The organism is Amycolatopsis orientalis, from assembly GCF_000943515.2.
GTDB classification, from domain to species: Bacteria; Actinomycetota; Actinomycetes; order Mycobacteriales; family Pseudonocardiaceae; genus Amycolatopsis; species Amycolatopsis orientalis.
This window is the reverse complement of sequence record NZ_CP016174.1, coordinates 7,292,855-7,346,824: the sequence shown is the minus strand read 5'-3', so window position 1 is coordinate 7,346,824 and position 53,970 is coordinate 7,292,855. Positions and strand designations below refer to the sequence as shown.

At 68.1% G+C, this 53,970-nt stretch carries 64 protein-coding genes and 1 tRNA gene (1 of these 65 running past the window's edge); 42 read left to right on the top strand and 23 right to left on the bottom strand.

Features of this window, described 5'->3' with window-relative positions; genetic code table 11:
* From SD37_RS31965 to SD37_RS31945, 5 genes are all read left to right on the top strand, one after another.
* Nucleotides 1-100: the 3' portion of a DUF6187 family protein gene (locus tag SD37_RS31965; RefSeq protein WP_044856042.1), read on the top strand. The gene continues 374 nt to the left of window position 1, outside the view; the window shows 100 of its 474 coding nt (coding positions 375-474); the start codon falls outside the window, past its left edge; its stop codon occupies nt 98-100.
* Nucleotides 72-617 (top strand): carboxymuconolactone decarboxylase family protein, encoded by a 546-nt coding sequence (locus SD37_RS31960; protein WP_044855865.1) that lies wholly within the window; start codon nt 72-74, stop codon nt 615-617. The genes SD37_RS31965 and SD37_RS31960 overlap by 29 nt, the downstream gene beginning before the upstream one ends.
* Nucleotides 618-908: 291 nt before the next feature.
* Nucleotides 909-1,100 (top strand): hypothetical protein, encoded by a 192-nt coding sequence (locus SD37_RS31955; RefSeq protein WP_037305504.1) that lies wholly within the window; start codon nt 909-911, stop codon nt 1,098-1,100.
* Between the two features lie 72 nt (nt 1,101-1,172).
* Nucleotides 1,173-2,561, top strand: coding sequence for an MFS transporter (locus SD37_RS31950; RefSeq protein ID WP_044855866.1), 1,389 nt, complete (start codon nt 1,173-1,175; stop codon nt 2,559-2,561).
* Between the two features lie 129 nt (nt 2,562-2,690).
* Nucleotides 2,691-3,299 carry a response regulator transcription factor gene (locus SD37_RS31945; protein WP_083255140.1) on the top strand — a complete coding sequence of 203 codons (609 nt, stop codon included), beginning with the start codon at nt 2,691-2,693 and terminating at the stop codon, nt 3,297-3,299.
* Between the two features lie 7 nt (nt 3,300-3,306).
* Here the strand turns inward: SD37_RS31945 and SD37_RS31940 are convergent, their stop codons facing one another.
* Nucleotides 3,307-5,628: a sensor histidine kinase gene (locus SD37_RS31940; RefSeq protein ID WP_083255139.1), complete on the bottom strand. Its 2,322-nt coding sequence runs from the start codon at nt 5,626-5,628 to the stop codon at nt 3,307-3,309.
* A gap of 352 nt (nt 5,629-5,980) precedes the next feature.
* Between SD37_RS31940 and SD37_RS31935 the strand changes: the two genes are divergently transcribed.
* Nucleotides 5,981-6,601, top strand: coding sequence for an L-threonylcarbamoyladenylate synthase (locus tag SD37_RS31935; RefSeq protein WP_044855868.1), 621 nt, complete (start codon nt 5,981-5,983; stop codon nt 6,599-6,601).
* 49 nt (nt 6,602-6,650) lie between these two features.
* Here SD37_RS31935 and SD37_RS31930 read toward each other — a convergent pair whose 3' ends face one another.
* The 3 genes from SD37_RS31930 to SD37_RS31920 all read right to left on the bottom strand — a co-directional run bounded on the left by SD37_RS31930 (nt 6,651) and on the right by SD37_RS31920 (nt 8,993).
* The gene (locus SD37_RS31930) at nt 6,651-7,337 is read right to left on the bottom strand and encodes a winged helix-turn-helix transcriptional regulator (protein ID WP_044855869.1); all 687 of its coding nucleotides are present in this window, start codon (nt 7,335-7,337) and stop codon (nt 6,651-6,653) included.
* Nucleotides 7,338-7,398: 61 nt separating this feature from the next.
* Complete coding sequence (locus SD37_RS31925) at nt 7,399-8,211, bottom strand: AfsR/SARP family transcriptional regulator (protein ID WP_044855870.1); 813 nt, start codon at nt 8,209-8,211, stop codon at nt 7,399-7,401.
* Between the two features lie 176 nt (nt 8,212-8,387).
* Nucleotides 8,388-8,993, bottom strand: coding sequence for a response regulator transcription factor (locus SD37_RS31920; RefSeq protein ID WP_044855871.1), 606 nt, complete (start codon nt 8,991-8,993; stop codon nt 8,388-8,390).
* 435 nt (nt 8,994-9,428) lie between these two features.
* On the opposite strand from SD37_RS31920, the gene SD37_RS31915 reads away from it, so the two are divergent.
* Nucleotides 9,429-10,424: a DUF1702 family protein gene (locus SD37_RS31915; protein WP_044855872.1), complete on the top strand. Its 996-nt coding sequence runs from the start codon at nt 9,429-9,431 to the stop codon at nt 10,422-10,424.
* Nucleotides 10,425-10,503: 79 nt separating this feature from the next.
* On the opposite strand, the gene SD37_RS31910 is transcribed toward SD37_RS31915, so the two are convergent.
* Nucleotides 10,504-11,202 (bottom strand): AraC family transcriptional regulator, encoded by a 699-nt coding sequence (locus tag SD37_RS31910; RefSeq protein WP_083255137.1) that lies wholly within the window; start codon nt 11,200-11,202, stop codon nt 10,504-10,506.
* Between the two features lie 444 nt (nt 11,203-11,646).
* Here SD37_RS31910 and SD37_RS31905 point away from each other — a divergent pair, with 444 nt between their 5' ends.
* Nucleotides 11,647-12,252 (top strand): response regulator transcription factor, encoded by a 606-nt coding sequence (locus SD37_RS31905; protein ID WP_005154150.1) that lies wholly within the window; start codon nt 11,647-11,649, stop codon nt 12,250-12,252.
* Between the two features lie 12 nt (nt 12,253-12,264).
* Here SD37_RS31905 and SD37_RS31900 read toward each other — a convergent pair whose 3' ends face one another.
* A complete protein-coding gene (locus SD37_RS31900) occupies nt 12,265-13,362 on the bottom strand; it encodes a carboxylate-amine ligase (RefSeq protein ID WP_044855874.1) in 1,098 nt (365 codons plus the stop codon).
* Between the two features lie 149 nt (nt 13,363-13,511).
* On the opposite strand from SD37_RS31900, the gene pip reads away from it, so the two are divergent.
* Both pip and SD37_RS43275 read left to right on the top strand, forming a co-directional pair.
* Nucleotides 13,512-14,456: a prolyl aminopeptidase gene (gene pip / locus SD37_RS31895; RefSeq protein ID WP_044855875.1), complete on the top strand. Its 945-nt coding sequence runs from the start codon at nt 13,512-13,514 to the stop codon at nt 14,454-14,456.
* A gap of 158 nt (nt 14,457-14,614) precedes the next feature.
* On the top strand, nt 14,615-14,776 hold the full coding sequence (locus tag SD37_RS43275) for a hypothetical protein (protein WP_167369674.1): 162 nt from the start codon (nt 14,615-14,617) through the stop codon (nt 14,774-14,776).
* A 9-nt stretch (nt 14,777-14,785) separates the two neighbouring features.
* Here SD37_RS43275 and SD37_RS31885 read toward each other — a convergent pair whose 3' ends face one another.
* Entirely contained in the window at nt 14,786-15,472 is a 687-nt protein-coding gene (locus tag SD37_RS31885) for a GbsR/MarR family transcriptional regulator (protein ID WP_044855877.1), read from the bottom strand.
* Nucleotides 15,473-15,627: 155 nt separating this feature from the next.
* On the opposite strand from SD37_RS31885, the gene SD37_RS31880 reads away from it, so the two are divergent.
* Nucleotides 15,628-16,455, top strand: a complete 828-nt coding sequence (locus SD37_RS31880) for an oxidoreductase (RefSeq protein WP_044855878.1) — start codon at nt 15,628-15,630, stop codon at nt 16,453-16,455.
* Between the two features lie 257 nt (nt 16,456-16,712).
* Here SD37_RS31880 and SD37_RS31875 read toward each other — a convergent pair whose 3' ends face one another.
* The 4 genes from SD37_RS31875 to SD37_RS31860 form a co-directional block, all read right to left on the bottom strand.
* The gene (locus SD37_RS31875; RefSeq protein ID WP_044855879.1) at nt 16,713-17,837 is read right to left on the bottom strand and encodes a S1 family peptidase; all 1,125 of its coding nucleotides are present in this window, start codon (nt 17,835-17,837) and stop codon (nt 16,713-16,715) included.
* Between the two features lie 225 nt (nt 17,838-18,062).
* Nucleotides 18,063-19,619: an outer membrane protein assembly factor BamB family protein gene (locus SD37_RS31870; RefSeq protein WP_044855880.1), complete on the bottom strand. Its 1,557-nt coding sequence runs from the start codon at nt 19,617-19,619 to the stop codon at nt 18,063-18,065.
* Between the two features lie 102 nt (nt 19,620-19,721).
* Nucleotides 19,722-20,357, bottom strand: coding sequence for a response regulator (locus SD37_RS31865; RefSeq protein WP_044855881.1), 636 nt, complete (start codon nt 20,355-20,357; stop codon nt 19,722-19,724).
* Complete coding sequence (locus SD37_RS31860) at nt 20,354-21,529, bottom strand: sensor histidine kinase (RefSeq protein WP_044855882.1); 1,176 nt, start codon at nt 21,527-21,529, stop codon at nt 20,354-20,356. Before SD37_RS31860 ends, SD37_RS31865 begins: the two co-directional genes overlap by 4 nt.
* A gap of 170 nt (nt 21,530-21,699) precedes the next feature.
* Here SD37_RS31860 and SD37_RS31855 point away from each other — a divergent pair, with 170 nt between their 5' ends.
* From SD37_RS31855 to SD37_RS31845, 4 genes are all read left to right on the top strand, one after another.
* Nucleotides 21,700-22,764 (top strand): ABC transporter permease, encoded by a 1,065-nt coding sequence (locus tag SD37_RS31855; RefSeq protein ID WP_044855883.1) that lies wholly within the window; start codon nt 21,700-21,702, stop codon nt 22,762-22,764.
* Entirely contained in the window at nt 22,761-23,441 is a 681-nt protein-coding gene (locus SD37_RS31850; protein ID WP_044855884.1) for an ABC transporter ATP-binding protein, read from the top strand. The genes SD37_RS31855 and SD37_RS31850 overlap by 4 nt, the downstream gene beginning before the upstream one ends.
* Before the next feature lie 297 nt (nt 23,442-23,738).
* Nucleotides 23,739-23,942: a Kelch repeat-containing protein gene (locus SD37_RS44350; protein ID WP_167369673.1), complete on the top strand. Its 204-nt coding sequence runs from the start codon at nt 23,739-23,741 to the stop codon at nt 23,940-23,942.
* Nucleotides 23,864-24,409, top strand: coding sequence for a Kelch repeat-containing protein (locus tag SD37_RS31845; RefSeq protein ID WP_044855885.1), 546 nt, complete (start codon nt 23,864-23,866; stop codon nt 24,407-24,409). Before SD37_RS44350 ends, SD37_RS31845 begins: the two co-directional genes overlap by 79 nt.
* Nucleotides 24,410-24,454: 45 nt before the next feature.
* On the opposite strand, the gene SD37_RS31840 is transcribed toward SD37_RS31845, so the two are convergent.
* Entirely contained in the window at nt 24,455-25,273 is an 819-nt protein-coding gene (locus SD37_RS31840; RefSeq protein WP_044855886.1) for a DUF4097 family beta strand repeat-containing protein, read from the bottom strand.
* 237 nt (nt 25,274-25,510) lie between these two features.
* Nucleotides 25,511-26,476: a non-homologous end-joining DNA ligase gene (ligD, locus tag SD37_RS31835; protein WP_044855887.1), complete on the bottom strand. Its 966-nt coding sequence runs from the start codon at nt 26,474-26,476 to the stop codon at nt 25,511-25,513.
* A 46-nt stretch (nt 26,477-26,522) separates the two neighbouring features.
* On the opposite strand from ligD (SD37_RS31835), the gene ligD (SD37_RS31830) reads away from it, so the two are divergent.
* The 6 genes from ligD (SD37_RS31830) (at nt 26,523) to SD37_RS31805 (ending at nt 32,925) form a co-directional block, all read left to right on the top strand.
* Nucleotides 26,523-27,440, top strand: a complete 918-nt coding sequence (gene ligD, locus SD37_RS31830; protein WP_145926778.1) for a non-homologous end-joining DNA ligase — start codon at nt 26,523-26,525, stop codon at nt 27,438-27,440.
* A gap of 124 nt (nt 27,441-27,564) precedes the next feature.
* Nucleotides 27,565-29,055: a glycoside hydrolase family 28 protein gene (locus SD37_RS31825; RefSeq protein ID WP_044855889.1), complete on the top strand. Its 1,491-nt coding sequence runs from the start codon at nt 27,565-27,567 to the stop codon at nt 29,053-29,055.
* A gap of 61 nt (nt 29,056-29,116) precedes the next feature.
* On the top strand, nt 29,117-29,389 hold the full coding sequence (locus SD37_RS31820; protein WP_044855890.1) for a hypothetical protein: 273 nt from the start codon (nt 29,117-29,119) through the stop codon (nt 29,387-29,389).
* A gap of 125 nt (nt 29,390-29,514) precedes the next feature.
* On the top strand, nt 29,515-30,060 hold the full coding sequence (locus SD37_RS31815; RefSeq protein ID WP_145926993.1) for a MarR family winged helix-turn-helix transcriptional regulator: 546 nt from the start codon (nt 29,515-29,517) through the stop codon (nt 30,058-30,060).
* 77 nt (nt 30,061-30,137) lie between these two features.
* Complete coding sequence (locus tag SD37_RS31810) at nt 30,138-31,502, top strand: pyridoxal phosphate-dependent decarboxylase family protein (RefSeq protein WP_044855891.1); 1,365 nt, start codon at nt 30,138-30,140, stop codon at nt 31,500-31,502.
* A gap of 34 nt (nt 31,503-31,536) precedes the next feature.
* Nucleotides 31,537-32,925, top strand: a complete 1,389-nt coding sequence (locus SD37_RS31805) for an amino acid permease (protein WP_044855892.1) — start codon at nt 31,537-31,539, stop codon at nt 32,923-32,925.
* Here SD37_RS31805 and SD37_RS31800 read toward each other — a convergent pair.
* Together SD37_RS31800 and SD37_RS31795 are read right to left on the bottom strand one after the other, a co-directional pair.
* Nucleotides 32,903-33,895 carry an ROK family transcriptional regulator gene (locus SD37_RS31800; protein WP_044855893.1) on the bottom strand — a complete coding sequence of 331 codons (993 nt, stop codon included), beginning with the start codon at nt 33,893-33,895 and terminating at the stop codon, nt 32,903-32,905. The two genes, SD37_RS31805 and SD37_RS31800, sit on opposite strands and share 23 nt — an antisense overlap.
* A gap of 8 nt (nt 33,896-33,903) precedes the next feature.
* Complete coding sequence (locus SD37_RS31795) at nt 33,904-34,332, bottom strand: winged helix-turn-helix transcriptional regulator (protein WP_081736578.1); 429 nt, start codon at nt 34,330-34,332, stop codon at nt 33,904-33,906.
* Between the two features lie 130 nt (nt 34,333-34,462).
* On the opposite strand from SD37_RS31795, the gene SD37_RS31790 reads away from it, so the two are divergent.
* Nucleotides 34,463-35,866 (top strand): MFS transporter, encoded by a 1,404-nt coding sequence (locus tag SD37_RS31790; protein ID WP_044855894.1) that lies wholly within the window; start codon nt 34,463-34,465, stop codon nt 35,864-35,866.
* A gap of 92 nt (nt 35,867-35,958) precedes the next feature.
* On the opposite strand, the gene SD37_RS31785 is transcribed toward SD37_RS31790, so the two are convergent.
* The 4 genes from SD37_RS31785 to SD37_RS31770 form a co-directional block, all read right to left on the bottom strand.
* Nucleotides 35,959-36,423, bottom strand: a complete 465-nt coding sequence (locus tag SD37_RS31785; RefSeq protein WP_044855895.1) for an SRPBCC family protein — start codon at nt 36,421-36,423, stop codon at nt 35,959-35,961.
* A gap of 104 nt (nt 36,424-36,527) precedes the next feature.
* Nucleotides 36,528-37,538, bottom strand: coding sequence for an aliphatic amidase (locus SD37_RS31780; RefSeq protein WP_044855896.1), 1,011 nt, complete (start codon nt 37,536-37,538; stop codon nt 36,528-36,530).
* The gene (locus tag SD37_RS31775; protein WP_044855897.1) at nt 37,525-38,163 is read right to left on the bottom strand and encodes an AmiS/UreI family transporter; all 639 of its coding nucleotides are present in this window, start codon (nt 38,161-38,163) and stop codon (nt 37,525-37,527) included. The genes SD37_RS31780 and SD37_RS31775 overlap by 14 nt, the downstream gene beginning before the upstream one ends.
* 84 nt (nt 38,164-38,247) lie before the next feature.
* On the bottom strand, nt 38,248-39,324 hold the full coding sequence (locus SD37_RS31770; protein ID WP_256376527.1) for a substrate-binding domain-containing protein: 1,077 nt from the start codon (nt 39,322-39,324) through the stop codon (nt 38,248-38,250).
* 87 nt (nt 39,325-39,411) lie between these two features.
* Here SD37_RS31770 and SD37_RS31765 point away from each other — a divergent pair, with 87 nt between their 5' ends.
* Nucleotides 39,412-39,822, top strand: coding sequence for a MarR family transcriptional regulator (locus tag SD37_RS31765; protein ID WP_044855899.1), 411 nt, complete (start codon nt 39,412-39,414; stop codon nt 39,820-39,822).
* Here SD37_RS31765 and SD37_RS31760 read toward each other — a convergent pair.
* Nucleotides 39,802-40,407: a TetR family transcriptional regulator gene (locus SD37_RS31760; RefSeq protein ID WP_044855900.1), complete on the bottom strand. Its 606-nt coding sequence runs from the start codon at nt 40,405-40,407 to the stop codon at nt 39,802-39,804. The genes SD37_RS31765 and SD37_RS31760 overlap by 21 nt on opposite strands.
* A gap of 107 nt (nt 40,408-40,514) precedes the next feature.
* Here SD37_RS31760 and SD37_RS31755 point away from each other — a divergent pair, with 107 nt between their 5' ends.
* Together SD37_RS31755 and SD37_RS31750 are read left to right on the top strand one after the other, a co-directional pair.
* Nucleotides 40,515-41,414 carry an SDR family oxidoreductase gene (locus SD37_RS31755; protein WP_044855901.1) on the top strand — a complete coding sequence of 300 codons (900 nt, stop codon included), beginning with the start codon at nt 40,515-40,517 and terminating at the stop codon, nt 41,412-41,414.
* A gap of 434 nt (nt 41,415-41,848) precedes the next feature.
* Complete coding sequence (locus SD37_RS31750; RefSeq protein ID WP_044852076.1) at nt 41,849-42,502, top strand: hypothetical protein; 654 nt, start codon at nt 41,849-41,851, stop codon at nt 42,500-42,502.
* A 502-nt stretch (nt 42,503-43,004) separates the two neighbouring features.
* Here SD37_RS31750 and SD37_RS43545 read toward each other — a convergent pair.
* Both SD37_RS43545 and SD37_RS31745 read right to left on the bottom strand, forming a co-directional pair.
* Nucleotides 43,005-43,451, bottom strand: coding sequence for a GntR family transcriptional regulator (locus SD37_RS43545; RefSeq protein WP_083255135.1), 447 nt, complete (start codon nt 43,449-43,451; stop codon nt 43,005-43,007).
* A gap of 399 nt (nt 43,452-43,850) precedes the next feature.
* Nucleotides 43,851-44,639, bottom strand: coding sequence for a GntR family transcriptional regulator (locus SD37_RS31745; protein ID WP_044852044.1), 789 nt, complete (start codon nt 44,637-44,639; stop codon nt 43,851-43,853).
* A gap of 110 nt (nt 44,640-44,749) precedes the next feature.
* On the opposite strand from SD37_RS31745, the gene SD37_RS31740 reads away from it, so the two are divergent.
* From SD37_RS31740 to SD37_RS31665, 17 genes are all read left to right on the top strand, one after another.
* On the top strand, nt 44,750-45,088 hold the full coding sequence (locus SD37_RS31740) for a hypothetical protein (RefSeq protein ID WP_044852045.1): 339 nt from the start codon (nt 44,750-44,752) through the stop codon (nt 45,086-45,088).
* A gap of 288 nt (nt 45,089-45,376) precedes the next feature.
* The gene (locus SD37_RS31735; RefSeq protein WP_044852046.1) at nt 45,377-45,619 is read left to right on the top strand and encodes a hypothetical protein; all 243 of its coding nucleotides are present in this window, start codon (nt 45,377-45,379) and stop codon (nt 45,617-45,619) included.
* The gene (locus tag SD37_RS31730) at nt 45,616-45,834 is read left to right on the top strand and encodes a hypothetical protein (RefSeq protein WP_037317184.1); all 219 of its coding nucleotides are present in this window, start codon (nt 45,616-45,618) and stop codon (nt 45,832-45,834) included. The genes SD37_RS31735 and SD37_RS31730 overlap by 4 nt, the downstream gene beginning before the upstream one ends.
* 166 nt (nt 45,835-46,000) lie before the next feature.
* Nucleotides 46,001-46,144: a hypothetical protein gene (locus SD37_RS43270; RefSeq protein WP_167369672.1), complete on the top strand. Its 144-nt coding sequence runs from the start codon at nt 46,001-46,003 to the stop codon at nt 46,142-46,144.
* Nucleotides 46,145-46,185: 41 nt separating this feature from the next.
* On the top strand, nt 46,186-46,530 hold the full coding sequence (locus SD37_RS31725) for a hypothetical protein (RefSeq protein ID WP_145926777.1): 345 nt from the start codon (nt 46,186-46,188) through the stop codon (nt 46,528-46,530).
* Nucleotides 46,530-46,805: a hypothetical protein gene (locus SD37_RS31720; RefSeq protein ID WP_236725160.1), complete on the top strand. Its 276-nt coding sequence runs from the start codon at nt 46,530-46,532 to the stop codon at nt 46,803-46,805. The genes SD37_RS31725 and SD37_RS31720 overlap by 1 nt, the downstream gene beginning before the upstream one ends.
* Complete coding sequence (locus SD37_RS31715; RefSeq protein ID WP_044852049.1) at nt 46,805-46,987, top strand: hypothetical protein; 183 nt, start codon at nt 46,805-46,807, stop codon at nt 46,985-46,987. Before SD37_RS31720 ends, SD37_RS31715 begins: the two co-directional genes overlap by 1 nt.
* 22 nt (nt 46,988-47,009) lie before the next feature.
* The gene (locus SD37_RS31710) at nt 47,010-47,228 is read left to right on the top strand and encodes a hypothetical protein (protein WP_037317194.1); all 219 of its coding nucleotides are present in this window, start codon (nt 47,010-47,012) and stop codon (nt 47,226-47,228) included.
* Between the two features lie 128 nt (nt 47,229-47,356).
* Nucleotides 47,357-48,802, top strand: a complete 1,446-nt coding sequence (locus SD37_RS31705) for a type IV secretory system conjugative DNA transfer family protein (RefSeq protein ID WP_044852050.1) — start codon at nt 47,357-47,359, stop codon at nt 48,800-48,802.
* 21 nt (nt 48,803-48,823) lie between these two features.
* Nucleotides 48,824-49,246, top strand: a complete 423-nt coding sequence (locus tag SD37_RS31700) for a hypothetical protein (protein WP_065913023.1) — start codon at nt 48,824-48,826, stop codon at nt 49,244-49,246.
* Complete coding sequence (locus tag SD37_RS31695) at nt 49,243-49,467, top strand: hypothetical protein (RefSeq protein ID WP_044852052.1); 225 nt, start codon at nt 49,243-49,245, stop codon at nt 49,465-49,467. Before SD37_RS31700 ends, SD37_RS31695 begins: the two co-directional genes overlap by 4 nt.
* Before the next feature lie 18 nt (nt 49,468-49,485).
* Nucleotides 49,486-49,737: a hypothetical protein gene (locus SD37_RS31690; RefSeq protein ID WP_044852053.1), complete on the top strand. Its 252-nt coding sequence runs from the start codon at nt 49,486-49,488 to the stop codon at nt 49,735-49,737.
* A 3-nt stretch (nt 49,738-49,740) separates the two neighbouring features.
* Complete coding sequence (locus SD37_RS31685) at nt 49,741-50,070, top strand: hypothetical protein (RefSeq protein ID WP_236725159.1); 330 nt, start codon at nt 49,741-49,743, stop codon at nt 50,068-50,070.
* 58 nt (nt 50,071-50,128) lie between these two features.
* The gene (locus SD37_RS31680; RefSeq protein ID WP_044852054.1) at nt 50,129-50,977 is read left to right on the top strand and encodes a hypothetical protein; all 849 of its coding nucleotides are present in this window, start codon (nt 50,129-50,131) and stop codon (nt 50,975-50,977) included.
* A gap of 98 nt (nt 50,978-51,075) precedes the next feature.
* Complete coding sequence (locus tag SD37_RS31675) at nt 51,076-52,425, top strand: replication initiator (RefSeq protein WP_044852055.1); 1,350 nt, start codon at nt 51,076-51,078, stop codon at nt 52,423-52,425.
* Nucleotides 52,422-52,598, top strand: a complete 177-nt coding sequence (locus tag SD37_RS31670; protein ID WP_044852056.1) for a helix-turn-helix domain-containing protein — start codon at nt 52,422-52,424, stop codon at nt 52,596-52,598. The genes SD37_RS31675 and SD37_RS31670 overlap by 4 nt, the downstream gene beginning before the upstream one ends.
* A 53-nt stretch (nt 52,599-52,651) precedes the next feature.
* Entirely contained in the window at nt 52,652-53,752 is a 1,101-nt protein-coding gene (locus SD37_RS31665) for a site-specific integrase (protein ID WP_145926776.1), read from the top strand.
* A 79-nt stretch (nt 53,753-53,831) separates the two neighbouring features.
* Here SD37_RS31665 and SD37_RS31660 read toward each other — a convergent pair.
* A tRNA-Arg gene (locus SD37_RS31660) sits at nt 53,832-53,905 on the bottom strand.
* Nucleotides 53,906-53,970 lie beyond the last annotated feature (65 nt).

The window sequence follows — 53,970 nt, the reverse complement described above, 5'->3', positions numbered from 1 at the left end:
CTGGCTGCGCCGCGAAGACGTCGACCAGTTCGCCGAACACGGGCGGGCGCCGGAAAAGGGGAGTACGCGCGATGTCCTATCTCAAGTCTTTGCCGACTGACACCACGCTGCTGCAGGTCTTCCAGAAGTTCCCGGCCCCGGCGTCACGGCTGCTGGACTTGCACGAACTCGTCATGCGGGCGCCGTCGGCGTTCGACGCCGGCGAACGGGAACTGATCGCGGCGTACGTCTCCGGCATCAACGAGTGCCAGTACTGCCACGGGGTCCACACCGTCACCGCCGAGGCATTCGGTGTGCCGGAAGGCCTTCTGGCCGCCGCACTGGCCGATCTGGACTCCTCGCCCGTCGACGAGCGCCTGAAGCCCGTCTTGGCCTACGTGGGCAAGCTGACGCGGACACCGTCGAAGATGACCGACGCCGACGCCGAAGCCGTGTTCGCGGCGGGCTGGGACGAGGCCGCGCTGCACGACGCCGTCCTCGTCTGCGCGCTGTTCAACTTCATGAACCGGATGGTCGAAGGACTCGGGATCCGCGCCGACGCCGCGTACGCGAAGACGTCGGGCGTGCGGTTGAAGGACGGCGGGTACGCCGGTCTCGCGCGGCTGCTCACTTCCTGAGCCCGCGGATGACTACGCCATTCGTGAAGCCAGTGCCTTCCGGTGACCACGCTCGGTCATTATCGCCTGATGAGAGCACGTGATCGCGCTCCGTCAGCGAATCCGGCCGCACTACTCCATTCGATAGCCGCGCGCGCGGAAACGGCGCAGTCGAAGAGAACCTTCTGGCGTAGGTGAAAAGCACGACTCCACGATGATGCATGGCACTGGTTGACGACCGGCCCCGGGCAGCACGATCTCTTCATCGAAGGAACACCCCGATAACCTCCGAAAACGTCTGGGAGCCACTCGATGAAGAACGCTGTGACCGACAACGTCCGTTCGCTCTTCGCCGTCCGGGGAATCGACACCGATTCCGCCGTGAACCAGGTCGACCTGGTGATCGACCGCTTCGACAACTGGACCAACCGCCCGGGCGGTCAGGTCTTCGACTGCTTCACCGGCGCCTGTTGCACCGCCCCGCCCCTGGCCGAGGCGAGCTGAGCGCACCCCTCCGGCCGTCTCTCGCGCCCCGAACGCGAGAGACGGCCGGTCGCGCGTCCGGAGGGAGATGTGATGACCGCGGCCAAGACGAACCCGTGGCGTGTCCTCGGCGTGCTCTGCGTCGCGAACTTCCTCGTCCTGCTGGACACCACCATCGTCAACACCGCCGTCCCCGACATGATGAGCCGCCTCGACGTCGGCCTCGGCGAGATCCTCTGGATCCTCAACGGCTATCTGCTGGCACTGGCGTCGCTGCTGATCTTCTTCGCCCGCCTCGGTGATCTCGCCGGGCCCCGGCGGCTTTTCGTCCTCGGACTCGCCGTGTTCACCGCCGCTTCCGCGCTCTGCGGGCTCGCGGACGGCCCCGGCTGGCTCATCGCCGCCCGGGTCGCGCAGGGGATCGGCGCGGCGATCCTGAGCCCGCAGGCGTTCGTGCTGATCGCGGCGATCTTCCCGCCCGAGCGGCGGGGCGCGGCGTTCGGCCTGTTCACCGCGGTCGCCGGGATCGCGGCGATCAGCGGCCCGACCCTCGGCGGGCTGCTGGTCACCGAGTTCGGCTGGCAGTCGGTGTTCCTCCTCAACGTGCCTGCCGGGCTCGCCGGGATCCTGCTCGCGCTGCGGGTGGTGCCCGACGCGCGGACCGGGGACCGGCACCGGTTCGACGTCGTCGGCGTGGTGCTGGTGACCCTCGGCCTGGTCGGCGTCGTCCACGGCCTCATCGAGAGCGAACGTCAGCGCTGGGTCACGATCGCGAGCTTCGCGGTCGCGCTCGTCGCGCTCGTGGCGTTCGTCTTCTGGGAACGGGGGAGACGCGACCCCCTGATGCCACTGGACCTCTACCGTGAGCGCGGCTACCGGATCGCCACCGCGCTCACCCTGGTGACCGCGTTCTCGATCGCCGGTTTCCTGCTCGTGTTCGTGCTCCAGACGCAGAACCTGCTCGGGATGAGCCCGCTGATGTCGGGGGTCGCGGCCTTACCGTGGACGCTGGCGCTCAGCGCGGTCGCCCCGGTCGCGGGCAGGCTGGCGGACCGCTTCGGCGGCCGGTGGCTGCTCGTCGGCGGTCTCGGCCTGTACGCGGCCGGGGTGGCCGGGACGGCGTTGCTGCCGGACGAGACGTCGACGGCCGCCGTGTTCGTGCTCCCGCTGATCGCCGTCGGCGTCGGGCAGGGGCTCGCCATCGCCCCCGCGACGACCGAGGCCCTGCGCGCCATCCCGCCCGGTTCGGCGGGCGCCGCGTCGGGGGTGCTCAACACCGCCCGCCACGTCGGGTCGGCGCTCGGTGCCGCGGTCGCGGGCGTGCTGTTCCAGACCACGGTGTCCGCAGGTCCGTTCGACGCGGCGCGCACCACCTACCTGATGCTGGCGGTCGTACTCGTGGCCGCAGCGTTCTTGGCCGTGCGGATGCCCGGCCGTACGACGGAAAGTAACCGACCGACCGCGGAATCCGTAGCGGTGTGACTCGTTCGCCGTAGCGCCCACGATGTGGACACGGCTTGACGGCGACGACTCGCCACCCGAACGGCGGAACGCGTTCCGCCCGGCCGTGTTTATGTTGGGTCACGGGGGCGTGCTCGGAGGGGCGGCGCGATGGTGATCAGGGTTCTGGTGGCCGAAGACATGCACATCGTCAGGGGGGCGCTGGTAGCGCTACTGCGGCTCGAGCCGGACATCGAAGTGGTGTCCGAAGTGGCGTCCGGTGACGAGATCCTCGCCGCCGCACGCACTTCGCGCACCCAGGTCGCGGTCATCGACATCGACCTCCCCGGCAAGGACGGTCTCACCGCCGCCACCGAACTGCACGAACAGCTTCCCGAGGTCAGAACACTGATCCTGACCAGCCTCGGCAGGCCCGGCACGCTCCGCCGGGCGCTCGCGGCCAAGGTGAACGGGTTCCTGTTGAAGGACGCGCCCGCGGAGAAGCTCGCCAACGCCGTACGCGGTGTCGCGGCCGGACGGCGGATGGTCGACGGCGATCTGGCGCTGGCCGCGTGGGACACCGTGGACTGTCCGCTGACGCCACGGGAGATCGACGTCCTGCGGCTGACCGCGGAAGGCCGCGACACCCTGGAGGTGGCCGCGAAGGCCTTTCTCTCCACCGGAACCGTGCGCAACTACCTGACCACGATCGTGTCGAAGCTCAACGCGCGCAACCGGGTCGACGCCATCCGGATCGCCAAGGAGTCCGGCTGGATCTAGAGCGACTCTAGACCGGCACGACCGCGCGCAGCCGGAAGCGGCCGTCGGGTTCGACCCCCGCGGTCAGTTCGCCGCCCAATCCGGCGACGCGGTCGGACATGTTCGTGATGCCGCTGCCGGCGGCTTCGACGCGCACCGGCTTGCCGGATCCGGCGGGCCGCCCGTTGCCGACGCCGTCGTTGACGATGTCCAGCGCGACGCCGTCACAGGTCCGCCGCACGGCGATCTCGCAGCGTTCGACCTTGCTGTGCCGCAACACGTTCGTCACGCCCTCGCGCAGCACCACGGCCAGCACCGTGCGCACGGTCGCGGGCAGGTCCTCGTGCTCGACCTCCAGCCGCACCTGGACATCGGCGGCCACCAGCACCGCCTGCGCCGACCGGGACTCCTGATCCAGCGACAGTTCCCGGTAGCCGCTCGCCACCGAGCGGACGTCGGTCAGTGCCTGCCGGGTCAGCCCGAGGATCTCCAGCAGCTCGTCGGAGGCCCTGGTGGTGTCGATGTCCATGATCCGGCTGGTCAGCTCGCTCTTCAGCGCGATCGCCGAAAGGCTCATCCCGAGCAGGTCGTGCAGATCGCGGGCGAACCGCAGCCGCTCCTCCGCGACCGCGACCTCGGCGAGGCGTTTGCGGGTCTCGCCCAGTTCGGTCACCAGGCGGATCAGCCAGATGAGACCGAAGACCATCAGCCCGGTGTTCAGGATCGACGCGAAGCTGTAGAAGCCGCCGAGGAAGTCGGTGCCGTAGCTGATCCGGATCAGCACCACACCGGCGGCGGTCGCGGCGAACGCCGTCCAGCCAGCCAGCGGTGGCAGCACCAGCAGCGCGGTACCGGCGAACAGGCTGGGCAGGCTCACCCACGCGTTCCCGAGCGGGATCAGGGGCAGGAAGATCAGGCAGGCTTGGACGAAGAGCAGCGCGTAGCTCTGCCGCGAGCGCAGCCGGACGTTCGGCCGGGCGAAATAGGACAGTTGCAGCGTGATCAGCGCGGTGAGATACCCGGCGATGAGCGTGAGGTACCAGCCGTCGTCGGTCAGCATGAACGCCCGTGTCATCGCGGAGAGACCGAAGAGGATGAAGACCGCCGTCAGTGTCCACTGGACGTTCCTGGCGTCGATCCTCGACCAGTGGCCGGGGCCCTGTGCCAGCACCGCCTCGGCGGGCTCGGCCTGCTCCGGCACCGGCAGCTCGGCGTGCAGCCGCCACCGGCCTCCCGCGTCGAGGCCCGCGTTCAGCGTCCCGCCGTGCCCGTCGACCTCCTGGGTCACCTCGCGCAGGCTCTCGGCCGTCTCCTCAGGCACGTCCTCGTGCGCCGTGCCGTCGTGGACGATCTCCAGCGCGACCCGGCCCTCGCTCGTGCGCACGGTGATCTCGCAGTGCTCGACGCCGGTGTAGCGGAGCACGTTCGTGACACCCTCCCGCAGCACCTTCGCCAGCAGGGTACGCAGCTTCACCGGCAGCTCGACCTGTTCGAGGTCGACCCGCACCGCGACGTTCGACGCCGAAAGCAGCGAGACCGCGGTCCGCGATTCCTTGTCGAGCGACAGTTCCCGGTAGCCCCTGGCCACCGACCGCACGTCGGACAGCGTGCGCTGCGCGATCCCGGTGATCTCGGCGAGTTCCTCGCGGGCCCGGTCCAGCGATTTGCTCAGCAGCCGGTGCACCAGCTCGCCCTTCAGCGCGATCGCGGAAAGGCTCAGCCCGAGCAGGTCGTGCAGGTCCCTCGCGAAGGCGAGCCGCTGTTCGGCCACGGCGCGCCTCGCCAGTTCGGTCCTGGCCTGATGCAGTTCGGTCACCAGCCGCGCGAGCCAGGTCAGCAGGTACACGACCAGCGCGTAGAAGACCGCGGTGATGCTGTCGAACACCGCCCCGAGCCAGGTGTCGTCGTAGGTCCACAGGATCCACGTCGTGGCCGCCATGAACACGGTGAACACCGTCCAGCCCGTCCGGGGCCGGAAGAGCAGGAGCGCGCTGCCCGCCGCGAGGGTGGTCAGCGAGCTCAGCGCCGCCTCGAAGTGCAGGGTCGGGAGGTAGGCCAGACAGGCTTGGACCGCCAGCATGGCCTTCGCGAGCCTGGTGTCCAGCCGGACGGCAGGACGGCTGAAGTACAGGAGCTGGATCGCCAGCACGGGCCCGACGTAGAGCACCGCCAGCAGGCCCTGCCAGAAGTCCACCCCGGGCTGCAACAGCACCGCGAGGAGACCGAACAGGCAGGAGTTGACGAAGACGACGGTGATGATCAGCCCGGCCAGGAACAGCGCCCGCCGGGGGCGCCGGTCGATCCCGGCGGTCCCCAGAGGTTCGGCGGTCACCGCGAGCTGATCCGGCACAGGCACTCCAGTGATGACAGGAGACGTCTTACTTCGTCGTGCTTCGCCCGCACGATGGCCGTGGCCGGGCGCCGCACGACCTTCCATCGCGGTGTATTCGGATACTAGCCCATGCTTGTTACCCCGGTTGATCCTTCCGGGTAAGGGAGAACGGCGAACGCGAGGACATTTCCCCCTCGGTGACAGGGAAAATCCCGCCGGTCGCCCGCGTGGGTGTGGGACGTTCGCACCACGCGGACGTTCGCGGAACACGCCACGATGGAAGACGTGCGACGAGGACGGCTCCACTGTGTACGCCACGCCGGGACGGCCTGTCACGGCGCCCGGACACGGATGGCCCTAAGCTCGGCGCATGGCGAGGTATTTCGACGTGCATCCGGAAAATCCGCAACGACGCGCGATCGGACAGGTCGTCGACATCCTGCGCGCGGACGGGCTCATCGCGTACCCGACGGACTCCTGCTTCGCCCTCGGCTGCCAGCTGGGGAACCGGGACGGCATCGATCGCATCCGGAGTATCCGCAAACTCGACGACCGCCACCATTTCACCTTGATGTGCCAGGACTTCGCCCAGCTGGGCCAGTTCGTGCACGTGGACAACGCGGTCTTCCGCGCGGTCAAGGCGTCCACACCGGGCGGTTACACGTTCATTCTCCCGGCCACCAAGGAGGTTCCGCGCCGCCTGATGCACCCCAAGAAGAAGACGGTCGGCGTGCGCATCCCGGACCACGTGGTCACGCAGGCGCTGCTGGGCGAACTCGGGGAACCGCTGCTGTCGAGCACGCTGCTGCTGCCCGACCAGGACGAGCCGATGACCCAGGGCTGGGACATCAAGGAGCGGCTGGAGTACGTGGTGGACGCGGTGATCGACTCCGGCGAATGCGGCGTCGAACCCACCACGGTGATCGACTTCTCGTCGGGGGAGCCGGAGATCGTCCGCCGGGGCGCCGGCGACACCGCACGCTTCGAATGACGCGAGCCGGCACCTCGGTGGTGCCGGCTCGCGCGCGGATCCCTTCTCGTCAGTGCGTGACGAGCCCTTCGGCCTTCGACGGGGCCGAGGGGATGTGGAACAGGCGCGTGAACAGCTCCAGATGCGCCGCGTCGCCCTTGATGGCCACCGCGCCGCAGGTGAGCGCGCTCGTGGCGTCCAGCTCGCCGTTCAGCAGCTTGAGCATGAGCGGGCCGCGCGGCTCGATGACGATGTCCGGATCCGGATGCGGCCCCTCGCCCGCGGTCACCGCGCCGTCCTCGACCACCGCGTGGACGATCATCTGGTCGCCGTAGTGCAGTTCGAACGAGCCCTGGACGCCGTGTGCCTCGTCCGGCTGGAACGTCGTGTACAGCGACAGGATGGCCGCGTCGAGGGTGAACAGGTCGTCCGCCGCCGGGTCGGTGAGCGACCGGGCGCCCCACAGGCCCAGCTGCAGCAGGATCTGGTCGAGGTCGTTGCCGTACTCGGTCAGCTCGTAGACCACGCCGGCGTCGAGCTGCGAGAGCACCCGGCGCTGCACGACGCCGTGCCGTTCGAGTTCGTTGAGCCGGGTCGAGAGGATGCTCGTCGGGATCTTCGGCAGGCCCTGCTGCAGCTCGTCGAACCGTTTCGGGCCGAGTACCAGGTCGCGGATCACGAGCAGGGACCAGCGTTCCCCGATGATCTCGAGCGCGCGGGCGAGGCCGCAGAACTGGCCGTAGGTGCGAGCGGTCATGCTTGACTCCTCAACTTCCTTGATCTGGTGACGGGGTGGTGTTCGTCGGCCGGTCCGGCGATCAGCGGATCGGGTGGCCCTCGGAGAGCAGTTCGCGGTGCAGCTCTCGCAGTTCGGCGCAGGGTTCCACCCCCAGTTCCTCGTCGAGCCTCGCCCGCAGCCACTGGTAGGAGGCCAGTGCGTCGCTGCGCCGGCCGCTGAGCCCCAGCGCGCGGATCAGCTGGGCGTGCAGGGTTTCGTCGAGCGGGTTCGCGGTGGCCAGCGACCGGAGCACGCCGAGCATCTCCCGGTGCCGCCCGGACCGGATCTCGGCCTCGATCCACAGGTCACGGGCGTTGCGCCGGTGCTCCAGCAGATAGACGGTGTAGGCGGCCAGCGTCGGTCCACAGTGGATGTTGGCCAGCGGGGGACCGGACCACAGGTCCAGCGCGGTACGGAACGCGTGCGCGGCCGCCGCGTCGTCGCCTTCGGCCAGCAGATCGCGGCCGAGGCACAGGAGTTCCCCGAACTCCGACACGTCGACCACGGCCGGGTCGACATCCAGCCGGTAGCCGGGCGGGCTGGTGACCAGCAGGCCGCCGTCGCCGTCGGGGTCGAGATGGCGGCGGAGGTGGTGGACATAGGTGTGCAGGGTGCGGCGGACGCTACGCGGGGGAGTGTCGTTCCACAGCTCGTGGACCAGCGAATCGACGTGGACGGTCTTGCCGGGGCGGATCAGCAGCATCGCCAGCAGCTGCAGGAGTTTCGGCGTGGTCGGCGCGCGGTCGGCGCCGCCGGCGTGCAGTTCGAGCGGGCCGAGCAGCCGCGCGCGCACCACGTCCGGCCTCCGGTGCGCGGTGGTCGTGGTCGCGATGTCGACCGGTCCGGTACTCATCCCGTGTCTCCCCTGCCCCTCCGGAGAACTCCCCCTCTGTGACGGTGACAGAGGGAGAACCCGGGGAACAGTGCCGGAAACATCCGGGGAACCGTGATTTATTCGTTGCCCCGTATGCGATCGTCATGACCTGGCGCATGGAACCGGTTGGGGCAAAGGAGAAGACGCGAAAGGGCTCAGAGCCAGTCGGAATCGGTGGCGATGCGGATGGCGTCGACCCGGTTGCGGGCGTTGAGTTTCGTGACCACCGTGGCGAGATAGTTGCGCACGGTTCCCGGTGAGAGGAAGAGTTCCGCCGCGATGTCGGCGACCGTGTGCCCGTTCGCGGCGAGCCGCAGGATCTCGGCTTCCCTCGGCGTCAGCGGGCAATCTTCCGTTTCCCAGGCGGACAGCGCGAGTTCGCTGTCGATGACGCGGCGGCCGATGGCGACCGAGCGGACGGCGTTGGCGAGCTTGTCGGCCGGCGCGTCCTTGAGCAGGAAGCCGTTGACCTTCGCGTCGAGTGCCCGGCGCACGGTGCCCGGGCGGCCGAGCGAGGTGAGGATCAGCGTGCGGACGCAGGGAAGTTGCTGGTAGAGCTCGGAAGCGGCGGAGAGCCCGTCCTTGGCCGGCAGGTCGATGTCGATGATCGCGACGTCCGGGAGGTACTCCGCGGCCATCGGGAGGATCTTGTCGCCCGAGCTGACCTCGGCGACGACTTCGATGTCCTGTTCGAGGTTCAGCAGCGCGACCAAAGCGCCGCGAACCATGTGCATATCTTCGGCCAATAGGACTCGGATCACTCCGACCTCCTCTTCCCCAGACGCGCTAACTCTCAGTGTACATAGCAAACCCGGAAGAGTGAATCTGAATCGCACGATGCAAGGTTGTGCTTTTCCTGGGACCAGACTCGGCCGATCAAGGCCCTGGTGAGCTGCGGTGATGGGGAAGCTTCGGCGATCATGAAAGTGCTATCGATCGATTACTCAGTGTCAGGTCAGAAGACGGTAAAAATGCCGCCAGAAGTGCATTTCATTCCACGGCGAGTACGTTGCGACCCGGTGAATTCGTCCGGCGAACGGGTGAATTCACCATTGTCCGGTTCCGGGAATGGACTGTTCGGCGGTACCGGCGGGCACCTCGATCGGCCGTCGAGCCCACGGCGATCACCGCGTGGTCTCCTCGGCATGAGCCGAGTTCGCGCGCGAAGCCGACACTATCCACAAAGGACGTATGTGATGAGCTCATTGCTGGGTGCCCTGCGCAAGGTCCTGTTCGCACCCTCGCTGGCTTCGGTCGGCTTCGAGGGCCGAGGGTTCGGGGTGCCGCCGACGGCGGCGACGGCCCGGCTGGAGTCGATCCCGCAGTCGGTGGTGTGCGGGTTCGAATGGGGGATCGACGCCCCGGCGCTGTGGGAGGCCGAACGGCGGCTGGACATGGTGGAGCCGGAGATGCGCGGGTTCGCCTACGAGGGCGCGGCGATGGCGTTCACCATCCTCGACGTCATGCCCGGCGGCCGTAAGGACCGCACGGCCGAACTGATGAGCGGCCCCGGCCGCCCCCATCTGTTCCTGACCTACATCGGCATCGGATTCGCCATGGCACGGCTGCCCCGGCCGCTGTGGAAGAAGGTGCTGCCGGATCTCGACGGCGTGCCCTATCACCCGACGATGAGCTGGCTGGCTGTCGACGGCTACGGCTTCGACCGCGCGTACTTCGACACCCGCAAATGGGTGGACGGGCAGTTCGTCCCCGCCCCGTACGCGTGGGCCGGCGCGCCGTCGTACTTCGCCCGCGCCTGCGATCAAGGCGTCGGGCGGGCGCTGTGGTTCATCAACGGTGCCGACCCGGTGAAGGTCGCCGCGGCGGTGAACCGCTTCCCGGCCGGGCGCCGTCCGGACCTGTGGAGTGGTGTGGGACTGGCCTCGACCTTCGCGGGAGGCTGCGATCAGCGAGGGCTGACGACGCTGCGCGAAGCGGCGGGGGAGCACCAGGACGAACTCGGCCTCGGCGTCGTCTTCGCGGTGAAGGCGCGGACGTTCTCGTCGTTCGTCCCGCCGCACACCCGCCGGGCCGCGCGGACGCTCGCCGGACTGAGCATCGAAGAGGCCGTCGACCTGGCCGACCGGACCGAGGTGGCGGAGAACGCCGCCGACGGGACGCCCGCCTACGAACTGTGGCGGCAGAACATCCGCGAGGCCTTCGCCCCTTCGGCCGGGCGCCTCTCCGCCTGAGGTCCTGGAGATGTCATGAGGGGTCCCCATCGGACGGAATTCGTCCGATGGGGACCCCTCATGACACCCCAGGTGAAGATCAGGCGGCGTGCTTGAACGGTTCCGGCCGGTGCCGCAGATCGGGCAGCGCCAGCAGGACCGGCGGGTCGAACAGGCGCTTCGGGCGCACCCGCAGGTCCGCCAGCCGCGCGGTGACGCCCGGTTCGACGGTGATCGGGCCGTGGTGGCCGGTGTACCCGGTGCCGCGGCGCGTGAGCGGACCGGTCACGCAGTGCGCGACGAGGTGCCAGGTGCCCTCCGGGACCTCGGTCAGCTGATAGGGGCCGGGCGCGTCGATGACCGTGTAGCGCACGGGCGCGCCCTCGGGGATCCGCGTCGGGAAGAGACCGACGAAGACGAGGCCGGGCGAGATCTCCGGCGGCGCCGACACGAAACCGCGGACGATCGCCGGTTTCGCGCCGGGCCGGGGTTCACCCGCCAGCCGTCGCTGGAAACCGCCCTGCTGGCGGTACGCGGAGGGGGAGAGGCCCACGCGGCTGCTGAACCGCGTGCTGAAGGTGCCGACACTGTTGTACCCGACGCGGTGGCTGATGTCGGCGACCGTGATCGAGGTCGTCAGCAGCAGGCGCTTGGCCTCGTCGAGCCGCAGCGCGGACAGGAACCGGCCGGGCGAGACGCCGGTGGCCTGCTGGAACACCCTGGTGAAATGGAATTTGCTGAACGTCGCGGCGCGGGCGATGTCGTCGATAGTGAGCTCTTCGCCCAGTTTCTCGTTCATGGCCCCAATGGCTCGCTCCACGGCTCGCCGGACAGTCTCATCCATTGTACCGTCCTTTCGCTCGAGGAATTCTGGCTTGCTTTGCGGTTTCCGACAGTAGTGTTCGCCGCCGCTTCTCCTGAAGTGCTTGATTCACCGGCGGATATGGATTCCTGTGCTCCGGGACGTGAAAATCTCACATGCGAAAACCACAGGTCGGCGGTGGTGCGCACACTGGATCCCGGGCGTCGGCGACCGCAGAATTGCTGGTAGCGCAATCATGCCGGACGCACCCCGGCCGTGTTGGCGCGGTCCGAAGAAAGTATTCCCGCGGCAACACAGAACCGGCCCTTGACCGTGTCCCCCCGCGACGGTCAAGGGCCGGTTTCCATTTCGCGGGACGGGTGTGTGAGGATAGTATTGTCGGTTCGGGGGCGAGGCGCTGGAGAAAGGCAGATGGGGACGATGATCAAGGTCCTGGTGGCGGAGGACATGCACATTGTCCGTGGGGCCCTGGTCGCGCTGCTCGGGCTGGAAGCCGATATCGAGGTCGTCGCCGAATGCGCCAGCGGTGACGAGATCCTCCCGCTCGCCCAGTCCGCGCGTCCCGACATCGCGCTCATCGACATCGACCTGCCGGGCAAGGACGGGCTCACCGCGGCCGCCGAACTGCACGAACAACTGCCCGGCGTGCGCACGCTGATCCTCACCTCGCTCGGCAGCCCTGGAACCCTTCGCCGGGCCTTGGCCGCGAAGGTCAACGGCTTCCTGCGCAAGGACGCGCCCGCCGACAGGCTCGCCAACGCCGTCCGCGGGGTCGCCGCCGGACGGCGCGTCGTCGACGGCGATCTGGCGCTCGCCGCCTGGGACAGCGAGGAATGCCCGCTGACCGCGCGGGAGATCGAGGTCCTCCGGCTGGCGTCGGTCGGTTCCGACCCGACCGAGATCGCGGCCGAGCTGTTCCTCTCGGCCGGGACAGTGCGGAACTACCTGACGACGATCGTGTCGAAGCTCAGCGCCCGCAACCGCGTCGACGCGGTGCGGATCGCGCGGGAGTCCGGCTGGCTGTGACGCCGGACCGGCTCACCGGGTCGGGACGTTCATCGTCGCGAGGGCGAGATCCGCGGCGAAGGCGCCGGGCGAGGCCGCTTCCGCGAACAACCGGCGCTGCCGGGCCGCGCCGGTCCCGTGCTCGAAAAGCGAGTTCAGTCCTTGCTCGACGTCCTCGATGTCCCCCGTGGCCCTGAGCGCCGGCCGGATGAAGTCGACGAGTTCGCCGAGAAGGTCGCGCTGATCGGCCTCCCGCCCGGTGAAGACGTCGATACCCGGCCCGTCGAGACCCCGGCGCGCGGCGGCCGTCAACGCCGCACCGATCCGGGCGCCGCGGGCCCGCGGCGGGTCGGTCGTCACGGCGCAGGTCGCGACCAGCCCGCGTACCAGCGCCGTGAGGAGCACGGCGTCTTCGGCGGACAGGCAGACGTCGGCGATCCGCACCTCCACCGTGGGATGGCGAGGCGAAAGCCGGGCGTAGAAGTACACGCCCGGCACGTCGAGGGCGGCGCCACGGCGTAAGGCGTCCTCGACACTGCGGTCGTACGCGGCCGCGTCTGGCCATTCGTCGGGCGGCCTGGCCGTCGGCCACCGGTCCCAGAGCGGGAACCGCCTGCTCGCCCAGCCGGAATCGGCGCCGTGCTGGATCGGGGAGTTGGCGCTGAGCGCCAGCAGCGGGGCGAGCCACGGCCGCAATCCGGCGAGGACCCGCGCGCCCAGATCCCGCGACGGCAGACCGACGTGCACATGACAGGCGCAGGTGCCCGCGCCGTCGATCAGCTCGGGGAACGCCTTGGCCATCCGCCGGTACCGGGGCTCGGGCGTGATCGCGCCCCGGCGCAGGTCACCGGGCGGAATCCCCGCCGCCACCATGAGACAGCCGTCGGCCTCCGCCGCTTTCGCGACGAGCTGCCGCAACCGAGTCAGTTCCGAGCGCACCTCGTCGAGACCGCGGCAGATGCCGGTCGCGGTCTCGATCTGGAACAGCATCAGCTCGCCGGTGACGTCCGGTTCGGGGGCGAGGTGTTCGAGAAGATCGGGCGCGCGCAAGGCGACCGAGCCGTCCAGCGGATCGAGGAGGACGAACTCTTCTTCCACGCCAAGGGTGAAAACAGTGCCGTCGACCGCCATGGCTCCCCGTCTCTGGTGGTTTTCGCCGGTACCACTGAATCTCCCCCTCCCGGGCCGCCGAAGAAAGGGCCGGTGTGCTGAACTTCGTTGCGGCGAAAGTGTTTCGTGGAATCACGGAATGTCTTGATCGACTTGGGTAGGCTGGGCGCATGGTCGAGCTGTATCCACCCGTCGAGCCCTACGACAAGGGAGTCCTCGATGTAGGTGACGGCAACCGCGTCTACTGGGAGACCTGCGGCGACCCGGCCGGGAAACCGGCGGTCGTGCTGCACGGCGGCCCCGGCCAGGGCTGCACGCCGGGAATGCGGCGGATGTTCGACCCGGCCCGCTACCGCACGGTGCTGTTCGACCAGCGCGGCTGCGGCCGCAGCACCCCGCACGCCGCCGACCCGGCGACCGACATGCGGCACAACACGACGGATCATCTCGTCGCCGACATGGAGCGCCTGCGGGAACACCTGGGCATCGAACGCTGGCTCGTCACCGGCGGCTCGTGGGGCACGACGCTCGCCCTCGTCTACGCCGAACGGTATCCGGAGCGGGTCACGGAGATCGTCGTCAGCGCCATCAGCACCACCCGGCCCTCCGAGATCGACTGGCTGTATCACGGCGCCGGCCGGTTCTTCCCCGAAGAGTGGGCCCGATTTCGCGGTGACCACTCCGGCGACCTGGTCGCGGCCTACGCGCGGCTCATGGAGGACCCCGACCCGCACGTGCGGACCGAAGCCGCTCGCGCGTGGTGCGCCTGGGAGGACACGGTGCTCTCCCTGGAACCCGGCGCGACCGTCCACAATGGTCCGATCGGCGAGTACGAGCTGGCGTTCGCGCGCATTGTCACGCATTACTACTCCCATGCCGGCTGGCTGGAGCCCGGCGCGGTGATCCGCGATGCCGGACTGTTGCGGGACATTCCCGGCGTGCTGATCCACGGTCGCCGGGACTTGAGCTGCCCGGTGGACACCGCTTGGGAACTCGCCCGGGCCTGGCCCGGTGCGGAGCTGCTGATCGACGACGGATCAGGTCACCGGTCGAGCGACGTGAAACGGGCCTGGAAGCTGGAAGCCTTGGACCGGTTCGCTTCCCGCGAGTGGTGATGGACCCGCGTCGCATTCAGTCGACTAAATGCGAACGTGGCCGAGGAACCTCCGATTCCCCGCCGTCCTCGGACGTCGCCGAACGGTTCGCGTCCGCCTGGAAGGGGAGACCGCGGCGGTCGGCGGGAGGCGTCCTGCTCGCCGTCGGGCCCGTTATCGTGTTCTTCAGCCGGTGGTCGTGGTGGACGGTGGCCGGCCTGGTGCTGGCCGTGGCCGGTGCGCTGTGGCTCGCGTTCGGCGAAGTCCGCGACGGAGACGGCGCCGAAGTCCCGGCCGTGGTGCGGGGGCCGGACGACCTTCTCGGCGGCGTGGTGCGCTGAGAGCCCAGGTCAGGACGGCAGCGCTCGCCGCCAGTGCTCAGCCGCGTGGGTCATGTCCTGGTGAAGATGCCGGAAGAACCGGCTGGTGGCGTGCAGCCGGGCCCCGACCGGATCCGAACCGCCGAACAGGACGGCGCCCCGTTCGGTGAGGTCCGCCCATCGGGTCATGGAATCGAGGCTGGCCTGCCAGGCCCGGTATCCGAGGTTTGCGTCGACGAAGTAACGCTGTCGCCTGCCGACGCGTTCGCGAGCGATCAAGCCTCGTTGTTCGAGCCAGCCGACGGCCTTGGAGACCGACGCCGGGCTGACCTCCAGCCGTGCCACGAGTTCGACGCTGGTGCCGCCGCCGGTTTCGCTGGTGAACAGGAAGGCCAGGACTCTGGCCATCATCACCGGGACGCCGGTCTCGGTCATCATCTCGGCGAACTCGTCCTCGAAATCACGCAGGTCTCGTGGCGTGGCGGGTGGGTCGCTTGCCGGAGGCGGAGCGGGTTTGCGACGGCGTGCCCGCCACTGGGTCGCTTGCTGCGCCAGAGCGGCCCGATACCGGTGGGCGCCGCCGTTGCGGGCCACCTCCCGGATGACCGTCGACTTGGGACGGTCCATCCGCCGGGCGATCTCGGCGTAGGTGAGCCTCGCCACCAGCCCCGAAGCGATCTGCCGTCGTTCTTCGTAGGTCAGGCGATTTCCCGGCACGTGTCCTCCCGCCCCGGTGCATTCAGCTTCACGGTCATTGCACCGATTGTAGGCCGCCTAGCTCCACCTTCTGGTATTCGCCGTTGTGACCCTGAGAAAGGCGGAGCTAGTGTTTCGCCTGTCGTGAAAAGAACCATCAGGGAGGTGCACGCGGGATGACGGCCAAGGTCTGCCTGGTCACCGGTGCGTCGTCAGGGATCGGCCACGCCACCGCGCTGGAGCTCCTGCGCGCCGGGCACACGGTCTACGGCGCCGCGAGGCGAGTCGAGAAAATGGACGATCTCCGGGAAGCGGGCGGCCATCCGCTGAAGATGGACGCCCGTGACGAAGGCGATCTCCGCCGCGCGGTCGCGACCGTCCTCGACGAGCAGCAGCGGATCGACGTCCTGGTCAACAACGCCGGAACCGTTTTGCACGGCGCGATCGAGGACGTGCCTCTCGATTTCGCGCGCGACCAGCTCGAGGTCAACCTTCTCGCACCCGCCAGGCTGGTTCAGCTCGTCCTGCCCGCGATGCGAGCACAGCGGTCCGGCACGATCGTCAACGTCTCGTCGATCGGCGGCGAGATCGCCTTGCCGCTCGGCGCCTGGTACTACGCGTCGAAGCACGCCCTCGAAGCGTTTTCCGACACGCTCCGCATGGAGGTCGAGCCCTTCGGCGTCGACGTCGTGATCATCCAGCCCGGCATCATCAAGACCGAGTTCGAAGACCAGACCGCCGCGCAGCTGCGGGAGATGTCGGGCGCCGGGGCGTATCGGGAAATGGCGGAAGCCATGGCGCGGCAAAGCGAAACCGGGCTCACCGACGGCTCCGATCCCGGCGTCGTCGTGGACGCCATCCGGCAGGCGATCGAGTCCGAACGCCCGGACACCCGGTATGCCGTCGGCCATCTCGCGGAGAAGCTCCTCGAACTCGTCAGGACACTGCCGGACCGCGAATTCGACGCACTGGCCACCCGCTCGACTGTTCCTCTTCCCCAGTGACGTGAAGTCCCTTCCCTACGCGTTGGTGGGTCCGTGAAGGCCTCCTTGAGGGACTCGTATTTGTTCATCCACTGGTGTGGAGCTTGTGCGGGTTGCCGGTGTTGATCAAGGTGAGACCGTGCGACGGTGCCCGCCAGACCACCACCCTCGTGCAGGTCCAGGCGTAGGTACACAAATGCGGGTGCCTTCTTGAGGGACTTTGAGTCCCTCAAGAAGGCCTTCACGGACATGTGGCGGAAACGTCGGCCGCCCGGTGGTTACGCCGTGACGAGGGACAGGCCGTAGGTCTGCAGGATCTCGTTCACCGGCTGGAACCACGTTTCGCCGCCGGAGCCGCAGTTGCCCCAGCCGCCGGAAGTGACGCCCTGGGCCTGGTCGCCGGTGATGAAGGAACCGCCGGAGTCGCCGGGTTCGGCGCAGACGTTGGTGCGGGTCATCTGGTGCACCGCGCCCTGCGAGTAGTTGACGGTTTCGTTGTGCCCCAGCACGGTTCCGCAGTGCCAGTGTGTCGTCGAACCCGACCTGCACACCGAGGTGCCGACCGGCGCGACCCACGATCCCCGCACGAGCGCGTCGCTGACCGTGCCCCAGCCGAGCACGACCGGCGCGGTCCACCAGCCGTTGCCGATGCGGATGAACGCGTAGTCGTTGCCAGGGAAGGAGGAGCCGGCGAAATTGCCCATCGCCGAGCCGTCCCAGCCGACGACGGAGCTGCCGTTGCCGCCGCAGTGACCGGCGCTGACGAATCCGCCGTGCACGGAGAATCCGATCGAACAGCGGGTGTTTCCGTTGATGTAGTAGGGATCGCCGCCGACGGTGCCCGCCGCGTACGGCTCGGCCTTCGGTGCGGTGATCACGGTGACCGGTCCGGCTTTTCGTGCCCTGGCGAGGAAGTCGTCGACGTCGGTGCCGTGCGCGCCGGGTTGCACGGCGATCACGACGCTGCCGCCGCGCACGTCGGTTCGCCAGCCGCTGACGGCCGGAGGTGCGGGCCGGGATCTGGTCGAAGAGTCGATCTCGGCTTTGGCCGCGTCGAGTTTCGCCGCGCTGATCGCGACGGCGGTCGGCTCGGCACCGGCCTTCCGGACGGCGTCCGCGGCCGCCGGGTCGGTCACGCCGACGACGAGTTTGCCGAGGGCCGGGTCGAACCAGGCGCCGCCGAACGCGGAGCCCGCCGCGCGTTGAGCGTCCGGCATCACTCGTGTGGCGGTCATTTCCCGGGCGAGCCGGGTTTCTGCTTGTGCCGCGGTGAGTCCCAGGTCCCGCTGCATGGCGGAGATCAATCCGGGAGACGCCTGTGCGAGGGGAGCGAGAGCTGCGGAGACGAGGCCGGCGGTAAGGACGGCGGTGCCGCCGAAAGCGAGGGCGATTCTTCGACGCATGGGAAATCCTCCAAGGCCGGGGGAAAGAAACACACTGCTCGCAGAGTGTGCGGCGGGCCCCGGAGAGCGTCGCGAATTGTCCGGTCTTCTGTCCGGATTCTGCCCGCGGCGCCGTGGATGCCGTCCTTTCGGACACGGGAGATCAGCGCCCATCCGTGCACATATCGGCCCACTCGCAGGGGTTATCCGTTCGCGCGCCGGTCAATTCGCGAAATCGCGCCGAGGTCAGCCGGCGGGGTAGCCGATGACCGGGGTGGCGCCGCCGCGGACGGCGACCAGCGCGCCGGGTGCGGGGAGGAGCGCGTGGCGGGCGAAGCCGGAGTTCAAGGTGCCGGCCGAGTCGGTGGACGGCGGCCAGTCGACGGGCAGGGTGGACGCCGGTGAGCCATCGAGTTCCTGCCGGTGCACCACCAGCGCGCCGCCGGGAAGGACGCACAGGCGCAGATACGCCGTCGGCGTGGTGGCTTGCGCGCGCCGGGCCGGACAGGCGGCGAGGTCGACGGCCACCCCGCCGTCCAGCGTGGCCGCGGTGACCTTTCCGTCCGTGGTGCGTTCCGCGATGGCCACGGGGCCGAGGGTGATCCGCTTCGGCGCCTTGGGGTCCATTGTGGACACGACGGCGCCGTTGGCGGGGTCGAGAACGACGTCCGTGCCGGCGCCACTGGCCAGGCCGGCATAGCGCAGCGACAGGGAAACGGTACCGCCGTCGAGGGCGGAGTGCAGGTAGTAGTCGGCTTTCTCGTCGGAAGGGCGTGTCACCGGCAACTTGTGTTCCCAGCGCGACGTCCCGGTGCGTTCGTCGAGACCGAGCACGCTGAGCCGGTCCGGGCAGAGCAGCGGCGCGAGGACGACGTCACGGCCGCTCGCGGGCAGCGCGAAGGGGGAGACACAGCCCTGAGGCGCGGTCCACGTCCAGAGTTCTTTTCCGGTGCGCAGGTCGAGCGCGTTGACGCGGAAGTTGTCGTCGCCCAGGTAAGTGATCGAGGGGAGCACGGTGCTGGTCGGGGCGAGGAGGTCGGCACCGCTCACCTCTTCGATCAGTGTCTCCTGGACCGGTGCGCCGGTGAACGCGTCGAGGACCGTGAGGTGGTCGCGGCCGGAACCGCCGTAGACGGCCAGCAGCAGGAGCCTGTCCGGAGTGGGGACGAGCGCGCGGAGGCGGGCGCCGGGCCGGGCGTAGGTCCAGCGCACCGCACCGGTCGGTCCGTCGAGCGCGGTGACGTCGCCGTCCACCCCGCCGACCACGACTCCGGCGCCCGCCGCGACCGCGTCCCGCACCTCGGTGGGCGGGGTCCACTTCCACGGCCGGTCCGTGACCCGGTCGGCGATCGCGGGCGCCGCGACGGTCGCGGCCGTCATGGACCGCACCGCCTGCGCGGGCACGATCACGGCCGCGGCGACCGTCCCCGCCGCGAGTGCCACCACCAAGGGGACGGCGAGCCACCACCGCAGCGGGCGCGCGGCACTCCTCGCCGTGAGTCCCGTCGCCACCAAGGTGACGACGGCGGCTACTGCGAGCACTCCCGTCGAGCTACCCGGTGTACCGCTGCCGATGTCGGTGCTCAGGCAGTGGATCGCCCAGCCCGCGCTGCCTGCGGCGAAGATCGCCGAGGCGATCCGCGTTCCCCGGGCTTTCCCGAACGCCAGCAGGGCAGCGAGCACCGACGCCGCCGCGACGAGCGCCACCTCCAGATCCGGCCGGTCCGGGCGGACCGCGTCACCGGAGAGGAACACCGCCACCACCGCGCAGCCCGCGGCGAGTGCCGCGATCACCGCTGCCATTTTCGCTCCCCGGCCTCAAGTCGCCCTTACCGGCGAATCCTGACATGGCAGGGGTTTCCGCGGGTCCGTCGAAATGACGACACGGCCGGTGCACCGAGCCCGTCAGCGGCGGATGAGACCGAGGTCCGTCGCGGCGGCGACGGCGGAGGTCCGCGAATCGACACCGAGTTTGCTGTAGGCGCGCGCCAGATGCGATTTGACGGTGCCTTCGGTGAGGTGGAGCCGCTCGGCCAGGGCCCGGTTGGAGAAGCCCTCGGCGACCAGGGCGAGGACTTCGATCTCCCGCCGGGTCAGGGCGGCGCCGGGGACGCGCAGCCGGTTCATCAGCCGGTCCGCGACCGTGGGGGAGAGGGTGGTGCCGCCCGTGGCGGCGGTGCGCACGGCGGTGGCGAGGTCCTCGGGCGGGGCGTCCTTGAGGAGGTAGCCGGTGGCTCCGGCCTCGATGGCCGGCAGGGTGTGCGCGTCGCTGTCGTAGGTGGTGACGATCAGGACCCGGGGAGCGCCCGGCCGGGCGGTGATCTCCGCCGTGGCCTCGGCGCCGTTCATCCCGGGGCCGAACTGCAGATCCATGAGCACGACGTCGATGTCGCCCTCGGCAGCACGCGTGACCGCGGCTTCGGCCGTCGCGGCCTCGGCGACCACGAGCATCCCGGGTTCGGTCTCCAGCAGCGCGCGCAACCCGGCCCGCACGATCGGATGGTCGTCGGCCAGGAGCAGCCGGATGGGGGTTTCGGTCATGGCTTGACCTCGGGGTTCGGAAGGCGGGCGATCAGTTTGGTGCCCTCGCCGGGAGCCGATTCGATGGTGAAGGTGCCGTTCAGGGCCTGGACGCGGGCGCGCATCGCCAGCAGGCCGAAGCCGGTTTCCTCGGGGTCGAAGCCGACGCCGTCGTCCACGATGTCGAGGCCGACCTGATCCCCGAGGTGATGGAGGGTGACCTCGGCGGTGGAGGCGCGGGCGTGGCGGACGGTGTTCGCGAGCCCGGCCTGGGCGATGCGCAGGAGGACGACCTCGTCCGCGGTCGGCAGCGGACGCGGGGCCCCGGAGACGGTGAAGCGAGCGGCGATCCGATGGCGGGCGCCGACGGTGTCGCACAGGCGTTCCAGCGCGTCGGTGAGCGTGAGGTCGTCCAGCGCGGGCGGGGTGAGCGCGGCGACGAACCGGCGTGCCTCGGCGAGGTTGTCGGCGGCGGCTTGGCGAGCCTGCTCCACGTGCCGGGCGGCGTTCACCGAGGTCTCGGGCAGATCCCGCGCGGCGGCGCGCAGCAGCAACTGGATACTGGTCAGCCCCTGGGCGAGGGTGTCGTGGATCTCGCGCGCCAGCCGCTCGCGTTCCGCCAGGACCCCGGCGGTGTGCTGGGCCTCGGCCAGATCGGCGCGGGTCGCGGTGAGCTCCTCGATCAACCGCCTGCGCTCGTCGCTTTCCCGGTACAGCGCCTGATAACCCCAGACGACCGCGATCGCGACGGCGGCACCGAGCGCCGGTCCGATCGCGACGGACAGGGTGAGCGCCCCCTGATGGGCGGCGAACGCGATGATCGCGGCGAGGGCCGTCGCCACGACCGCGGTCGCCCCGACCCGCCGTGACAGCAGGTGAAGCTGGAGGAAGTACAGCGGGAACGCGACCCAGACGCCGTCCGCCGTCAGGGTGATCAGCACCAGCCAGACGGCACCCACCGCGATCAGCCAGCCGGTGGCGGCCCGCCGGGACCGGCGGACGCGAGGCAGCCGAGGGCCGATCGCGTACACCAGGCCGCACACCACCGCCACGGCGACGATCAGGCCTGCTTCCGGCCGGTCGTCCACAAGGGACCGTCCGCCCGCGAGCGCGAGCAGGCCCGCGACCAGGAGATGCAGGCACCAGGTGAGGGTCCTGCTGGTCGGCGTCGGGGTGGGCGAGGTGGCGTTCACAGTAGGTCCAGATTACGGAGACGGAACGCGGACCGCCTCTATCGAAAGATGGAACCGGCGGTCCGTCTTGTGGCTCGTGAAGTGCGATCTCCGGGCAGATGCCGCACGCGGGACGGACGGCGAAAGTAGAGCTGTACCGCCACCCACGCCGGAAAGGACAGGCCGCAGCCGTGTTCGTCGCCTGGAGAGACCTGAAGTTCGCCAAAGGACGCTTCGCCCTGATGGGAAGCGTCGTCGTGTTGATCACCCTGCTGGTCGGCCTGCTGTCCGGACTGACCGCGGGACTGGGCGAGCAGAACATCTCGGGTATCACCGGCCTGCCCGCCGACAAGATCGCCTTCGCCGCTCCGCGCGGTGGGCAGGACCTGTCGTACTCCGACTCCGCCGTCACCGAAGAGCAGTGGCGGCGTTGGGCGGGGACTCCCGGCGTCACCAGTGCCGAACCGATCGGGATCACCGTCACGAAGGCGGCCTTCGGGGACCGGAGCGCCGGGATCTCCGCCTTCGGCGTCCGGCCCGGTTCCGTTCTGGCGCCGGAAGGCGCCGGTGGGAACTCGGTGGTGTTGTCCGAGACGGCGGCGGACGACCTCGGTGCCCAAAAGGGAGACACCGTGACGATCGCCGGGCGGCGGCTCGCGGTGTCCGCTGTCGCGGGCGACGCGTTCTTCAGCCACACACCGGTGATCTGGCTGGACCTCGACGTCTGGCGGCAGGTCGGCCCGGCTGATCAGGCGGCGACGGTGATCGCCCTCAGCACGTCCGGCGCCGACGTGGCCGCCACCGACGAGGCCGCGGGTACCAAGACAGTGTCCAAAGAGGACTCGTTGTCCGCTATCGGTTCCTACGCCTCCGAAAACGGCTCCCTTCAGCTGATGCGAGGCTTCCTGTTCGCCATCTCCGCGTTGGTCGTCGGCGCGTTCTTCATGATCTGGACCATCCAGCGCAGCGGCGACATCGCCGTCCTCAAGGCACTGGGGGCCTCCACCGCCGGCCTGCTGAAGGACGCCTTGGGGCAGGCCGTCGTCCTCCTCGCCGGTGGCACCCTCGCCGGTACCGCCCTCGCCGCCGGATTCGGCGCACTCGTCTCCGGTTCGGAGGTGCCCTTCGTTCTCGATCCCGCCACCTTGCTCGGTCCGGCGGCAGTGATGATCCTGCTTGGCGGCCTCGGCGCCGCATTGTCCCTCCGGCGTATCACCGTCGTCGACCCGCTGACCGCACTGGGGAGTGCCCGATGAGCCTCGACCTGACCGACATCACGCTCACCTACCCTGACGGCGAAACCCGGCTCACCGCCCTCGACCGGGTGAGCCTGGCCGTCCGCAAGGGTGGCCTGACCGCCGTCGCCGGTCCGTCCGGCTCCGGGAAGTCCAGTCTGCTGGCGGTCGCGGCCACCCTCATCACCCCGGACGAGGGCACCGTCACGATCAACGGCGACGATGTCACCGGGATGAGCCGCGCCGCACGTGCCGAACTGCGCCGCCGCGAGATCGGCGTCGTCTTCCAGCAGCCGAATCTGCTGCCTTCGCTGACCGCCGTCGAACAGCTGCAGGTCATGGCCCAGATCGACGGCCGTTCCCCGGTGAAGGCGGCCGATCGGGCCAGGGAACTGCTCGACGCCGTCGGTCTCGCGGCGTACGAGGGACGGCGTCCGCACCAGTTGTCCGGCGGACAGCGTCAGCGCGTGAACATCGCGCGAGCCCTCATGAACGACCCGTCCGTCCTCCTGGTCGACGAACCCACCAGCGCACTCGACCACGAGCGGGGTGCGGCCGTCATCGACCTCATCGGCCGCCTGACCCGCGAGCGGTCGACGGCGACGGTGCTCGTCACCCACGACACGACCCACCTTGCCGTCGCCGATCGGATCGTGGAAGTCCACGACGGGCGCATCTCCACCCAGGCCTTGTGCTGACCCGGACTGGGCCATTCGCATGACTTCTCGAGGATCGCGTGACGCCATGAAGCGAGGCTCGACCGTTAATGGCGAGCCCATTCAAGGAGGCGCAATGGCCGAGAAAAGCACAGAAGAAAATGATTCCCGCCGTAAGTGGGTTTCCCGTCCGCCCTTGCGTGTCGCCTGTACCGGTCATGCCGTGGTGACGGTCGGCAAGGGTATTCACACAATCGGTGGATTCTCCCAGGACCGTTACCTCGATTCCGTCGAATTCCGGCGGACGTCGGGTGCCGGGGTGTGGCAGAACCTGCCACGATGCGGACGCCGAGGGGGAATCTCGCTGCCACCGCGGCCGAGGACCATATCTACGCCATCGGCGGGATCGGTGGCGCCAACGAGGCCCAAAAGGTCGTGGAGAAGTATGACACGGTGGGGAAAGCATGGGCGACGGCGACTTCCCTGCCCGTGCCGAGAGGAGCGCCCGCGACGATCAGGAGGGGCCGACGAAGTCCGTTCTGATCCTCGACGAGGCGCGAGAAAAATGGACCGAGGTCGCTCCGATGCGGTATCTGTACGCCATCGGTGGACAGTCGCCTGTCGGTGAATCCTTGGCGACAGTCGAGCGCTACGACGTCGAAGCCGATGAATGGCAGATCCTGAGTCCGCTGAAGCAATCGCGTCTGCTGCCGGGTGCGACCGGGACGAAGATCGGAAAAAGGCGGTTCCTGGCCGTGGTGGAAGGTGGCGAAATCGCGGTCGGAGAAGTCAGGGCGACACCGAGGCGGACCGCTGAGCTCTTCGACATCGACGCGGGGGAGTGGGGGCTCCTCGATGTCCTCTTGCCCTTGCCGAGAGGCTCGAATGAGTGCGCCACGGAAGAGGATGGGACGGTGCTGACGATCGGCGTTGCCCTGCCGGAAGGCGATCAGCTCAGACTGTTTTCCGACGTCGACGCACTCCGCCAATCCACGCGTTCAGTCGGCTAAACGCGGTGGCGCCGTAGGGAGGGCGCCACCGCGGAAACAGAGGGCTCAGGCGGTCGCACGCTGGATGACGATGTCGTCGCGCCGCGTGCGGGCGAAGACCCTGGCACCGCCCACGCCATCCGTACCAAAGGAGTTCCGCACCGAGCCCTTCGTGCTTTCGGCGTCCACCGTCGCGGCATCCCTGCCGATGCCGACCTCGATGCCGCCGGACGCGTTCACCAGGTATGCCTCCCTGCCCGACAGCCGTCCGATCCGGATCGGGCAGTCGGCCGCCTTCGCGACAACGTCGCCGTCGGCGTGGTCGATGTCGAAGGTCCCGCTCGCGCTGGAGAGGTCGACGGCGGACCGGGCGTGCCCGATCCAGACCTTCCCGGTCGAACCCGCGCACCTGACGGAGCCCTCGGCCTCGCCGATCCGCACGATGGCCGCGCCGCTCTCGACGTCCACGGTCCCGGTGACGTGCCCGACCTCGACCTCGCCCGCCGTCACGTTCCCCCGCACCGCCGTGACGCGGTCGACCTGGACGCGGCCCGAGGCCATCTCCAGTACGCAGTCACCGAACCGGCCGTCGGCGCTCACGTCCGACCAGGCCGTGTTCAGGACCAGTTCCGAACCGGTGGGCACCTGGATCGTGATCGCGACCGAGCCGGCCTTGGCGCCCGCCTTCTTCGTCTCGATCGTCAGTACGCCCCCGGTGAGGTCGACCTTGGTGTTCTCGGCGACCTTCACGTCCGACTTGCTCGTGCCGTCGATCGGCTCGACCAGCACCACCGTGTCCGGACGTTCGCTCGCGGAGACGCGCACCCGCGCTCCCGCGGTGGTCAGGGTGGCGGTGATCGGCTCCGGCGTGGTGAAGACAGACATTTCGTTCTCCCTCGTGGTGGTGATCTCTCGGTGTTGAGGGCAACGATCGCCGACCGGACTGACACGGCACCGCCACCGCACTGACACGCCGGAGACATCCACAAAGGACGGACCCCCCGCCCACCGCTCGCCGCGTTTAGCCGACTAAACGCGACCTGCGGGACGGGGCACGCTGGTAGCGCATTTAGTCGGCTAAACGCGGTGGGCAGGGCAGGGGGGTGCCCGGCCGGGGTCGGGTCAACTCGGTGACGGCAGTACGACGTCCCCGGGTGCCTTGTCCGCCCGCAACCCCCGCCACGTCGTATGCCGCAACCGCCCGTCCGGGGTCCAGTTCCGGTGCACGACCTCGCCGACCAGCTCCGGCGACACCCAGCGCACGCCCCGGGCCCGGTCGCGCGGGACCGCCGAGTCGAACGGCGGCTTCTTCCTGGCCAGCGGGGCGAGCCGGGTGTGCAGGTCTTCGAGGACCTTTTCGCTGAACCCGGTCCCGACGTCGCCGATGTACCGCAGCTCGCCGGATTCGTCGTGCGCCCCCAGTAACAGGGCCCCGAGCGTCCCCGAGCGGCGTCCTTCGCCGGGCCGCCAGCCGCCGATCACGACCTCTTGGGTGTGCCACAGCGCCCGTTTGATCCATTGCCGCGTGCGCTTGCCGGGGTAATAGCGGCTGTCGAGCTTCTTCGCGACCAGTCCTTCGAGGCCGTGCTGCCGGACGACTTCGAGGAGCTGGTCGGGCGAGATGTCGTCGTCGGTGTAGCCCGGGGGGATGACCAGGCGGCCACCCGGGGTCACGGAGGCGAGCAGTTCCCGCCGGGCGCTGTAGGGCTCGTCGAGCAGGAGGGTGCCGTCGAGAAGCAGCACGTCGAAGGCGAAGAAGTGCACCGGGCTGCGCTCCAGCAGCGACGCGTCCGGCGTGCGGAGGTGCCGCGTCTGCAGCAGCGGGAAGCTCGGCCGTCCCTGGTCGTCGAGGACCACGATCTCGCCGTCGAGGACGGCTTCGCGGCCGTCGAGGGCTTCGCCGGTGACGTCCGGATAGGTCGCGGTGATGTCGAGGCCGCGACGGCTGGTCAGGCGCGTCTCACCGTCTCGGGCGACGCGCAGGCAGCAGCGGTAGCCGTCCCATTTGTATTCGTACCCCCACCCGCCGGTGGGCAGGTCACCGTCGGTCGCCAGCATCGGGGCGATCGCGTCCGGCACGGTACTCATGCCTCACGGTACCCCGGAAACGGCGCCGGTGATCTATCGTCGAAGGGTGCCTGAAGAGCGGATAACGGTCGAGGTCGAGGGACGGCGGCTGGGGCTGTCCAATCTGGACAAGGTGCTCTACCCGGCGCACGGTTTCACCAAACGCGAGGTCCTCGACTACTACCGGCGCATCGCCCCCGCCATGCTCCCGCACCTGCGCGACCGCGCCGCCACGTTCCGGCGCTTCCCGGACGGCGTCGACGGCGAACCGTTCTACGAGAAGAACGTTTCCCGGCACGCACCCGAGTGGGTGCGCACCGCGCGGCTGACCAACCGCGGCCGCCGGGGCGGAGAGGAGACGCTCGACTACCCGGTGGTCGGCGATCTCCCGACGCTGATGTGGGCGGCCAATCTCGCCGCGCTGGAGCTGCATGTTCCACAGTGGACGGTCGGCCCGCGCGGCGCGCGGAAATCACCCGATCTGCTGGTGTTCGATCTCGATCCCGGTCCGCCCGCGGACGTCGTCGACTGCTGCCGGGTCGCCGAGACGCTCAGCGAACTGCTCACCGACGACGGCCTGACGGTGTACGCGAAGACCAGCGGCAACAAGGGAATGCAGCTGTACTGCCCGGTGCGCACCCGGTCCGACGAACGCACCTCCGCGTACGCCAAGGCGGTCGCGGAGGAACTCGCGCGCCGGTCACCGGAAAGCGTGGTCGCCCGGATGACGAAGGCGATCCGCCCCGGCCGGGTGTTCATCGACTGGAGCCAGAACAACACCGCCAAGACCACCATCGCGCCCTATTCCCTGCGCGGGCGCGCCATCCCGACCGTGTCCACGCCGGTGACCTGGGAGGAGGTCGAGGCCTGCCGCAAGGCGGCCGATCTGCTGTTCACCGCCGAGCAGGTGATCGAACGCGTCGAGGAACTGGGTGACCTGTTCGGGGACATGACCGAGCACCGCGCGCCCGTGCCCGCCCGGTGAGCGCCCCGAACGGCCGGTTGACGCGGTCGCGGCGTCGCTCCTAAGGTCGCGATCGACACCAGTTCAGTGCGGCTCCGGGTTCCGCCTCCCCGGCCCGCACGCGAGTCAAGGGACAGCACCCATCATGAGGCGTCGATCCGGCGGTGCGTTGTGCACCGTCTTCTCACTCGTGGCCGGTCTGGCCGTCGCGCTCCCGTCCGGAGCGGCCGCCGCGGCCACCTTCAACGTCAAGGACTACGGGGCCAAGGGGAACGGCACGACCGTGGACTCCCCGGCCATCGACAAGGCGATCACCGCCGCCAGCGCGGCACGTGGCGGCGTCGTCGACTTCCCGCCGGGGACCTACCTGGCCAGGACCATCCACCTCAAGAGCGACATCACGCTCAACCTGCGCGCCGGGGCGAAGATCATCGCCTCGGGCAGCGGGATGGACGCTCCCGAACCGAATCCGTACGACGCCTACCAGGACTTCGGCCACAGCCATTTCCGGAACGCGCTGATCGCCGGTGAGAACGTCGAGAACGTGGCGTTCACCGGGGCGGGCACCATCGACGGCGACGACGAACTGGAGACGGGCGAGAACATCCCCGCCGGTGTCGCCGACAAGCTGGTCTCGCTCAAGCTCTGCAAGAACGTCAGCTTCGCCGACGTCACGCTCCGCCGCGGCGGCCATTTCGCGCTGATCGCCAACGGCTGCGACGGGCTGAAACTCAACCGGGTCAAGGTCTTCAGCACCGAGGACCGGGACGGCATCAACTTCATCAACAGCTCGCGGGTCGAACTCGCCGACTCCCGGATCGAAGCCAGTGACGACGCCGTCGCCTTCAAGAGCGACTACGCGCTCGGCAGGACCTTCGTCAGCGAGGACAACATCGTCCGCGACTCCACGATCCTCTCGACCGAGAACAACGCCGTGCAGTTCGGTTCCGAGACCTGTGGCGGGTTCCGGAACACGCGGTTCCGGAACCTGACCATCACCGGCGCCGCCAAGGCGGGCCTGGGCATGGTGTCCATGGACGGCGCGGTCATCGAGGACATCAGTTTCACCGGCATCACGCTCAGGAAGACCGCCTCACCGATCTTCCTTCACGTCGGCAAGCGGTCCCGCTGCCCGGGAAACCCGCCCGCCGGCCGGATCCGGAACATCACCTACCGCGACATCACCGGCACGGACCTGATCGCGCCCCGGGACATCCCCGGTGACCCGGAGTACGCCAGCACCCTTTCCGGCCGCCCCGAAGCGCCGATCGAGAACGTCACCTTCGACAACGTGAAGCTCACCGTCCCCGGCGGGCATCCGGCCGCCGAGGCGGACCTCGTCCCGCCGGAGGCGTCGACGACCTATCCGCCGCGGATCTTCGGCAAGCGCCCGGCGTACGGCTTCTGGCTCCGGCACGCGGCCGGGATCCGCTTCACCGGCGGCGAGTTCCGGTTCGCCAAGGCCGACGGCCGCCCCGCGTTCCTCACCGACGACGTCCGCGGCATCGCGCTGGACGGGGTGCGGGTGGACCGCAGCAATGGTGGCTACGACGTCGTTTGGCGGAACACGAGCGGCCAAAACGTCACCGGCAGTACGACGACCGGAGGCCAGGCGCTGCGCGTCCGGACGCGGTGACCCCGGCCATGTTTCGAGTCCCGGAAGACGGGAAATCCTCAGGTCAGAGGAGTGACCCCGAATGACTGAGAACACCAAGGACCCCGAAGGCTTGTCATACCGAGCCCAGGCGATGCTCAGAGCCGTGGCACAAGGCCGCGCTGAAATCACCGTCAGCCAGGAACCGGATCTCTACGTCGACGGCCTGCCGTGCAGCGACCAGATCGCCGCCCATCTGCTCGCCCACGCCGGCCTGATCCGGCCGGCCAGGGACGGTACCCCCGGCGCCCGCGTCCCCGCGGAGTTGTCCGAAACAGGACAGAATCTGGTCGAGCCCTTGGTCGCCGCGGCCTGACGGCCCTCACCCGGCGAAGACCCCGGAAAAGACCACTGTGGACCCCGTCCCGTTCCGCCTACGATCGGCGGAACGGGCGCGCGGGGGTGCGCGCCACCGTACGGGTACCTCCGGGGCCGGTGAGGATGTGGCTGTTGACCGGGTATCACACGCTGGCCGAGACCGAGAACGCCGTGCGGGCCAAACTGGGCGGGATCCCGCTGCTGTGGGAGCGGATGGAGGCGGTGGCCAACCTCCACCGCGCCGCCACGGCGGTGCGGCTGCACTTCGAGAACTCCGTCCTGCGCACCGCGGGCCTGACCTGGACCGCGTTCGTGGTGCTCTGGGTCGTGTGGATCTTCGGCGAGAAGGAGACCCGGCACGTCGCCGCCGAATCCGGGATCACCAAGGGGACCTTGACCGGGGTCATGAAGACACTGGAAGCGCACGGTCTGGTCACCCGGCGCAAACACCCGGTCGACGGACGGCTGGTACTGCTCGCGCTGACCCCGGAGGGTGAGCGGCTCATGCGCGAGCTCTTCCCGGAGTTCAACCAGGAGGAGGCCTTCGTCACCGACAGGCTCAGTCCGGCGGAGTGCACCCAGCTGGCCGCTTCGCTGCGCGAGATCGTCAAGCAACTGGAGGAGAAGGGCGAGGAACGGCGCCAGGCGGTGGCGACCCGGGAGGGCTGACCCCTACCGAAGACGGTTGCGCGCGCACTCCGGCGACTCCTACGTTTTTTGGAGCCGAACGATCGAAGGGCGCCCCGATGGACTTCCGGTACTGGCTGGGTCAGGCGTTGACGTCGAACGAGGCGTGGGCGGAGACGTTCACCCCCGTCCGGCCGCATCCCTCGCTGGAGATCCCCGACGGGCGGTTCGAGACCGCGTTCGAGGAACTCACCGAGCGGTTGAAGGACAACTACCCGTTCTTCCACCCGTCCTACGCCGGCCAGATGCTCAAACCGCCGCATCCGGCCGCGGTGGTCGGCTACCTCACCGCGATGCTGGTCAATCCCAACAACCACGCGCTCGACGGCGGCCCCGCGACCGCCGAGATGGAACGCGAGGTCGTCCGTCAGCTGGCGACGATGTTCGGCTACCAGGAGCATCTCGGGCATCTGACCACCAGCGGCACCGTGGCGAACCTCGAAGCGCTGTTCGTGGCGCGGGAGTCGCATCCGGGCAAGGGGATCGCCTACAGCGCCGAGGCGCATTACACGCACGGCCGGATGTGCGGTGTGCTCGGCGTCGAGGGTCATACGGTCCCTGTCGACGGCCGCGGCGCGATGGACCTCGACGCGCTCGAAGACCTGGTGCGCACCGGGAAGATCGGCACCGTGGTGCTCACCGCGGGCACGACCGCGCTCGGCACGGTGGAACCGGTCCACGAGGCGCTGGCCCTGCGCGAACGGTACGGCGTCCGCGTGCACGTCGACGCGGCCTACGGCGGGTTCTTCCGTCTTCTGTCCGGTTTGGACGGTCCGGAAGGACTGCCCGAAGCCCCGTGGCTCGCCATCGCCGGGGCCGATTCGATCGTCATCGATCCGCACAAGCACGGCCTCCAGCCCTATGGCTGCGGCGCGGTGCTGTTCAAGGATCCCGAGGTGGGCCGGTTCTACCTGCACGATTCGCCGTACACCTACTTCACCTCGGACGATCTGCACCTCGGCGAGATCAGTCTCGAATGCTCGCGGGCGGGTGCGGCCGCCGCGGCGTTGTGGCTCACCTTCCGAGTGCTGCCGCCCACTCCCGACGGGCTGGGCCGGGTGCTCGCCGCCGGGCGCCGCGCGGCGCTGCGGTGGGCGAAACTGCTGGAGGACTCCGAGCGCTTCGACCTGTACCAGCGGCCGGAACTCGACATCGTCACCTACTTTCCGCGCACGGAACCGTTTTCCCTGTCGAAGATCGACGCCGACAGCGCGCGGATCCTGCGCAACGGCATGGCCGCGGCCAAGGATCCGGTGTTCCTCGGCACGCTGCGGGTGAGCGACCGGCAGTTCGATCTGCGTCACACCGGCGCCGAGGCGGACGCGGACGGCGCGCGGATCCTGCGTAGCGTGCTGATGAAGCCCGAAAGCGAGGACCACGTCGACCGGCTCCACGAGCGGCTGGAAGAGTTGTCCCGCGGTTGAGCGCCGCGTACCGCCGCAGACGAATGGATCCGCCATGCCCGCACCAGGTCCCGCCGAACCCGTGACCGCCTTGGAGACCCGGTCGCTCGGCACCGGATTCCGGCGGCGGCACGTCACGATGCTGGCCATCAGCGGGGCGATCGGCGCCGGCCTGTTCGTCGGCACCGGCGCGGGGATCAAGACCGCCGGACCCGGCATCCTGCTGTCCTACGTGGTCGCCGGCCTGCTCATGGTGCTGGTCATGCGCATGCTGGGCGAGATGGCGGCCGCCGAGCCGAGCAGCGGTTCGTTCTCGGTGTACGCGGAGAAGGCGCTCGGGCGCTGGGCGGGGTTCACCGTCGGCTGGCTGTACTGGTCGCTGCTGGTGGTCGTGGTGGCCGCCGAGGCGACCGCGGCGGCGGGGATCGCGAACGGGCTCCTGCCGGTGATTCCACAGTGGACCTGGGTGCTGCTGTTCATGGCCGTGCTCACCGTGGTGAACCTGTTCGCCGTGCGCTCGTTCGGGGAGTTCGAGTTCTGGTTCGGCGCGATCAAGGTGACCGCGGTGGTCGCCTTCCTGGTACTCGGCACGCTGGCGGTGTTCGGGATCCTGCCGGGGACGTCGCCGGTCGGCCTGAGCAACCTCACCGGGCACGGTGGCTTCCTGCCCAACGGCCTGCAGGGAGTGCTGACCGGGCTGCTCGCGGTCGCGTTCTCCTTCGGTGGCATGGAACTGGTCACCATCGCCGCGGCGGAATCCGACGACCCGGCGGATTCGATCCGCCGCACCACGCGGACGGTGATCGTCCGGCTGCTGCTGTTCTACGTCGGTTCGGTCGCGCTGATGGTGCTGTTGCTGCCGTGGGAGTCCGCTTCGGCCAACACCAGCCCGTTCGTGACCGTCCTGGAGCAGGTCGGGGTGCCGTCGGCGGCGTTGCTGATGAGCTTCGTCGTGCTGACGTCGCTGCTCTCGGCGCTGAACGCGAACCTTTACGGTGCCTCGCGGATGGTGTTCTCCTTGGCCTCGCGCGGTGAGGCGCCGCGCGCCATGCTGCGGCTGTCCGGCGCCGGGGTCCCCCGGACGGCGGTGCTGGCATCGGTCACCTTCGGCTTCGTGGCCGTCCTGCTGAACTTCCTCGCGCCGGACCGGGTCCTGCCGTTCCTGCTGAACGCCATCGGGGCGAACATCCTGCTGGTCTGGATCTTCGTCGCCGTCTCCCAGCTGCGGCTGCGGAAAGCGGCGGAACGCGACGGCACGGCCGCCGAGCTGCCCGTGCGGATGTGGGGTTTCCCGTGGCTCAGCTGGGTCGCGCTGCTCGCGATGGCGGGTGTGCTCATTCTCATGTGGACGGACGCCGACGCGCGCACGCAGCTGTTCACCAGTGGCGCGGTCGCCGTGCTGATCGTGGTGATCAGCCTGCTCAGGCGACGTCCGCGACACTGAACAACTCGTGCTCGACGCGGCTGAGCGCCAGCCGCACCGCGCCGAGCGCCACCGAGTCGTCGCCGAGCGTCGACGTCTCGACGCGCACCGGGAACAGGCACAGCCTGGCCAGTTCGGCCCGCAGCGGCGTCGCCAGCAGGTCGTCCGCCCCGCCGATCACCACCAGTTGCGGGTCGACGGTGAGCACGGTGGCGGCGACGAGCTCGACGAACCTGTCGGGCAACGTGTACCGGCCTGCCCGCCGCAGGATCCCGATCTCGCCCGCCGCGTCGTGGTGTCCCGTGTGCAGCTTCCCGCCCAGTAGCAGGCCCAGCGACACGGTCCGGCCCGCCTGCACGTAGACCATGTCGTCGACGCCGCGCGCGGCCCCGCGCCAGTGCTCGGCCAGCGTCGCGAGCTTGGTGTCGTCGGCCGCCAGCACCGGGCAGCCGCCGCCGAATTCCGCGGGCAGGTCGAGACCGGTCCAGCCGGGAAGGAGTTCGCCGCGGACGACCTTGCCGCCGGACACCACCCCGATGGTGCCGACACCGAGGACCCGCAGATTCGGGCGGCCCGATACGGCGGCGCCGAGCACCCGGTGCGCGACGCCGAGCCGATCGGGGGCGGGCATCTCCGGGGTGAGGTCGGCCCCTGCCCGGCCGACGACGTCGCCGCGCAGGTCGGCGACCAGGCACAACGCCTTGTGCGGGCCGACCTCGAGCCCGGCGACGTGCCCGGCCTCGGGCCGGAACCGGTACCGCTTGGCCGGCCTGCCCACCGGCCGCGGCGCGCCGGGGGCGAGTGGGACCTCCTCGACCAGCCCCTGCCCGCCGAGGTCGGCGGCGATCTCCTCGACCGTCGGCCGGGAGACCTCGCTCGCCTTGACCAGTTCGGCGAGCGTGAGTTCTTCGGCCGCGTACAACGCCCGCAGGACCGCTATGGCGTTGAGCCGCCGCAGCAGTGACGGATCCCCGCCGGACAGCCTGGCCATGCGGCTCCTCAGGCGCCGACGCGCCGGTCGTACCGGGCGCGCGCGACGGCGATCTCGTTCTGGTGTTCCTCGGTCCAGGTGACCAGCGAGCGGATCGTCTTGTGCAGCGTCATGCCCAGCGGCGTCAGCGCGTACTCGACCCGGGGCGGCACGACCGGGTAGACGGTCCGCTCGACGAGCCCGTCGCGTTCCAGGTGCCGCAGCGTGGTGGTGAGCATGCGCTGGCTGATGCCGTCGATCTTGTCCTTCAGCTCGGTGAACCGGAGGGTGTTCCGGTCGAGCAGCGCGATGACCAGGAGAGACCACTTGTCCGCCACCCGGTCCAGGATCTGGCGGACCTCACAGTCCTCGCGGGTGTCCCACTGGAAGGCCTCGTAGTCCGCCTCGGTGAGTTCACAACGACTGGGTGAGTTCAAAGTGCCTTCTTCCATGGTCATCGATGGTGACGGAAGATCCCCTTGGTTACAAGAGGGAACTGACCGGCCGATGAGTAACCGTCGGTCGCGTGTCCACTGAGGGAGATCCGACTTGATCACAACGCGAACACCGCCGCGCGCCGCCGACCGGATGGGCGGACGGGCCTGGGGTGTGCTCCTGGTGCTGTGCGGCGCCATCTTCCTGGAGGGCATCGACGTCGCGATGCTGAACGTGGCGCTGCCGTCCATCCGGGCCGAACTCGGCCTGTCGACCGCGACGCTGAGCGGCGTGGTGAGTGCCTATGTGCTCGGGTACGGCGGGTTCATGCTCCTGGGCGGCCGGGCAGCCGACCTGTACGGCCGCCGCCGCATGTTCCTGCTGTGGCTGGTGGTGTTCCTCGTGTTCTCCGGGCTCGGCGGATTCGCGACCGAGGGCTGGATGCTGCTGCTCGCCCGGTTCGTCACCGGGGTCGCGGCGGCCTTCATGACACCGGCGGGCCTGTCGATCATCACCACGAGCTTCGAAGAGGGACCGAAGCGGAACAAGGCGCTGCTCTTCTACGCCGGTACGGCCGCGGGCGGGTTCTCGCTGGGCCTGGTCATCGGCGGGCTGCTGGCCCGGATCGACTGGCGGTGGGTGTTCTTCACGCCGGTCATCCTCTCGGCCTTGATCCTGCTCGCCGCGCTCTGGCTCATCAAGGAACCCGCCGGACGGGATCGCGTGCCGCGGCGCCTGGACCTCGCCGGAGCGGTCACCGTGACCACGGCGATGCTGCTGATCGCCTACGCCGTGGTCCGGCTGGAACATCCCGGACAGGGCTGGGGCTGGACGATCGCGTCCTTCGCCGGGGGAGTGGCAGCGCTCGCGGCCTTCGTCGCCATCGAACGCCGCTCACCCGCCCCGCTGGTGCGGCTGGGCATCCTGAAGTCTGGACGGCTGGTGCGGGCGAACGCCGCCGCGCTGCTCTTCGCGGGCTCGTTCTTCGGGTTCCAGTTCCTGGTCACGCTGTACCTGCAGGAACTGCGGGGCTGGTCGACGCTCGAAACGAGCCTGGCGCTGCTGGTGGTCGGGATCGACGCTGTGCTCGCGCCGACGCTGACCCCGCGGCTGGTGGCGAAATTCGGCAACACGCGGGTGATCTTCGGCGGCCTCGTGCTCGCCACCCTGGCGTACGCGCTCTTCACGCCGCTGGGTCTCGACTGGACGTACGCGGCGATGTTCCCGTCGATGATCATCCTCGGGCTCGGGTTCGCGCTGGCCTACGGTCCGCTGACGATCGTCGCCACCGACGGCATCGCCGAGGTCGAACAGGGACTGGCGGGCGGCCTGCTGTACACGGCCTTCCAGTTCGGCGCGGCGCTCGGGCTGTCCGCGGTGACCGCGGTGAACGTCGCCGTCCTCGGCGCGGGTGGCTCCCCGGAGGCCGCGCTCGGTGGTTTCCGCGCGGCGCTGGCCGTGCCGGTGACGCTGGCCGCCGTCGCCGCGGTGATCATCGCCGCCGGGTGGAGGTCCGGGCCGGCCACGAGGGAGCGGGATCGTGTGGCGCGGGCGTGAGAAAAGGGACCATCACGGCGGCCGAGCTGTAGATGAGCGCGCCAGTGTCCACTGTGTACTCTCGTCGGTGGATGTCGTGGGCTGAGCCCGGCTCATCTGGCTTCGACGTAGGCGGCCAGGTTGGCCAGCGAGGACGCGATTCCGGCCTCATGGTCGGCTTGGCCGATGCCCGGCGGGACATCCGTGGCGGTGACGGTCACCTCGGTGCCGTCACCCGCCGCGGCGAGCTCCCAGACCATCGTCATGGTTCCCGCGAAAGCCGGGTCCTCGGCCTCGAACACCGCCCGCTGCACCACGCGCTTGGGCGGCACCAGTTCGGCGAAGGCGATCTCGACGACGTCGGTGGCGTCCGAGGATTTGCCGGGGCTTTCGGAGGCGTCGAGATAGGTGAGGGTCATCCGGAAACCACCGCCAGGGCGGGGATCCCACCGGTCGATCCGGCCGCGCATCCCTTGCGGTGGCAGCCACGACCGCAGGGCTTCGCGGTCGAGCAGAGCGTTGTAGACGGTCGCGGGTGCCGCGCCCATCACCCGGCTGCCGCGGTCGATCCTGTCCATGGCCACGAGTCTAGGGGCGGCTCGCAGTGGGTCGTGAGTGGTAATGACGGTTAGAACCGTCATTACCACTCACGAGCCGCTTCACAAGTCGCGCGGGATTCGCCTCACCGTGCTGATCCTGGGTGACGAGGACTGATCGTGTCGCGGGTGATCGACTCGACTTTCTCCTGCGCCTTCTTCGCGTCGGTCACCCAGAGCTTGTAGAAGTCGAACGGGCAGTCCGCGACCCCCTTGTCGCCCTCGTCCGCGTCCTGAACGCCGGTGTAACCACGGTGCAGCAGCTTGAAAATGTGGTTCTGCGACTGGTCGTAGGTCCGTGCGTCCCGGATCGCCGAAACGGACAGCTGCGCGTACTGGATCCCGTATTCCTCCTCGCCGGTCTCGCCGAGTGTGCGGCCGTCGAAGCCGATGATCGCGGAATGGCCGAAATACGAGTACACGCCGTCGAATCCGGCGGCGTTCGCCACGGCCACGTAACAGTTGTTGGCCCACGCCATCGCCTTGGCCATCAGCACCTGCTGTTCCTTGGCCGGGTACATGTACCCCTGGCAGCGGACGATCAGCTCGGCGCCCTTCATCGCGCAATCCCGCCAGATCTCCGGATAGTTCCCGTCGTCGCAGATGATCAGCGAGATCTTCATGCCCTTGGGCCCGTCGCTGACGTAGGTCTCGTCGCCGGGGTACCAGCCCTCGATCGGGCACCACGGCAGTATCTTGCGGTATTTCTGGACGATCTCGCCGGCGTCGTTGATGAGCACGAGGGTGTTGTACGGAGGCTTGCGGGGATGATCCTCGTGCCGCTCGCCGGTGATGGAGAAGACGCCCCACGTCCGCGCCTCCCGGCAGGCGGCGGCGAAGATCTCGGTCTCCTCACCGGGAATGGTCGCCGCGGTCTCGTACATCTCCTTGGGGTCGTACATGATGCCCTGGGTCGAGTACTCCGGGAACACCACCAGATCCATCCCGGGGAGGCCGGTTTTCATGCCCACCACCATTTCGGCGATCTTGCGGGCGTTGGCGAGGACCTCGGCCTTGGTGTGCAGCCGCGGCATCTTGTAGTTGACCACCGCGACGCCGACCGTGTCCGGGCTCGCGGAAATGTCACCGTGTCGCATGAGAACTCCTTATCTCGGTGGGATTCGAGGACGGCAGCGGCCGCCGCGAGGTGAGCACCACGCTCGCCGCGACCAGTGCCGCCAGGATCGCGGCCGCCAGCAGTGCGGTGCCGCCGTCGCTGCGGTAGGCGCCGGTGAGGCCGAGGAAGGCGGGCACCGAACAGGTCGGCTGGCTGAGCAGGAGGACGGTCCAGCCGGTGAACCGCGTCAGCCGCTCCATGCCGAGGCCGAGCACCAGGAAGAACAACGTCCACAACAGCGCCCAGGACAGCCAGATGACACCGAACACCGGATCGTGGTCGTGCCAGAACGCGATTCCCGCGTACACCGTGGCGGCGCCCGCCACGAAGAGCGAAAACCAGCCGATGCCTTCGGGGGAGAGGCCGGCAAGGTTCGCGATACCGACGTACAGGTAGGTGAAGCCGAACAGGTACAGGCCGGACGCGGCGAGGATCGCGTCCGGATCCCCGGCCGCCTGGAGGATCAGCACGGTCGGGGTGAGGCACTGCAGTGCGCCCACGAACAGGTTCAGCACCGCCGCCGACCGGGGCGGTATCCGGCCGAGCAGCATCAGGCCGTTGACCATCAAGGCGGCGCCGACGTAGAGCAGGCCCACGTCGCCCATGCTCACCTCCGGGTAATCGACGTCACTTGGAATAATTTCAAATGAAAGTATGTGGTGTGCCGTGGCGAGTCAAGAGTGCGGATTTCAGAGCCGGGTGAGGACTTCGAAGTCGTAGCCGTCGGCGACCGCGAGATGGACGTGCTGGTCGGCCTGCCGCCCGCGGAACTCGACCGTGCCGCGCGGCCCGTGGTAGGCGACGCCGTCGATCGCCGCGTTGAGCGCGGGCAACTCCGGCGTACCCGCCCGGCGGACGAGTTCCGCCAGCGTGTGCAGCCCCTCGTAACAGGATTCGGCGGCGTTGTTCAGCGCCGGGGCGCCCGGGCCGTTCCGGTCGACGTACCGGCCGAGCAGGTCCATCGCGTCGGCGGTGACCATGGACCGGAAGTAGGCGGCGGAGACATAGAGGCGGCCGGTGGCGTTCGCGCCGCTCGCGAGGAGCATGTTCTCCTCCATCAGTGGGCTGAACCGGACCAGCCGCTCGCTGAGCCCGCGTGCGGCGAAGGCGCGGTTGAAGCGCACCGCGTCCTGCCCGACCAGCAACATGAGCACACCGTCGCTTGTGGACTGTTCGACCGAACGGACCACTGTGGACATATCGCCCGCGCCGAGTCCCACGAACGCTTCGCCGGTGATGGTCAGGTCGAGTTCCTTGGCGTACTGCCGGATCGCCAGCGCCGACCGGCGCGGCCAGACGTAATCGTCGCCCACGACGAACCAGCGCCGGAGGCCGAGCTGGTCGCGCAGCCAGCGCAACGCCGGTTCGATCTGACAGCGCGGTGTCTCGCCGGTGCAGAAGATGCCCGAGCGGCGCTCGCCGCCTTCGTAGAGCGAGGTGTACACGTACGGCACCCTGTCGGCCACGACCGGCGCGAGCGCGTGCCGCACCGACGAGATGTGCCAGCCGCTCACCGCGTCGACCCGGCCGTCCTCGACGAGCCGCCGCAGGTCGCCCGCCACTTGCGCCGGCGTGCCGCCGCCGTCGACCACTTCGGCCTCGACCCGCCTGCCGAGGATGCCGCCCGCTTCGTTGAGTTCGTGGACGGCCAGCTCGGTGATCGCCTCGCAGGACGGGCCGAACAGCCCGGCGGGCCCCCGCAACGGGACCACCATGGCCACCCGCCAGGTGTCGTCGCGGGACCGCGTGGCGAGACGTGGGGGCATGGCGCTCCGTGCGGTGGCCCGGTAAGGTCAAAATACTTTCACCTGGAAGTATTGCGAGGGTGTCCGGTTTTGGCAAGGGGACGGGATATGGGGACACGCGGCGTCGCGACCGCCGGACTGTCGCTGACCGGCTCGCTCACCCGTGCCGCGCGCGCCGTCGCCGCCAGGGTGGAAGAGGTGCTCGCCAAGGAAGGCCTGACCCTCGACCAATGGCTGGTGCTGGACGTGCTGAGCGGGAAGGGTGGCCTCGCCATGGCCGATCTCGCCGACCGGACACTGGCCACTGGGCCGACCCTCACCAGGGTGGTCGACAAACTGGTGACCACCGCGCAGGCCTATCGCGAGGTCGACGCCGCCGACAGGCGCCGGGTGCTCGTCCACCTCAGTGCCCGCGGCCGGGCCACGTACCGGCGAGTGGCCGCGAAGGTGTCGGAGGTGGAAGCCCGGCTCGACGTCGCTGACGAAGTACTCGTGGCGTTACGGAGCCTTGGCGACTGAGGCGCGAACGCCGTCGGCCGCCTCGCCTGCCAGGTCCAGCAGTTCGCCGAACACCTCGTCCGTGATGTCGGCGAGGGATCTTTCCTCGCTTTCGCGAAGCCACAGGACGAACGAGATCCCGAACACGGTCATGCCCGACTCCGCCGCCAGCTTCGCCTGGAGTTCGCCGACACCCCGGGTACGGAGCGCGTCGGCGACCGTCGTGGCGAGGGTGGTCATCTTGTGCCGCTCCCGTTCTCGCAGCGCGGGATGCCGGTCGATCACGGACTGGCGCGTGCGGGACTGCGGGCGGCGCTCGTCCGGGAAGAAGTGCGACACCGACCGCAGGGCGAAGGCGACCACTTCGAGCGGCGACGCCTCCGGTGGGGCGGCGGCCACGCCGTCGACGAACGCCTGGACCAGCAGCTGCTGACCGTGGAAGAGCACCTCGCGCTTGTCGCTGAAGTGGCGGAAGAAGGTGCGCTCGGTCAATCCGACCGCCTGCGCGATCTCCGCCGCGGTCGTCTGTTCGAACCCACGGGTCGTGAACAGTTCGAGCGCGGCCTTCTGTAGCCGCTCCGGGGCTCCCGGTTGCCAGCGCGCCATGAGGACGAGTCTAGTGATGGCAGTGGCTGACATGCAGGCGTACGGTGGTGATGTCAGTGACTGACGTCTGTCGCTGACATCACCACAATGCTGAAGGAGAGCGCGTCATGCGTGTATTCGTCACCGGGGCCTCCGGCTGGATCGGCTCCGCCGTCGTCGACGAACTGCTGGCCACCGGACACGAGGTCAGCGGCCTGGCCAGGTCGGCCGCGTCCGCCGGGAAACTCGAAGCGAAGGGTGTCCGCGTCCGCAGGGGAGACCTGGACGACCTCGGTGGCCTCCGCGTCGGCGCCGAGAAGGCCGAGGCCGTCATCCATCTCGCGAACAAGCACGACTTCGCCAACCCGGCCGTGTCGAACGCGGCCGAGCGGGCCGCCGTCCAGGCCATCGGCGAGGCGCTCGCGGGTAGCGGCCGACCGTTCCTGCTGGCGTCGGGAATCGCCGGAGTCACGCAGGGAAGGCCGGTGACCGAAGCCGACGCCTCCCCGGCCCACGGCCCGGATTCGCCGCGCGGCGGCAGCGAGAACCTCGCGCTCGAGTTCGCCGCCCGCGGTGTGCACCCGGTGAGCCTGCGGTTCTCGCCGACCGTGCACGGCACCCGCGACCACGGGTTCATCGCGATCCTCGCCGGGATCGCCCGGCAGAAGGGCGTCTCCGGGTATCCCGGCGACGGAACCAACCGCTGGGCCGCCGTGCACGTCACCGACGCCGCCCGCATGGTCCGGCTCGGCCTCGAGAAAGCACCCTCGGGCGCGCGCCTGCACGCGGTCGCGGAGGAGGGAGTGCCGACCCGTGAGATCGCGGAGGCGATCGGCCGCGCGTTCGACCTGCCCGTCGCCTCGATCCCGGCGGACGACGTCCAGGAGCACTTCGGGTGGATCGGCACGTTCTTCACCCTGAACCTCGCGGCGACCAGCACCGGCACACAGGAGCTGCTCGGCTGGACCCCGACCGGCCCCACCCTCGTCGAGGACCTGGCCGGGGGCGCGTACTCGACGGTTCGGTAGCCGTCCCGGCGCGGAATTCCCTCGCCACAACGAATATCGGGCCATGACGGCGAAACCCGCGTGCCGTCCTCAAAGTGAGTGTGGTCAATGAGCAACCGAATCCGGCTTTGCTTGAGTACTTGCCCACCGGTGCGGTTGTAGGCGGGATCACTTCGCGGGTGGAGGGGCCTGTGCGGCCCCTCCCATCCCGTTCCCCTCTGCGACGTGCCCCCGGCAGGACTTGAACCTGCGACCTAGAGATTAGAGCGACACACTTGTCATTGTCTGTTGTGGACAGTCAATATCCAACGTGACCAGCAAGGTTCGCATTTGGAAATTCGAGTCAGCGGTCGTTGGTAGTCATGGTTTCGCAGTGATTGCGATGGGTTAACGATGGGCTGGCTTGCTGGTCTTGGCGCCCCGGTCGCACAAGTCCGCGACAGTAGGATCATGCTGTGTCGATCGCGTTGGGGACGTTGCCGGATTGGATTGCGGGCGTCAGTACGACCGGAGCCCTGATTGCTGCTGGGTTCGCGGCGAAGGCTGCGTTTGGTCAGGTCCAGCATCTCAAGAAGCAAGTCCGGCAGGCGACGCAACTTGAAGAGGACCGCCGCAAGGCGCAGCACCGAGCACAAGCGTCACAGGTTGCAATCTGGATCGAAACCGACGGTGACGTCCCTCGAATCATGTTTGGCAACCAAAGCGGTTTGCCGATCTATGCGGTAACAGTGGTTTGCCAGATTCACTGGCTGCAAAAGGCAATCACGGTTCCCTACAGTGCGCTAGGACCAACGGGTGTTGCCCGCGAACTTGTCCGCGTTCGTAAGAGCCTTGAAGCGACTGCCGCAGATGAGCTGTATACCCCCATTCGGGTGGTCAAAGGGATGGGGAGGGTGAAGCTGTCAAAGCAGCTCCGCGAAGGTAGCAAGCTCGGACAGCTCGGATCTTCGTCATGGGCGGACCTCGTTGCGGACAAAGTCAGCGTCGGGTTGTCGTTCAGGGATGCGGCGGAGGTTCCATGGGCACGTCATCCCAACGGCCATCTGACGGAACACGGGATGGGCGGCGCGGCAACAGCGCATCTCATGGGGGAGTGGGAGTTGCTTTGATCCACCTGCAAGTGGGGGTTTCCTCGTCCATCCCATCGACCTGGCGCAAGCCCGATCACGCCGTGTCAAGGGGGCACGCATCAACCTAGGCGCGCTTGCCTGCCTGCCGCCCCCTTGACACGGCGTGATAGCCCTCTGGGAGGTCGGTGGGATGGACGAGGAAGCACACACGACCGCGAGTTCCGCGCTCTCCTCGCCCATCCCGGAGGCCTGCCCGTCCGGCGAGGACATTGCTTGTTGACGGAACCTCGCCGCGGGGCCACGCCGGCACTGCCGTATTCCCTGGTCCACGGTTCGAACCCTTGTTGACGGCCCCTCCGACGGGTGGGTCGCTGGCTGGCTTTTCCACGGGCGACCGCCGGGGACCGGGCGCCAGCCCGCACGCCCCGGCGGGGCTTGCCCGTGGATCAAACACCCTGGCCAGCGGCCCCGGAGGGGCCGCCTTGAACAAGTAATGAAACTCTGAACACGCGAGCGTCATGACGGGCGACCGGACGCGGCGTCAGGCCTTGTCGATCAAAGCCCGCAGCAGAGTATTGATCTCGGCTATGCCCTGATTGACCTCGGCGAAGCTTCGGAGCGTCTCGGCATGCTGCCTGACTTGCGTCTCGCGGAGATCGTCGAGTGCGCGCGCGTAGTCGTTCAATGACTCCCGCGTAGCGTCCTGATTGGACTCATCATCCGACGTCGCGCTGTGATGCGGCTGGCGTTCGACGGGCGGGAGGGCGAGATTCTCCGGATCGGCGACGAAGACACCGCGACGTCGGACGGACCGAATTAGGCCCTGACTTTGCAAGAGACCTAGGGCTTTCCGAACGACAATGTCGGACACTCCGTACTCGCTCGCGATCTCCGGATAGCTTGGAAGCTGGCTCCCGGGCGAGAGCTCTCCATCGCGGATACGGCGTGCGTAGGCATCCGCAATGGTCACGTATGCCGGTTCAGCCATGAATTTGCCCCCTTCACATCCACCGGACCGCCCAACTGTAGGCCCCATCCAGGGAAACACCCCTTGATCGCGAGGTTTGGCCCACGTTGCGATCAAGGGGTGTTTCGAACTGAACGGTACCGCTGCTGGGGCTCGAAGCCCTTAAGTAGCGCGGGGCGGCAGGTCGCTCGCCGGGGTGAACTTGGCTTTGCAGTGGTAGCACCGCGACGCCGTGAAAGCCACGTCGCGATACCCACAGTTGGGGCATCCGTTTAGCCGGACCGGGTACGTCTCTCCAAAGTCAGGAATGACCTCATGCGGTGTCGCCTCGCCGTACGGACGCTCCGGGTCGACTGAACCCAGAGCGTCCGTGACGTAAGGCGCATCTTCGGCTTCGGCATGGTGGCTCATTCGGTCGTCCTACCTGGGTCGGTCCATGAGGTACGTGAACTCGTATCGATCGCTCGGAAAGACGATGTCTGCGGCCTCGATGGGGACAAGGTCATCGGTGTCGTCATGCGTTGCACGCACAGTCTGCCTGATCTCGACGACCGCGACACCCGGAGGGATCGCGAGGGTTCCAACCTCGATGGTTGTTGGTTCACGAACTACAAGGTTCTCTTCGATTTGGGCGAGCGTCCAGCCGATGGCAGCGAACCGGGCATTGAGCCCATGTGTGGCGTGCGGCCCCTCGTGCGGATGCTCGATGCTGGTACCTCCGGTGATGCTGCGCGGCTCCCACGACGTCGACATGCTCATTGGGCGACCGTCTGCCGAGATCTGGTACTTGGTCTCAGTGACGGCATCCCCGAGCTGAATCTCAAGTCGCCGCGCGACCCAGTCAGGTGCGTCAATGACCCGGGTCTCATGCTCTGCGGTTGGCGTTCGTCCCGCCCTCCCAGCCTCATGAACGTAGGTCCTCTCGGCTGCCTGGAAGTGACGGAACGGCATGGTTCGGACCATTCGCTTCATCTCGGCAACGAAGGTCCCCTTCCCGGGAACGCTGTAGAGCAGACCTTCGCTCTGCAAGAGCTGAAGTGCCTTCTTGCTCGTGATCATGCTGACGTCGTGCTGCTTGCAGAGAGCAGCAGCGCTCGGCACGGGTCCGTCGACCGGAAGAAGGCCAACGCGGATCTGCTGACGTAGATCCTCCGCGATCTGCATGTACTGCGGAGCGGGCTTCGTGGCACTTCGGTCATTGCTGCTCATGGCCTGCCGTCCTTAGTCCATTCGAGTGAGTAAGTTGGTATGCGTTGACTTACCTGGTCTGTCAGCACATAGTAGATATGTAACACGATACCAGCTACGAGGAGGCAGACATGAGGAACATCCCGGTGAACCTGGCGGGCTACCGGCTCACGGTCTCGGAGAACCCGGAGATGAAGATGCGCAAGGTCGACGGCCGCGACGAGACCGTGACCGACCGCGAGGGCAACGCCAAGTTCGTGGTGGCGCTCATGGTGAAGGCCAAGGGCGAGAAGGGCGAGGAGATCCGCGTGACCCTCGATGCCGACCCCGGCGAGGGCTTCTCGGAAGACGACATGACCCGCGTCGAGTTGATCGACCCGCGCGTGACGCCGTACTCGTTCAAGAACGACCGGGGTGAGACCGTCTCGGGTGTCGCCTGGGGTGCGGCCGGAATGAAGCCGCTGATCTGATCACGCGTCGCATCAATACCGCCAAATCGGCAATCTGCCCATTCGGGCATTGAATTCTTCTGATCATTGATAAATACATAGTGAGCCTAACTATGCCCAAAAACGCGCCTAATACGGCTACGCGCTTTGGTTCCTGACCCCATCTCGTCAGGAACCGGCGGGTGTATCCGTCATAGACGAAGTGAAGGGTTTAAAGATGGGTGAGCACGAAATTTTGGCTGCACAGTTGAATGAGTGGCCTTGGCTGCACTTGACGGAAGGGGATTGGTCGACCGGAGGGAACGACGAATGATCACGAAAGTACTGAAGGCTGAAATCGTGGAGGCGTACGACGGGGCGTTCAAGGCGCTGCAAAGTGCTGCGCGCAACTTGGAAGAGGTGGCGACGCTGGTGGAGATCGCGGACCGGGATTCCCGTCTCGCGAACCGCAGGATGCTCGATGACCTGGGAAATGTAACCGCCGAACTTGGCGCGATTCGTCGCCGCCTCGGAGATGTCGAGACCTATGAAGACCGGAGGAAGGAGAAGTGAACGAACGCGTGAGCCTCCTCCTCGGCGCGTACGAGAGCACCTATCGCGGAGTCCGCGAAGTGATCCGAGAGCTGGACCAGGCGGTGAGCTTGGCGCGCGGAGTGGACTCTGATGCGCGGTCTCGGACTAATCGAGTGATCGAAGAACTGATCGGAATCAACCAGGAAATTCACGCGATCGGAAAAAGCGTGGAAGGAGTGAAGAGCAATGGCTAAGTCTGCTGTGGACGCTCTGCGGAGTGGTCTTTCATCGTTCGACCCTAACGGCCCGAAGCGGAGTTCCTGAGACCAATCACGTGTGTTCGGCAAATTTCTGGTTGTCCCCCACGCGTATCGCGACCTGCAACGTGTGCGGTCGCCAATGGCGAATGTGAGGAATGTGATGGAGACGAGTTTCGCAAAGGCGACATTCTACCCGCTGTGGCTGCTCCTGGTCGCGGCACTGGTAATCGCGATGCCGGTGGCCGGGGTGGTTGCTCTGGTCCTGGGGTTGCTGGCGGTGGTCGGCACGCGGGGGAAGCGATGACGGGCGCGGTGGACTTGTTCGGGAATCCGGTGGATGAGCCGGTGACGACGGGACCGGCTGCCCCGCCGATCAACGACATGACTCTGATCGAGAAGGTGCTACAGGTTGCGGAGAACACCGGGTATGTGCTGGTCGGCCCCTCGGAGCGGGTGTACCACCTGGTCGCCCGCAAGACGATCGAGGTCGCCCCCCGCCCCGAGGAGGAGGCCGTGCACCAGCTCCTGACCGTGAAGTGGCTGACGAAGGGAGGTGTGCACGTCTACACCCACCACGGATACGAAGGGCCGGGTAACGCGGTCCTGGTGCCCAAGGCCACCAAGGTGAAGGCACGTCAGTGGCGCTCCCTGGCGCCGATTCCCTGTTCTCGCAAGCGAAAGGCATCGTGATGACGTCGCAGACGATCAACAACGTCAACAAGGCCCGGTTCGTCGAATTCGAGTTCGCGCTCGATGAGGTCCGCAAAGCGTTCGACGAGGTGGGCAAGCTCGGGAAGTCCCTGGACGACAAGGGCGCCACGGCGGACCGGTTCGAGGGATGGCAGGTCCCAAGCAAGTCCGAGGTACAGGCCGATCTCCGGAAGGCGTCCGGTGCGCTGGACGAACTCCGGGAGGTGGCACTCAAGCGCAAGGCGGAACTGATCTCGCGGGGCTGGCGAGTCTGATGACCACCCGCGAAGAAGACCTTGTCCACATCGCTGTGGAGCAGTCGTTTTGGTCCGGTCAGATGACCGCCGCGTGCGGGATCACCGCGAACGTGTCCGAAGTCGAGACCTCGTGCTTCGGCTACGTGTTCGCGACCTACTGCCCGGAATGCAAGCGACTGGCCAAGAAGACGTGGTTCTGAACCGAGCACCGAGGAGAAACCGATGAGCACCAACCAGATCGACGGCAAGTTGACCGAGCTGGACAACGCGATGAAGAAGCTCCGGACGGCGATGACTCGCCTGTCCAACCGGGTCGCCGGGTGCGGCAAGCAGCACACCGAAGCCGCCCGCAAGGTCGCGACCGCGATCACAACTGTGGAAGCGGCGAAACCGCTGTTCGCTGGCGGAGCGAAGAAGAAGCCCGCTGCCCGGCGACGCTGACCGCCGGACCGTAGTACCGACAACCGCATGACCGATCCGTCTGGACGTAGTGAGGGCCGTAGACCCCCGCGTCCAGTGTCCGGGGTTCTGCGGCCCTCCTGTGTCCATCAAGCACAGGAGATCTACCGATGAAGACTTCGAAGTCCAAGACCCGCCGTCCGAGCGGGAAGACCCCGATCCCGGCCCGATGCGCGGGCTGGATGCTGCGCCACCCCGGCGTCACAGCTATGCCGGCCGTTTTCGGCACGAGCGTCGTCGAGCTGGGCGCGGTGACCACCGGTAGCGCGGTGGCCGGGCTGGTCGGTGCCGGGCTGTCCTGGCGCTACCTGCACAAAGACTCCTACATGGCGGTGGCGTCCCCGCGGCTTCGTGCCGTCCGCCGTCGCTGGACCCGCTACATCGGCCGGTCCTGGAAAGAGTCCTTGGAGTACTGCAACCTGGTGGGGCAGGACCGCCGCACCGGCGAACTCCTCGTGCCCCGCCTGCTCCGGGTCGCCGCGCCCACCCCGTCGATCGACGTCCTCAAGGTCAAGTTCGTCAAAGGGCAGTCGCTGCGTGTCTTCCAGGACGTCCAGGAGGAGCTAGCCGCCGCGCTCGGAGCGGACGTGATCGCGATCGAGAAGGGCAGCAAGCCCCGGATCCTGACGATCACGCTGGTGCACGGCAACCCGTTCGACGACGTGATCCCCCCGGCCGATATCCCCGGCGAGGTGGATGAGGTCGACCTGAAGGCGATCGAGCTGGGCGACACCGAACAGGGCGAGATCTGGGCTGAACCGCTGCTCGGTCACCACTGGCTGATCTCCGGCGCGACCGGTTCCGGCAAGGGGTCGCTGCTGTGGAACCCGCTTCGGGCGATGGGGCCGATGATCCGGGAACAGGTCGCCCGGATCTGGATGATCGATCCCAAGGGAGGCATGGAGACCGAGCGTGGGAAGCCGCTGTTCTACCGGCACGCCACCTCCGCCGACGACGACGTCGAGTACGACGACGGCACCGGTCCCGAGGACGTCGATCCGATGCTCGGGCTGCTGCTGGAGTTCCGGGACCGGATGCGGGAACGTCAGGCGTACCTGAAGGCGCAGAAGAAGCGCAAGTTCACTCCCTCGGCCGAGACCCCGTTCGAAGTCCTGATGATCGACGAACTGGCGATGCTCACCGCGCTCGGTGGCAGCCGCTCCACGATCAGCCAGGTGAACCGGATTCTCGCGGAGATCCTCACGCAGGGCCGCGCGGCCGGGTTCGCGGTCGTGGCCTACGTCCAGGAACCGACGAAGGACACCGTGCCGGTGCGGGATCTGTTCACCCGCCGGATCTCGCTGCGCACCGGCTCGGCCTCCTATGTGGACATGGTGCTCGGGGAGGACGCGCGGCTTCGTGGCGCTCTCGCCGACGAGATCCCGGAAGAGGGCTGCGAGGGCATCGGCTACCGCACCTCGGAGAAGTCCCGCACCCCGATCCGCGTCCGCGCGGGCTACAGCACCGACGACGACATTGACGAACTCGTCCGACTGTGCACCCCGCACTTCGATGACGACGAACCGGGTGGCGTGCTCGTCCCCTTCGCCGCCTGACCGTCCAGAAAGGACACGATCATGACAACGGCACTCGTTTCACTCGAAGGGGTCGCCAAACTCGCAGCGATCGCCACCCGGTTGATCCGGGAGACACCAGCACCGGAACCGGCCTCGGTGTGCCTGACGCCGGGAACGTCCAGCGTCAGCATTCAGCCGAGCGTAGGACGTGACCCGGTGACCGTGATCGGCTCGCTCCTGGTCTGGACGCACTCGCTCACCGGACTGCACGGCGACTGGTGGCACACCAGTGCGGGAGATCTGCACATCACGCTTCACGGCAGGGGGCCGTCAGGTGCCCGGGTCAAGGTCTATAGCTCGTTCCCCTACAGCCGTGCCCGAAAACACCTGGGCCTCCGCAAGGGAGACCACGAGACCGTCACCCCGGACGAGCTTTACCTCCTCGCCCTCGAAATCGCCAAACAGAAGGAGAACGACCAGTGATCACGCTCAAACTTCTCTGGCTCTGGCTCAAAATCACTGGTGTCGCCGCGCTCGCCGTCATCCTCGAAGGCGTGCTCATCCGGGGTTTCTGGTGGACCGTCCTCGCGGTCGGCGGAACGGTCGTCGTCTACGTCGGACTGACGGTCGGGATCTGGAAGGAGTGGCACGCGGAACGCAATGGCGCCGGAACGTATCAGGTCATCCACTACACCCGCGATTGACCAGAAAGGACACTCGCCATGGCGTACGGGAACAGCTTCGCAGACATGCACCAAGATATCTGTGGCCACTTGAAGGTGGCCCTCAATGGCCTGGTAACCGGAACTTGGTTCGCGACCGGAGACGAGCACAACATGTCCGATAGCGCCTTCGCGGACCTCAAGACACGCCGGATCACGGCAACCCGGGAAGCCGAAGAGCTAATCGCGCAAGCGTTGAAGAGGCTCGATCAGGTCAATCCGGATCACGCGAGCAACGGCAGTAAGGGATGAGCCGTGAATGACAAGGAATCCCTGCCAGGCCCGGAATCCGACGTGTGGCACTCGGCGGTGTCCACATTGGAGGACGGGCTAGCGATCTACCCGCTTCGCTCGATCGAGGGTGTGCGGTTCGAGCACGCGACGGTCACGAACACGGCCGTCTCCGGTACCGCGTCCACGGTGCTGCTGCGGGTGAGCCAGTCCCCGCCGGGAAAACCGGACCGGGCATGGGAACTGGCGATGCCGCCGGAGTTCGCCCGCTACCTCGCGGCCATGCTCGACGCGCAAGCCCGCTACATCCAGACCGCTTCACCGGCAGGCACGGAGTCCTCGCGGGACACGTGAGATCTCCGTCGTGCCACGGGCGCCTCGCCCGTCCATCCCCCTGGAAGGAGGCAACATCATGTTCCGGAAACGCAAGATCGAGGGCGAGGACACCCCACGTTCCCGCCGGGTCCGCGCGCTGGCCGATCAGCTCGACGAAGCCCGCGACGTGCACCGGCTGTCCACCGATCCGATGTTGGGCGCGGTGACCGCCGACCGGTTCCGGGCCTCGATCACCCGAACCATGTGGGTGTTCCTCGCGATCGGGCTCGGGTTCACCACCACCGGCGTGCACGACTTCCTCGCCGGTGACCGGCCGATCACCGATCCGCTGTGGTGGGGGGCGTGGCTGGCCGAACCCGCGCTCGCGGGCATCCTGGTGACCCTGCTCCGCTGGGAAGCCTCGATGCTCTCCCACGGCGTCACCACGAACGCCAAGCCCGTGCGCTACCTCAAGCGCCTTCTGCTGGGCGCCACCCTGGTGGCCAACGTCTGGGCCGGACTCGCACCAGCTCACGGCGAGGTCTCCAAGGGCATGGTGTTCTTCCACCTGGTGATCCCGCTCGTGGTGTTCCTCCTGGCGGAGGTCATGCCGGTGATTCAGCAGACCTGTACCCGCGTCCGTGAACAAGCCCTCGCCACGGCCCCGGCCCCGACCAGCGGGAACACCGTGCGGCGAACCGCGGCTTCCCCGCCGCCCATGCCGGCCGAAATCCAGGCCCCCCGGCCCCCGACGTCGGCCACGTTCGCGAAGCTCCCCGCCAGCATCCGCACCACGGTCACCAGCATCACCGAGACCGCCCACAGTGCTGGCAGGCCCGTCACGGCCGCCGATCTGACTGCCAGGGTCAACCTGCCTGAGGCGATGCTCACCACGCTGGTGGACGAACTGAACGCTTCGATCAACCACCACCCGGTCACCGCCTGACCGGTTCCTCCCGCACCACGCACGTTCGCCGGGCAGCCCCCTTGGTGACCGTGCCGGGGTTTGCCCGGCTCTCTCGCGCCCGCACGAAATGGAGAGCCATGATCACCGAGCACGACGGGTCCTCACTGGCTACCCGCATCACCCGCCACCTCAACATTCGCCGCGTCCGCGACCGCGTGACCGCGACCGGCGGATGCCTTCAGCCGGTGCACCTGTCCGGCTACCGTGTCGTCACCGACCGCGCCACCGGCCGCACCCTCGACCACCACGCCGGGACCGTCTACGCCCCGTGCGGCAACCGCCGCGAGTCCGTGTGCCCCGCTTGCTCCGACCGCTACGCCGCCGACGCCTTTCACCTCATCCGGGCCGGAATGACCGGCGGCAAGTCGATCCCCGAGACTGTGGCGGACAAGCCCCGCCTGTTCGTCACCCTCACCGCCCCGAGTTTCGGCGCTGTCCACGGCCGCCGCACCACCCGCACCGGCCGCCGAATCCCCTGCGGATGCGGGGAACACCACCACGACGCTGACACACGCGTCGGCACCGCGATCGACCCTGAGACCTACGACTACCGGGGCGCTGTGCTCTGGCAGGGTCACACCGGCGACCTGTGGCACCGGTTCACCATCCGCCTGCGTCGCGAGATCGCCCGAGCGGCCGGAATCAAGGTCAGTGAGTTCGCTGACCACGCGCGGCTGTCCTACGCCAAGGTCGCTGAGTACCAAAAGCGCGGTCTCATTCACTTTCACGCCGTGATCCGGCTCGACGGCCCTGACGGCGCCCACGACCCCGCACCCGCATGGGTCGACAACACGCTCATGGAGCACGCCGTCCGCGCGGCCGTCGAAACCACCCACGTCTCCCGCCAATACATGATCGACGGCGAGAGCACAGAGCACGTGTTCACCTGGGGCCAGCAGATCGACGTCCGGCCCATCCGCCCGGCACACGCCGCCCAGATCGAGAGGGACGACGGCGAGATCAGCGACCGCGCGCTAGCCGGATACATCGCCAAGTACGCCACCAAGGGCACCAGCACCAGCGAAGTCCCTGATCGTCCTATCAGGTCCGAACGCGCGATCGAGCACCTGGATGTCCTACCGCACCACCGACGCATGATCGCCACAGCCTGGGAACTCGGAGCAAGCGAAGACCTCGCGTTCCTCCGGAAATGGGCACACATGCTCGGCTTCCGGGGCCACTTCCTCACCAAATCCCAGCGCTACTCCGTCACCTTCACCACCCTGCGCGGCAACCGCCGCACCCACCAGCACATCGCCACGCTCGAAGCCCTCGGCACCACCCCGGACAGCGTGACCGTCGTCAACCACTGGAACTACACCGGAAACGGCCACAACAACCCCGAAGAACGCGAGATCGCCGAAGCGATCTACGAAGGAAAACGACTACAGCGTAAGGACAAACTCGCAAAGGAGAACCAGCCATGAACCAGCCACTCATGACCGTCGAAGACCTCTCGACCCACCTCGGGGTCCCCGTCGGCACCCTCTACCGGTGGCGCACCACCGGCTACGGCCCGGCGGGCAAGCGCATCGGCAAGCACCTCCGCTACCGGCCTGAAGACGTCGACGCCTGGGTCGCCGAACAAGGGGGCGCGTAGTGCCCCGGCCACCCCTTCCGCTCGGGACGTGGGGCAAGATCCGGACGTTCGAATTGGAGGGCGGGAACTGGTGCGCGGTGGCGCGGTATAAGGATTACGACGGCATAGCGCGCCCCGTGGAACGAGTGGGGGAGACGAAGAGCAAAGCGGTAAACAATCTCCTCGAAGCCCTCCGAGACCGCGCGCAAGCCTCGCGCGACGGCGAGATCCTGCCGGATACCAAGGTCGCGGCCGTGGCCGAGATCTACTTCACGGAGTTGGATCGTTCGGACAAGGCGACCCGGACCAAACAGGACTATCACGGGGCGTGGAAGCGGTATCTGGAAGGTCCGCTTGCGAACCTCCGGGTGCGCGATATGCGAGTGTCCATTGTGAACCGTGTTCTGACGTCTGTTCGCGACAAGAGTGGCAGTGCCGCCGCCAAGCAAGCACGGGCGGTCCTGACCGCGACTTGCGCGCTGATGGTCCGGCATGACGCGCTCGACGACAATCCGGTGCGCGAGATCGAGTCACTGAGCAAGAAGAAGGACAAGAGCGGCAAGAAGCCCCGTTTGGTCAATGGACGAAACGCCGGGAGTGCACTCCAGCTCTTCCGCGACTCGGAGGACGCGGTGCGCTGGGACCTGGTCGACGTCCAAGAGGCCCTTTCCGGACTCGGCTGCCGGATCGGTGAATTGCTGGCGCTGGACTGGGAAACCTCGGTGGACTTTGACGGCGGGACCATCTGGATCCACGGCACCGTGATCAGGGTCACCGGTGTCGGGCTGATCGTCCAGGACTACACCAAGAGTCCCGCCGGGATGCGCCGCATCCGTCCCCCCGCCTGGGTGATGGACATGCTCCGGCGACGGCATGCCGCCGCGACATCACCGTGGTGCTTCCCGTCCTCTACGGGCACGCTGCGGGACCCGGACAACACCCGCAAGTACATCCGCCGGGTGGTCGAGGGAACGCCGTTCCAGGGGCTTCACCCGCACGACTGGCGGCACTACGTCATTTGGAGGCTCGACGCCGCCGGACTGTCGGCACGAGAGATCGCCGACTATGTCGGTCACGACGATCCGAGCACGACGCAAGACGTGTACATGGAACGGGGCGTCGTCGGGGAGGAGGCTAGTGCCGCGCTGGCCGCACGCCCAGCGGTCGCCGCCTGAAAACGAAGGGTAAACGAAGGGCTGATCAACGACGAAACCCCTGGCCACTTGCGTGACCAGGGGTTTCCCTGTGGCGGCGTGCCCCCGGCAGGACTTGAACCTGCGACCTAGAGATTAGAAGGCTCTTGCTCTATCCAGCTGAGCTACGAGGGCCGACGTCGGCGACGTTGGGTGTCGCCCAGCATCGGCAGCTTAGCCGTCGCCAACCTGTCGATCGT

Coding starts and splice junctions, on each gene's coding strand:
- SD37_RS31960 (WP_044855865.1), top strand. CDS start 72: ATGTCCTATCTCAAGTCTTTGCCGACTGACACCACGCTGCTGCAGGTC.
- SD37_RS31955 (WP_037305504.1), top strand. CDS start 909: ATGAAGAACGCTGTGACCGACAACGTCCGTTCGCTCTTCGCCGTCCGG.
- SD37_RS31950 (WP_044855866.1), top strand. CDS start 1,173: ATGACCGCGGCCAAGACGAACCCGTGGCGTGTCCTCGGCGTGCTCTGC.
- SD37_RS31945 (WP_083255140.1), top strand. CDS start 2,691: ATGGTGATCAGGGTTCTGGTGGCCGAAGACATGCACATCGTCAGGGGG.
- SD37_RS31935 (WP_044855868.1), top strand. CDS start 5,981: ATGGCGAGGTATTTCGACGTGCATCCGGAAAATCCGCAACGACGCGCG.
- SD37_RS31930 (WP_044855869.1), bottom strand. CDS start 7,337: ATGACCGCTCGCACCTACGGCCAGTTCTGCGGCCTCGCCCGCGCGCTC.
- SD37_RS31925 (WP_044855870.1), bottom strand. CDS start 8,211: ATGAGTACCGGACCGGTCGACATCGCGACCACGACCACCGCGCACCGG.
- SD37_RS31915 (WP_044855872.1), top strand. CDS start 9,429: ATGAGCTCATTGCTGGGTGCCCTGCGCAAGGTCCTGTTCGCACCCTCG.
- SD37_RS31910 (WP_083255137.1), bottom strand. CDS start 11,202: ATGAACGAGAAACTGGGCGAAGAGCTCACTATCGACGACATCGCCCGC.
- SD37_RS31905 (WP_005154150.1), top strand. CDS start 11,647: ATGATCAAGGTCCTGGTGGCGGAGGACATGCACATTGTCCGTGGGGCC.
- SD37_RS31900 (WP_044855874.1), bottom strand. CDS start 13,362: ATGGCGGTCGACGGCACTGTTTTCACCCTTGGCGTGGAAGAAGAGTTC.
- pip (WP_044855875.1), top strand. CDS start 13,512: ATGGTCGAGCTGTATCCACCCGTCGAGCCCTACGACAAGGGAGTCCTC.
- SD37_RS31880 (WP_044855878.1), top strand. CDS start 15,628: ATGACGGCCAAGGTCTGCCTGGTCACCGGTGCGTCGTCAGGGATCGGC.
- SD37_RS31875 (WP_044855879.1), bottom strand. CDS start 17,837: ATGCGTCGAAGAATCGCCCTCGCTTTCGGCGGCACCGCCGTCCTTACC.
- SD37_RS31870 (WP_044855880.1), bottom strand. CDS start 19,619: ATGGCAGCGGTGATCGCGGCACTCGCCGCGGGCTGCGCGGTGGTGGCG.
- SD37_RS31865 (WP_044855881.1), bottom strand. CDS start 20,357: ATGACCGAAACCCCCATCCGGCTGCTCCTGGCCGACGACCATCCGATC.
- SD37_RS31850 (WP_044855884.1), top strand. CDS start 22,761: ATGAGCCTCGACCTGACCGACATCACGCTCACCTACCCTGACGGCGAA.
- SD37_RS44350 (WP_167369673.1), top strand. CDS start 23,739: ATGCGGACGCCGAGGGGGAATCTCGCTGCCACCGCGGCCGAGGACCAT.
- SD37_RS31845 (WP_044855885.1), top strand. CDS start 23,864: ATGGGCGACGGCGACTTCCCTGCCCGTGCCGAGAGGAGCGCCCGCGAC.
- SD37_RS31840 (WP_044855886.1), bottom strand. CDS start 25,273: ATGTCTGTCTTCACCACGCCGGAGCCGATCACCGCCACCCTGACCACC.
- ligD (WP_044855887.1), bottom strand. CDS start 26,476: ATGAGTACCGTGCCGGACGCGATCGCCCCGATGCTGGCGACCGACGGT.
- SD37_RS31825 (WP_044855889.1), top strand. CDS start 27,565: ATGAGGCGTCGATCCGGCGGTGCGTTGTGCACCGTCTTCTCACTCGTG.
- SD37_RS31820 (WP_044855890.1), top strand. CDS start 29,117: ATGACTGAGAACACCAAGGACCCCGAAGGCTTGTCATACCGAGCCCAG.
- SD37_RS31815 (WP_145926993.1), top strand. CDS start 29,515: ATGTGGCTGTTGACCGGGTATCACACGCTGGCCGAGACCGAGAACGCC.
- SD37_RS31810 (WP_044855891.1), top strand. CDS start 30,138: ATGGACTTCCGGTACTGGCTGGGTCAGGCGTTGACGTCGAACGAGGCG.
- SD37_RS31805 (WP_044855892.1), top strand. CDS start 31,537: ATGCCCGCACCAGGTCCCGCCGAACCCGTGACCGCCTTGGAGACCCGG.
- SD37_RS31800 (WP_044855893.1), bottom strand. CDS start 33,895: ATGGCCAGGCTGTCCGGCGGGGATCCGTCACTGCTGCGGCGGCTCAAC.
- SD37_RS31795 (WP_081736578.1), bottom strand. CDS start 34,332: ATGACCATGGAAGAAGGCACTTTGAACTCACCCAGTCGTTGTGAACTC.
- SD37_RS31790 (WP_044855894.1), top strand. CDS start 34,463: ATGGGCGGACGGGCCTGGGGTGTGCTCCTGGTGCTGTGCGGCGCCATC.
- SD37_RS31785 (WP_044855895.1), bottom strand. CDS start 36,423: ATGGACAGGATCGACCGCGGCAGCCGGGTGATGGGCGCGGCACCCGCG.
- SD37_RS31780 (WP_044855896.1), bottom strand. CDS start 37,538: ATGCGACACGGTGACATTTCCGCGAGCCCGGACACGGTCGGCGTCGCG.
- SD37_RS31775 (WP_044855897.1), bottom strand. CDS start 38,163: ATGGGCGACGTGGGCCTGCTCTACGTCGGCGCCGCCTTGATGGTCAAC.
- SD37_RS31770 (WP_256376527.1), bottom strand. CDS start 39,324: ATGCCCCCACGTCTCGCCACGCGGTCCCGCGACGACACCTGGCGGGTG.
- SD37_RS31765 (WP_044855899.1), top strand. CDS start 39,412: ATGGGGACACGCGGCGTCGCGACCGCCGGACTGTCGCTGACCGGCTCG.
- SD37_RS31760 (WP_044855900.1), bottom strand. CDS start 40,407: ATGGCGCGCTGGCAACCGGGAGCCCCGGAGCGGCTACAGAAGGCCGCG.
- SD37_RS31755 (WP_044855901.1), top strand. CDS start 40,515: ATGCGTGTATTCGTCACCGGGGCCTCCGGCTGGATCGGCTCCGCCGTC.
- SD37_RS43545 (WP_083255135.1), bottom strand. CDS start 43,451: ATGGCTGAACCGGCATACGTGACCATTGCGGATGCCTACGCACGCCGT.
- SD37_RS31745 (WP_044852044.1), bottom strand. CDS start 44,639: ATGAGCAGCAATGACCGAAGTGCCACGAAGCCCGCTCCGCAGTACATG.
- SD37_RS31740 (WP_044852045.1), top strand. CDS start 44,750: ATGAGGAACATCCCGGTGAACCTGGCGGGCTACCGGCTCACGGTCTCG.
- SD37_RS31735 (WP_044852046.1), top strand. CDS start 45,377: ATGATCACGAAAGTACTGAAGGCTGAAATCGTGGAGGCGTACGACGGG.
- SD37_RS43270 (WP_167369672.1), top strand. CDS start 46,001: ATGGAGACGAGTTTCGCAAAGGCGACATTCTACCCGCTGTGGCTGCTC.
- SD37_RS31720 (WP_236725160.1), top strand. CDS start 46,530: ATGACGTCGCAGACGATCAACAACGTCAACAAGGCCCGGTTCGTCGAA.
- SD37_RS31715 (WP_044852049.1), top strand. CDS start 46,805: ATGACCACCCGCGAAGAAGACCTTGTCCACATCGCTGTGGAGCAGTCG.
- SD37_RS31710 (WP_037317194.1), top strand. CDS start 47,010: ATGAGCACCAACCAGATCGACGGCAAGTTGACCGAGCTGGACAACGCG.
- SD37_RS31705 (WP_044852050.1), top strand. CDS start 47,357: ATGAAGACTTCGAAGTCCAAGACCCGCCGTCCGAGCGGGAAGACCCCG.
- SD37_RS31700 (WP_065913023.1), top strand. CDS start 48,824: ATGACAACGGCACTCGTTTCACTCGAAGGGGTCGCCAAACTCGCAGCG.
- SD37_RS31690 (WP_044852053.1), top strand. CDS start 49,486: ATGGCGTACGGGAACAGCTTCGCAGACATGCACCAAGATATCTGTGGC.
- SD37_RS31680 (WP_044852054.1), top strand. CDS start 50,129: ATGTTCCGGAAACGCAAGATCGAGGGCGAGGACACCCCACGTTCCCGC.
- SD37_RS31675 (WP_044852055.1), top strand. CDS start 51,076: ATGATCACCGAGCACGACGGGTCCTCACTGGCTACCCGCATCACCCGC.
- SD37_RS31670 (WP_044852056.1), top strand. CDS start 52,422: ATGAACCAGCCACTCATGACCGTCGAAGACCTCTCGACCCACCTCGGG.